The sequence below is a fragment of the Bradyrhizobium sp. AUGA SZCCT0158 genome (assembly GCF_018130065.1).
Lineage (GTDB): Bacteria > Pseudomonadota > Alphaproteobacteria > Rhizobiales > Xanthobacteraceae > Bradyrhizobium.
This window is the reverse complement of the sequence record NZ_JAFCME010000034.1, coordinates 1-57,671: the sequence shown is the minus strand read 5'-3', so window position 1 is coordinate 57,671 and position 57,671 is coordinate 1. Positions and strand designations below refer to the sequence as shown.

Annotated in this window: 48 protein-coding genes and 1 pseudogene; 20 read left to right on the top strand and 29 right to left on the bottom strand. The window is 63.8% G+C overall.

The genetic code is table 11. The annotated features are described in order from the left end of the window. The first annotated feature begins 817 nt into the window (after positions 1-817). The 4 genes from JQ574_RS31120 to JQ574_RS31105 all read left to right on the top strand — a co-directional run bounded on the left by JQ574_RS31120 (position 818) and on the right by JQ574_RS31105 (position 9,068). Positions 818-4,015 carry an acetoacetate--CoA ligase gene (locus tag JQ574_RS31120; protein WP_212208553.1) on the top strand — a complete coding sequence of 1,066 codons (3,198 nt, stop codon included), beginning with the start codon at positions 818-820 and terminating at the stop codon, positions 4,013-4,015. Positions 4,016-4,837: 822 nt separating this feature from the next. Then, positions 4,838-6,679: a M48 family metallopeptidase gene (locus tag JQ574_RS31115; RefSeq protein ID WP_212384149.1), complete on the top strand. Its 1,842-nt coding sequence runs from the start codon at positions 4,838-4,840 to the stop codon at positions 6,677-6,679. 230 nt (positions 6,680-6,909) lie between these two features. Next, positions 6,910-7,566: a L,D-transpeptidase gene (locus JQ574_RS31110; RefSeq protein ID WP_212208555.1), complete on the top strand. Its 657-nt coding sequence runs from the start codon at positions 6,910-6,912 to the stop codon at positions 7,564-7,566. Next, a complete protein-coding gene (locus JQ574_RS31105) occupies positions 7,563-9,068 on the top strand; it encodes a L,D-transpeptidase family protein (protein ID WP_212208556.1) in 1,506 nt (501 codons plus the stop codon). The genes JQ574_RS31110 and JQ574_RS31105 overlap by 4 nt, the downstream gene beginning before the upstream one ends. Positions 9,069-9,098: 30 nt before the next feature. Here JQ574_RS31105 and JQ574_RS31100 read toward each other — a convergent pair whose 3' ends face one another. The 5 genes from JQ574_RS31100 to JQ574_RS31080 all read right to left on the bottom strand — a co-directional run bounded on the left by JQ574_RS31100 (position 9,099) and on the right by JQ574_RS31080 (position 13,285). After that, positions 9,099-9,743 (bottom strand): hypothetical protein, encoded by a 645-nt coding sequence (locus JQ574_RS31100; protein WP_249119712.1) that lies wholly within the window; start codon positions 9,741-9,743, stop codon positions 9,099-9,101. Continuing rightward, positions 9,743-10,261, bottom strand: coding sequence for a c-type cytochrome (locus tag JQ574_RS31095; protein WP_212384150.1), 519 nt, complete (start codon positions 10,259-10,261; stop codon positions 9,743-9,745). Before JQ574_RS31095 ends, JQ574_RS31100 begins: the two co-directional genes overlap by 1 nt. Positions 10,262-10,353: 92 nt before the next feature. Continuing rightward, on the bottom strand, positions 10,354-12,141 hold the full coding sequence (locus tag JQ574_RS31090) for a PQQ-dependent dehydrogenase, methanol/ethanol family (RefSeq protein WP_212208557.1): 1,788 nt from the start codon (positions 12,139-12,141) through the stop codon (positions 10,354-10,356). Positions 12,142-12,316: 175 nt separating this feature from the next. After that, positions 12,317-12,823 (bottom strand): copper chaperone PCu(A)C, encoded by a 507-nt coding sequence (locus JQ574_RS31085; protein WP_212384148.1) that lies wholly within the window; start codon positions 12,821-12,823, stop codon positions 12,317-12,319. Positions 12,824-13,027: 204 nt separating this feature from the next. Then, positions 13,028-13,285 (bottom strand): hypothetical protein, encoded by a 258-nt coding sequence (locus tag JQ574_RS31080; RefSeq protein ID WP_212208559.1) that lies wholly within the window; start codon positions 13,283-13,285, stop codon positions 13,028-13,030. 130 nt (positions 13,286-13,415) lie between these two features. On the opposite strand from JQ574_RS31080, the gene JQ574_RS31075 reads away from it, so the two are divergent. After that, positions 13,416-14,909, top strand: coding sequence for a diguanylate cyclase (locus tag JQ574_RS31075; protein ID WP_212208560.1), 1,494 nt, complete (start codon positions 13,416-13,418; stop codon positions 14,907-14,909). Positions 14,910-15,171: 262 nt separating this feature from the next. Here JQ574_RS31075 and JQ574_RS31070 read toward each other — a convergent pair whose 3' ends face one another. Further along, on the bottom strand, positions 15,172-16,050 hold the full coding sequence (locus JQ574_RS31070) for a UTP--glucose-1-phosphate uridylyltransferase (protein ID WP_212208561.1): 879 nt from the start codon (positions 16,048-16,050) through the stop codon (positions 15,172-15,174). A 225-nt stretch (positions 16,051-16,275) separates the two neighbouring features. Between JQ574_RS31070 and JQ574_RS31065 the strand changes: the two genes are divergently transcribed. Further along, complete coding sequence (locus tag JQ574_RS31065; RefSeq protein WP_212208562.1) at positions 16,276-17,700, top strand: lytic murein transglycosylase; 1,425 nt, start codon at positions 16,276-16,278, stop codon at positions 17,698-17,700. A 160-nt stretch (positions 17,701-17,860) separates the two neighbouring features. After that, a complete protein-coding gene (locus JQ574_RS31060; RefSeq protein ID WP_212384147.1) occupies positions 17,861-19,600 on the top strand; it encodes an SGNH family hydrolase in 1,740 nt (579 codons plus the stop codon). A 224-nt stretch (positions 19,601-19,824) separates the two neighbouring features. Here the strand turns inward: JQ574_RS31060 and JQ574_RS31055 are convergent, their stop codons facing one another. From JQ574_RS31055 to JQ574_RS31045, 3 genes are read right to left on the bottom strand one after another with little or no spacing between them, the layout of a single operon-like run. Then, complete coding sequence (locus tag JQ574_RS31055; RefSeq protein WP_212273419.1) at positions 19,825-20,223, bottom strand: CsbD family protein; 399 nt, start codon at positions 20,221-20,223, stop codon at positions 19,825-19,827. A 59-nt stretch (positions 20,224-20,282) separates the two neighbouring features. Beyond that, positions 20,283-21,017: an SDR family NAD(P)-dependent oxidoreductase gene (locus JQ574_RS31050; protein ID WP_212208565.1), complete on the bottom strand. Its 735-nt coding sequence runs from the start codon at positions 21,015-21,017 to the stop codon at positions 20,283-20,285. A 14-nt stretch (positions 21,018-21,031) separates the two neighbouring features. Continuing rightward, positions 21,032-21,613, bottom strand: a complete 582-nt coding sequence (locus tag JQ574_RS31045) for a GNAT family N-acetyltransferase (RefSeq protein WP_312014760.1) — start codon at positions 21,611-21,613, stop codon at positions 21,032-21,034. A gap of 107 nt (positions 21,614-21,720) precedes the next feature. Here JQ574_RS31045 and JQ574_RS31040 point away from each other — a divergent pair, with 107 nt between their 5' ends. From JQ574_RS31040 to JQ574_RS31030, 3 genes are all read left to right on the top strand, one after another. Further along, positions 21,721-22,500 carry an SDR family NAD(P)-dependent oxidoreductase gene (locus JQ574_RS31040; protein WP_212208566.1) on the top strand — a complete coding sequence of 260 codons (780 nt, stop codon included), beginning with the start codon at positions 21,721-21,723 and terminating at the stop codon, positions 22,498-22,500. A 206-nt stretch (positions 22,501-22,706) separates the two neighbouring features. Continuing rightward, on the top strand, positions 22,707-23,597 hold the full coding sequence (locus tag JQ574_RS31035; protein WP_212208567.1) for a TauD/TfdA family dioxygenase: 891 nt from the start codon (positions 22,707-22,709) through the stop codon (positions 23,595-23,597). A gap of 198 nt (positions 23,598-23,795) precedes the next feature. Further along, positions 23,796-24,839, top strand: a complete 1,044-nt coding sequence (locus tag JQ574_RS31030) for an IS110 family transposase (protein ID WP_212208568.1) — start codon at positions 23,796-23,798, stop codon at positions 24,837-24,839. A gap of 299 nt (positions 24,840-25,138) precedes the next feature. On the opposite strand, the gene JQ574_RS31025 is transcribed toward JQ574_RS31030, so the two are convergent. From JQ574_RS31025 to JQ574_RS31015, 3 genes are all read right to left on the bottom strand, one after another. Next, entirely contained in the window at positions 25,139-26,074 is a 936-nt protein-coding gene (locus JQ574_RS31025) for a GTP-binding protein (RefSeq protein ID WP_212208569.1), read from the bottom strand. 1 nt (position 26,075) lies between these two features. Then, positions 26,076-27,566 carry an amidohydrolase family protein gene (locus JQ574_RS31020; RefSeq protein ID WP_212208570.1) on the bottom strand — a complete coding sequence of 497 codons (1,491 nt, stop codon included), beginning with the start codon at positions 27,564-27,566 and terminating at the stop codon, positions 26,076-26,078. 337 nt (positions 27,567-27,903) lie between these two features. Next, positions 27,904-28,566, bottom strand: a complete 663-nt coding sequence (locus JQ574_RS31015; protein ID WP_212208571.1) for a YqgE/AlgH family protein — start codon at positions 28,564-28,566, stop codon at positions 27,904-27,906. Positions 28,567-28,701: 135 nt separating this feature from the next. Here JQ574_RS31015 and JQ574_RS31010 point away from each other — a divergent pair, with 135 nt between their 5' ends. Together JQ574_RS31010 and JQ574_RS31005 are read left to right on the top strand one after the other, a co-directional pair. Continuing rightward, positions 28,702-29,541, top strand: coding sequence for a protein-disulfide reductase DsbD domain-containing protein (locus tag JQ574_RS31010; RefSeq protein WP_212208572.1), 840 nt, complete (start codon positions 28,702-28,704; stop codon positions 29,539-29,541). A 254-nt stretch (positions 29,542-29,795) separates the two neighbouring features. Further along, positions 29,796-31,172: a polysaccharide biosynthesis C-terminal domain-containing protein gene (locus JQ574_RS31005; RefSeq protein WP_212208573.1), complete on the top strand. Its 1,377-nt coding sequence runs from the start codon at positions 29,796-29,798 to the stop codon at positions 31,170-31,172. Positions 31,173-31,408: 236 nt separating this feature from the next. Here the strand turns inward: JQ574_RS31005 and JQ574_RS31000 are convergent, their stop codons facing one another. The 12 genes from JQ574_RS31000 to cysG all read right to left on the bottom strand — a co-directional run bounded on the left by JQ574_RS31000 (position 31,409) and on the right by cysG (position 42,902). Continuing rightward, positions 31,409-32,197: a 3-hydroxybutyrate dehydrogenase gene (locus tag JQ574_RS31000; RefSeq protein WP_192736915.1), complete on the bottom strand. Its 789-nt coding sequence runs from the start codon at positions 32,195-32,197 to the stop codon at positions 31,409-31,411. Positions 32,198-32,202: 5 nt separating this feature from the next. Then, the gene (locus tag JQ574_RS30995; RefSeq protein ID WP_212208574.1) at positions 32,203-33,381 is read right to left on the bottom strand and encodes a DUF3734 domain-containing protein; all 1,179 of its coding nucleotides are present in this window, start codon (positions 33,379-33,381) and stop codon (positions 32,203-32,205) included. Positions 33,382-33,567: 186 nt separating this feature from the next. After that, positions 33,568-34,065 carry a CAP domain-containing protein gene (locus JQ574_RS30990; RefSeq protein WP_192736918.1) on the bottom strand — a complete coding sequence of 166 codons (498 nt, stop codon included), beginning with the start codon at positions 34,063-34,065 and terminating at the stop codon, positions 33,568-33,570. Between the two features lie 184 nt (positions 34,066-34,249). Further along, positions 34,250-35,299 carry a sulfate/molybdate ABC transporter ATP-binding protein gene (locus JQ574_RS30985; protein ID WP_212208575.1) on the bottom strand — a complete coding sequence of 350 codons (1,050 nt, stop codon included), beginning with the start codon at positions 35,297-35,299 and terminating at the stop codon, positions 34,250-34,252. Next, positions 35,289-36,251, bottom strand: coding sequence for a sulfate ABC transporter permease subunit CysW (gene cysW, locus JQ574_RS30980; protein ID WP_212208576.1), 963 nt, complete (start codon positions 36,249-36,251; stop codon positions 35,289-35,291). Before cysW ends, JQ574_RS30985 begins: the two co-directional genes overlap by 11 nt. 7 nt (positions 36,252-36,258) lie before the next feature. Further along, the gene (gene cysT / locus JQ574_RS30975) at positions 36,259-37,065 is read right to left on the bottom strand and encodes a sulfate ABC transporter permease subunit CysT (RefSeq protein WP_283813791.1); all 807 of its coding nucleotides are present in this window, start codon (positions 37,063-37,065) and stop codon (positions 36,259-36,261) included. 76 nt (positions 37,066-37,141) lie between these two features. Next, positions 37,142-38,131: a sulfate ABC transporter substrate-binding protein gene (locus JQ574_RS30970; protein ID WP_212208577.1), complete on the bottom strand. Its 990-nt coding sequence runs from the start codon at positions 38,129-38,131 to the stop codon at positions 37,142-37,144. 122 nt (positions 38,132-38,253) lie between these two features. Next, positions 38,254-38,985, bottom strand: a complete 732-nt coding sequence (locus JQ574_RS30965) for a phosphoadenylyl-sulfate reductase (protein WP_212208578.1) — start codon at positions 38,983-38,985, stop codon at positions 38,254-38,256. Continuing rightward, positions 38,982-39,497, bottom strand: coding sequence for a DUF934 domain-containing protein (locus JQ574_RS30960; RefSeq protein WP_212208579.1), 516 nt, complete (start codon positions 39,495-39,497; stop codon positions 38,982-38,984). The genes JQ574_RS30965 and JQ574_RS30960 overlap by 4 nt, the downstream gene beginning before the upstream one ends. Beyond that, entirely contained in the window at positions 39,484-41,139 is a 1,656-nt protein-coding gene (locus tag JQ574_RS30955) for a nitrite/sulfite reductase (protein WP_212208580.1), read from the bottom strand. The genes JQ574_RS30960 and JQ574_RS30955 overlap by 14 nt, the downstream gene beginning before the upstream one ends. A gap of 12 nt (positions 41,140-41,151) precedes the next feature. After that, positions 41,152-41,469: a DUF2849 domain-containing protein gene (locus JQ574_RS30950; protein ID WP_192737192.1), complete on the bottom strand. Its 318-nt coding sequence runs from the start codon at positions 41,467-41,469 to the stop codon at positions 41,152-41,154. Next, the gene (gene cysG, locus JQ574_RS30945) at positions 41,466-42,902 is read right to left on the bottom strand and encodes a siroheme synthase CysG (RefSeq protein WP_212208581.1); all 1,437 of its coding nucleotides are present in this window, start codon (positions 42,900-42,902) and stop codon (positions 41,466-41,468) included. Before cysG ends, JQ574_RS30950 begins: the two co-directional genes overlap by 4 nt. Before the next feature lie 254 nt (positions 42,903-43,156). Between cysG and cysD the strand changes: the two genes are divergently transcribed. Further along, a complete protein-coding gene (gene cysD / locus JQ574_RS30940; RefSeq protein WP_192737217.1) occupies positions 43,157-43,951 on the top strand; it encodes a sulfate adenylyltransferase subunit CysD in 795 nt (264 codons plus the stop codon). A 24-nt stretch (positions 43,952-43,975) separates the two neighbouring features. Continuing rightward, positions 43,976-45,892: an adenylyl-sulfate kinase gene (gene cysC, locus JQ574_RS30935; protein ID WP_212208582.1), complete on the top strand. Its 1,917-nt coding sequence runs from the start codon at positions 43,976-43,978 to the stop codon at positions 45,890-45,892. Positions 45,893-46,057: 165 nt separating this feature from the next. Here the strand turns inward: cysC and JQ574_RS35350 are convergent. Beyond that, positions 46,058-46,291, bottom strand: a pseudogene (locus JQ574_RS35350) (transposase); the annotation flags it as partial. 154 nt (positions 46,292-46,445) lie between these two features. Between JQ574_RS35350 and JQ574_RS30930 the strand changes: the two are divergent. Beyond that, complete coding sequence (locus JQ574_RS30930) at positions 46,446-48,605, top strand: malate synthase G (protein WP_212384146.1); 2,160 nt, start codon at positions 46,446-46,448, stop codon at positions 48,603-48,605. Positions 48,606-48,632: 27 nt separating this feature from the next. Here the strand turns inward: JQ574_RS30930 and JQ574_RS30925 are convergent, their stop codons facing one another. Further along, positions 48,633-50,321 (bottom strand): methyl-accepting chemotaxis protein, encoded by a 1,689-nt coding sequence (locus tag JQ574_RS30925; RefSeq protein WP_212208584.1) that lies wholly within the window; start codon positions 50,319-50,321, stop codon positions 48,633-48,635. Between the two features lie 263 nt (positions 50,322-50,584). On the opposite strand from JQ574_RS30925, the gene JQ574_RS30920 reads away from it, so the two are divergent. Next, positions 50,585-50,785, top strand: a complete 201-nt coding sequence (locus JQ574_RS30920) for a CsbD family protein (protein WP_212208585.1) — start codon at positions 50,585-50,587, stop codon at positions 50,783-50,785. 45 nt (positions 50,786-50,830) lie between these two features. Here JQ574_RS30920 and JQ574_RS30915 read toward each other — a convergent pair whose 3' ends face one another. Next, complete coding sequence (locus JQ574_RS30915) at positions 50,831-50,986, bottom strand: Thivi_2564 family membrane protein (RefSeq protein WP_211999735.1); 156 nt, start codon at positions 50,984-50,986, stop codon at positions 50,831-50,833. Between the two features lie 193 nt (positions 50,987-51,179). Between JQ574_RS30915 and JQ574_RS30910 the strand changes: the two genes are divergently transcribed. After that, entirely contained in the window at positions 51,180-53,264 is a 2,085-nt protein-coding gene (locus tag JQ574_RS30910) for a methyl-accepting chemotaxis protein (RefSeq protein ID WP_212384145.1), read from the top strand. Between the two features lie 37 nt (positions 53,265-53,301). Here the strand turns inward: JQ574_RS30910 and JQ574_RS30905 are convergent, their stop codons facing one another. Together JQ574_RS30905 and JQ574_RS30900 are read right to left on the bottom strand one after the other, a co-directional pair. Further along, the gene (locus tag JQ574_RS30905; RefSeq protein WP_212384144.1) at positions 53,302-53,940 is read right to left on the bottom strand and encodes a DUF2865 domain-containing protein; all 639 of its coding nucleotides are present in this window, start codon (positions 53,938-53,940) and stop codon (positions 53,302-53,304) included. Positions 53,941-53,959: 19 nt separating this feature from the next. After that, positions 53,960-54,721, bottom strand: coding sequence for a L,D-transpeptidase (locus JQ574_RS30900; RefSeq protein WP_212208588.1), 762 nt, complete (start codon positions 54,719-54,721; stop codon positions 53,960-53,962). Positions 54,722-55,159: 438 nt separating this feature from the next. Between JQ574_RS30900 and JQ574_RS30895 the strand changes: the two genes are divergently transcribed. The 3 genes from JQ574_RS30895 to JQ574_RS30885 all read left to right on the top strand — a co-directional run bounded on the left by JQ574_RS30895 (position 55,160) and on the right by JQ574_RS30885 (position 57,218). Then, positions 55,160-56,212: an AI-2E family transporter gene (locus JQ574_RS30895; RefSeq protein WP_212208605.1), complete on the top strand. Its 1,053-nt coding sequence runs from the start codon at positions 55,160-55,162 to the stop codon at positions 56,210-56,212. 81 nt (positions 56,213-56,293) lie between these two features. Further along, entirely contained in the window at positions 56,294-56,662 is a 369-nt protein-coding gene (locus tag JQ574_RS30890; RefSeq protein ID WP_212208589.1) for a YqjD family protein, read from the top strand. 115 nt (positions 56,663-56,777) lie between these two features. Further along, entirely contained in the window at positions 56,778-57,218 is a 441-nt protein-coding gene (locus tag JQ574_RS30885; protein ID WP_212208590.1) for a hypothetical protein, read from the top strand. Positions 57,219-57,671: the final 453 nt, after the last annotated feature.

The following is a 57,671-nucleotide window of genomic DNA, read 5'->3' as shown; positions in this document are numbered from 1 at the left end:
GCGGCCGACGTGAGGCATTTCTGCCAGCCAGCGTGCGCGGCGCGCCATGTCGAAAAGCCACGCCATCCACTCCTGATCGCGTTTGCGTCGTTAAACTTCATCGGCAACGATCCACGAAACTGTCCTGAAGTCATTTTGTCGCCAGCTCGAAATCTGCCCAACGCGATTTCCCGGTAACTTGTGCGTCAAGCCGTTCCTGCAAAGTTCGACGGCATGACTGTTTCACAGGTGCACTATGCGCGACGAATTTGCCTCAAACGCGTTTCTTGCTGTGACCGCTGCAGGTATCGTCCTGCTGTGCTCAGGCCTTATGGCTTTGGTGCTCACTTAGCGAACTGCAGTCGGCAGCTTCCTGGCTGCCTTCTCGAGCTTGTTCCGCGGTGCGCAAAGCAAACGATGTCCGATCAGCGGAGTAAGGCAGACCCCACGGTCACAAACATTGTTGTCTCCAAATGACCCGAAGCTGCCCAAGTCAGCGACCGACCAGAAGCGGACTTAGCTGCGCGCTGCCGGCACGGAATTCGATTGCAAGCTGGTGATGGACGGCAAAGCTGGCGCGCTGTCGGTCTCCCTCCCAAGAGTAAAAGGCGACCCAACCGCTCAGCACCTCCGGGAGTGAACTGGGCTTTGAGGGAAGCGCGCACTCACAATTCTTATTCAGATGCGCGAGACACTCGCTGAGGCGATGAAGACAAGGCTCATGCCTGCGCGAGTACCGCTAAATGATTACCTACGGATTTTATCTGCCATTACCTTCTTCCCAATTCGCTACCACTTCTTCCCAATTATAGTGTTAGCGCTTCAGGGGGAGGGCGCCATGGAGTTGCCTCTGACCAATAGCGCAAGGTCTTTTCATGAGAGTTTCGAGGAAGCGGCGCTCCCCTCCGATGATCAGGCCGTCGCGCATTCGCAACTGACGGCCTTCATGCAATGGTGCGAGGTCCGGACCGGACAGCACTTGCCTGACCATTCCGCGATGGACCGCTTCTCGGTGGAGGAGTTCCGCAATTTTTGGCGCCTCTTCCTGGAGTGGTCCGACCTGCCCCGGCACGGCGCGCTCGAGCCGGTCTGCGTCGGCGATGCCTGCGAGACCGCCCGCTTCTTCCCGGATCTCCGTCTCAATTACGCCGAGTGCCTCCTCGCCGGCAGTCCCGACCAGACGGTCCTGACGGCCTGTCACGCTGGCGGCAGCCGCGACCGGTTCACACGGGGCGCACTGCGCATCGCGGTCGCCCGGCTGGCGACCTCGCTGCAGCGGCTGGGTGTGCGCCCTGGCCTCCATGTCGCAGCGATCGGACGCAACAATGCCGAGGTGGTCATTGCCGCCCTGGCCACCGCTGCCATTGGCGCGACTTTCGCTAGCTGCGCGCCGGACATGGGCGTGCCCGCCATCCTCGCGCGCTTCGCCCCTCTCGAGCCCGTGGTGCTGTTCGGCTGTCTCCGGGCGGAGCCATGGGATCCGGGCGTCGCCGTCGCCGAGCGCGTCGCCGGCGCGGCGGCCGGTCTGCCGGGCCTTGCCGCGATCGTCGCGTTGGACAACGGCTCGTTTCCCGCCGGCGAGAGGATGGTGCCCCTGCACAGGTTCGCCGATCTGCTCCGCGATGCCGTTGGCCGCGACGCCCGACCCGGCTGGCTGCGCCATCCGTTCAACCAGCCACTGTTCACGATGTTTTCCTCCGGCACCACGGGCGCGCCGAAATGCATTCAGCACGGCACCGGCGGCACGCTGCTGGAGCATGTGAAGGAGCACCGGTTGCACTGTGATCTCGGGCCGGGCGACAAGCTGTTCTTCCAGACCTCCTGCGGTTGGATGATGTGGAATTGGCAGCTCTCTGCCTTGGCCTCCGGCACGGAGCTCGTCCTCTACGATGGGCCGCTCGAAGGGCCGGACACCTTCTGGCGGATCGTCACCGAGGAGCGCGTGACCGTCTTCGGCACCAATCCTGCCTATTTGCACTTCTGCGAGCAGGGGGGCTTCTCGCCGGGCCGGGTGTTCGACCTTTCTGCGCTCCGGGCTGTGCTCTCCACCGGCTCCATCCTGCATCCCCGCCAGTACGACTGGGTCCGCGATCAGGTGAAGGCGGCGATGCCGCTGCAGTCGATCTCAGGCGGCACCGACATCATCGGCTGCTTTGTCCTGGGCAATCCGAACCTGCCCGTTCATCGCGGCGAGGCACAGTGCCGCAGCCTCGGCCTCGATGTCCGCTCGCTGCCGCCGCCTGACAATCCGGAGGCACTGATCGGCGAGCTGGTCTGCGCCAACCCTTTTCCCTCGCGCCCCCTCGGCTTTCACGGTGATGCCGACGGCACACGCTTCCATGCCGCCTATTTCGCCCAGAACCCCGGCTTCTGGACGCATGGCGACCTGATCGAGGCCACGCCCCATGGCGGTTGGCGGCTGCATGGCCGCTCCGACGGGGTCCTCAATGTACGCGGCATCCGCATCGGCACCGCAGAGATCTACCGCATCCTCGATCACACCGAGGAGATCCTCGAGGCGATGGCGGTCGAGCAGCAGGCAGAGGAGGAGCCCGGTGGCACGCGCATGGTTCTCCTGATCGTGCTGCGCGAAGGCCTGATGCTCGACAACATGCTGGCGAAGCACATCCGCTCGGAGCTTGCGCGCTGCGGCTCCCCCGCCTTCGTGCCGGCGCGCATCGCACAGGTCGAGGCGCTTCCTGTCACCTTCAACGGCAAGCGGTCCGAAGCCGCGGCGCGCGATGCGGTGAATGGCCGCCCTGTACGGAACCGAGCTGCCCTGCAGAACCCGGAATGCCTCGATGCCATTGCCAAGCATCCGGTTCTCCGGGCGCCTCCGGCCGTCAGGGTGCCGCGGGGACCGCCGCCAGGCTGTGAGGCGATCCCGGACCCTGAGCGGCTGCCGCAGGAGCTGCAGGCGATCTGCGAGCGCGTGCTGGGCGTCGCGCCCATCGGCTGGTCCGACAATCTTCTTGGCCTCGGTGCGGACTCGCTGGCACTGCTGAGCCTGCTGCTCGAGATCGAGAGCTATGCTGGGCGTCCCGTGGCCCCCTCGGCCTTTCTGGCGGCGCCCTCGATCGAAGGCTTGATCACGGTCCTCTCCGGCGGCGAGGAGGCAATGACGGCGCAGCAGTTTGGTCAGTCCGGCCCGCATCTTCGTGCCGTGGGTCCGGAGGACTGGGAGCCGATCTGCCGCTTCCTTGAGGAATCCTTCCGCGACTCGGGCATCAATGCCGCGACGTGGCGTCGGTTGTTCGAGCATGAGTGGTCCGATCACGGGCGCGGCTTCATACTCCTCGACCGCAACGCAGTCGTCGGCTTCATCGGAGCTGTTACCGCCCGGCGTCAGGTGAACGGGGAGGCAGTGCTCGTCTGCAATCTGTCTTCCTGGGTCGTACACGCGCAGTACCGCGGCTGGGGCATGGCCCTGCTTGCCTCGCAGCTGGAAGGCGCGCAGCTCACCTATACCTCCTTCACCCCACAGCCGATCTCTTGGACTGCCCTCATGGCGCAGCGTTTCAAGCCGCTGGAGTCGCACAGGATCGCCATGCTTCCGTTGCTACAGGCCGAGACGATGTTTGGGCCGAACCGGCCGGTCATCAGCTTCGATCCGGCCGTGGTCCGCGAGAGGCTGACCGGCGAACAACGACAGATCTTCGACGATCACGCGCGGTATGACTGCTTGCAGCTAACCGTCAGCGACGGGTCCGATTATGCCTATCTCGTGGTGAAGCGCCGCATTCACCGTGTTGCAGCGGGCCGACTGGGAGGACTGGCGCGAGTTCTGCCGCTGCGAATCTCCTATTCGGACATCCTGCATTGTAGTGCACCGGAATTGCTGTTGCGGCATCTCGAGCGCGTCAAGCTGACGATCCTGCGTCGACAGCGGACGGCAGCGCTCGTGGCGGACGCGCGGCTCTTTCCTGTCCGGCCACGGGGCGTGCTGCTCCCGGTGAGCAACTGTTACCGCTCCGCGTCGATCGCTGCCGGTGAACTCGACAGGCTATATTCGGAAATCGTGCTCCTGCCCATCTGATTTTGGCACATTTCGGACCTCGCGCAATTCCATGCTTGAGTCCGTCATGCGCACCAAAGCGGACGTAACGCCTGCAGATGCGGCCGACTTCTGAAAGGAAACGTGGGTCGAAGCGGCCAGCTAATATGGCCGTCGCCCCGGCGTTCGCATGACCACCAGCGAGAATTGTTCTTGCACGCAGGTCGTTATCTTCCTTTCTCAACAACGTCGCCAGCGGCGTATCGGTCCCCCGACGCGCAGTTGCGCATCTGAGATCGTGTGCGCTGCGCTCCATGTCGAAGAAGCGACGCCACCCACTCTGGATCGCGCTTGCCTCGTTAAACTTCATCGGTAACGATCCACGAAACTGTCCTGAAGTCATTTTGTCGCCAGCTCGAAATCTGCCCAACACGATTTCCCGGTAACTTGTGCATCAGCCGTTCCTGCAAAGTTCGACGGCACGACTGTTTTACAGGTGCACTATGGGCGACGAATTTGCCTCATACGCGTTTCTTGCTGTGACCGCTGCAGGTATCGTCCTGCTGTGCTCAGGCCTTATGGCGTTGGTGCTCACTTAGCGAGCTGCAGTCGGCAGCTTCTTGGCGGCTGCCTCCTCGAGCTTGTTCCGCGGTGCCCGAAGCGGAAGAGCAGCACCGCTGACCCATTGCGGCGAGCCGTCCGCCGACGCTAACGTGTCGCAGCTACAGACATTGCAGTCGTCTTGCAGAACGGACGGAAACGTCTGAAAATTCGTTTCAGGGCCTCTCTGGATCCAGTTCCGACGACCCGCTGAAGCCCCAGATCCGGCAGATTTTTTCTCTCCGCCCGATTTTGGAGCCCACCATGGCGACATTCACGCGATCGCAAAGCCTGCTGGTTTCCGTAAGTCTTGCCGCACTGGGCGGGACGGCACTGGCGGCGCTGCTGGCCGGGGGCGGTTTTATTCTCGCGGACGCACGCGCAACCGCCGTGGATGCATCGCTGCCGATCGTCAACGCCGATGTTCCGACCTGCGGCCCGCCGACGGCAACCACCCGGCCGAACATGATGCTTCGCCTGGTGCAGACGGAAGTGCCGCGCGCCGGGATGAACGCAGCCAGCCCCGCGCCGGCATTTGCGGACACCGAGCCGCCGCTGTGGACCGGCATCGGCTCCACCACCTGGAAGGTCACGACCGCGAACGAGCGCGCGCAGGCCTATTTCGATCAGGGCCTGCGTCTCGCCTACGCCTTCAATCACGATGAGGCGCGACGCGCGTTTCGCATGGCGCAAAAACTCGACCCCGACTGCGCCATGTGTTTCTGGGGAGAGGCGCTGGTGCTCGGTCCCAACATCAATCTCCCGATGCCGGAAGACGCGGTCGCGCCAGCCTATGACGCCGCGCAGAAGGCGAAGGCGCTGGCCGGGAAAGCGAGCCCGCGTGAACAGGCGCTGATCGGCGCCATCGCAGTGCGCTACGGCAGCGATCCCAAGGCCGCTCGCGCGCCACTCGACGCGGCCTACGCGGCCGAAATGGCGAAGGCAGCAAAACAGTTTCCCGAAGACGACGAGATTGCCACGCTCTATGCCGAGGCGGTGATGGATCTCAGCCCGTGGGACTATTGGAAGCCGGGCGGCCGCGACGCCAAGCCACAAAGCGTGCCGATCGTGCCGACGCTGGAGCGCGTGCTGGCGCGCAATCCCAATCATGCCGGCGCTATTCACCTTTATATTCATGCCGTCGAGGCGTCGGACCGGCCCAAGCGCGCCGAACCCTATGCCGACAAGTTGCGCGGCGCGGTTCCCGGCGCAGGCCATCTCGTGCACATGCCGAGCCACATCTATTATCGGGTCGGCCGCTATCTCGACGCGCTGGAAGACAACAAGACCGCGGTCAAGGTCGACGAAAAATACCTGACCGAGACCAACGCGCCGATGGGCGTCTACAGGCTCGGCTATTATCCGCACAACGTGCACTTCGTGATGGCATCGGCGCAGATGGCCGGCGACGGCCCGACCGTGATTGCGGCTGCGGAGAAGCTCGGCCAGCTCATTCCCAGCGAGGCAGCCAAGGGCATTGCGATGGTGCAGCCGGTCAAGGCGGCGCCATACTTCGCGCACGCGCAGTTCAGCACGCCGGAGACCATTTTGGCGCTGCAAGATCCCGGCGATGCGATCCCCTATGTCAAGGCGATGTGGCTCTACGTGCGCGGCGTCGCGCTGGTGGCGAACCGTGACTTCGCGGGCGCTACTGCCGCAGCCAGCGCCATCGAGACGATCGAGCGCACCGCGGACTTCAAGCTGCTGACGGATTCGGGCGTCCCGGCGCAGGAGGTGCTCCGCATCGCGCGCACGGTGGTCCTCGCACGCGTAGCGCAGGCCAAGGGCGACTATCGTACCGCCATCATCCGGTTCGAACGGGCGGCGGCATTGCAGGACAACCTAGCCTACACCGAGCCGCCCTATTGGTATTATCCGATCCGGCAGTCGCTTGCCGCCGTCCTGCTGCAGGCCGGCCGTTACGCCGAGGCAGCGCGGCAATTCCGGCGCGCGCTCAGCCGGGCGCCCGCCAATGGCTGGTCGTATTACGGGCTGGCGGAACTGCACAAGGCACGCGGTGATGGCTCCGCAGCCCGCAAGGCCGAGGCCGACCTTGTCAGAACCTGGATCGGCGACCGCAAGCTGTTGCAGGTTTCAAATCTCTGAAGCGCGCACCTCACTCGTGCCGATGAGGTGATCGAATGAGGCCGCGACTTGAAGAGAGTCTGAAAGAACCCGGCTTCACGGTCCGCAAGTGCACGCAGGTCGCCGAACTGGGCGCGATTGGATGGACAGCCACCTGATCTCGTTATTGCGCGGTTACTTTCCAGCGACGCCTTGATTTCTGCACTTTTTGAGAAGCAGATGGCCAATGTAACGCTTTGGAGGGACAGGCCATGCCGAGGTCCGGGCTGGCGTTGGTGCTTTTGGGGCTGCTCGGGTTTGTGCTCGGCGGCTGCATGCAATCGACGCTCGCGCCGTCGTCGAATGCCGGTTTGACCCCGAGGGACCGGCAGCTGCTGGCCCACACGCCTTATGCGCAGGCCAGCATTCCCGAGACCTATCGCCGGCATATTGTCGATTACATGCGCAAGGAGCAGCCGGGCACGATCCTGGTCGATAGCAGCGCGCGCTATTTGTATTACGTTCTGCCGGGAGGCAAGGCGATCCGCTATGGCGTGACGGTGGGAGAGGAAGCGCTGGCCTGGTCCGGCGTCGCAACGGTTGGCCGTGTGGCTGAATGGCCGGACTGGATTCCGACGGCGGAGATCCAGGCCAGGCTCGGCCCCTACCCCAAGCGCGTTCCCGGCGGTCCGGCTAATCCCCTCGGCGCGCGGGCGATCTACCTCTACGAGGGCAACAAGGACACCCTGTACCGTATCCACGGCACCAACCAGCCGGAATATATCGGCCATGCCATCTCGTCCGGCTGCATCCGCATGACCAACGAGGATGTCATCGATCTCGTGAATCGGGTGCAGCCAGGCGCGATCGTCGTCGTCCTCCCGCCCGGGCGGACCGCGTGGATGGGCCCTGTCGCGGGACGCGCATGACGTCTCGTTGGGTGAATCCGAAGCACAGGCGGACGCGGCTGCGGCCCGTGTGGCTTGCCGTTGCGGGTCTGGCCGTGCTGATCGCGGCAGGGGACGATGCGCGTGCGAGAGGCGGCGAACGCCTGATCGAGTCCATCGAGACGCGCAGTGCCAGCGAGCCGCTCATAGCCATCGTTTCGCTCCGCGACCAGCGCATCACCGTCTACGACGCCAAGGGGTGGATCCTGCGGGCGCCAGTGTCGAGCGGCTCGAAGGGACGCGAGACGCCCGCCGGTATCTTCAGCGTCATCCAGAAAGTCGAGGAGCATTACTCGAACCTGTATGACGATGCCTACATGCCGCACATGCAGCGCATCACCTGGTCGGGTATCGCACTGCATGGCGGTGTCCTGCCGGGGCGTCCGGCGTCCCATGGCTGTATCCGGTTGCCATTCGAATTCGCCGAGCGCCTGTTCGACGCGACCAAGATGGGCATGCGTGTGATCGTGGCGCCAACCGATGTTGCGCCCATTGAGCTTGCCCATCCGCTGCTGTTCCAACCCAAGCCGGGTGCCGGCGCCATGGCCGCCGTCCGCACCGCAGAGGCGCAGGAGGCGGCGAGGAAAGCGGCCCAGGCGAGGTTCGCCGCGGAAACGGCGTTCCGGGAGGCCTCGCGCGCCAGGGAGCCGGTTCGCGCGGCGGAACATCAAAAGCGCAGAGCCGAGGTGCAATTGGCGGCTGCCGAGGCCAGACTTGGCGCTCCCGGCTCGGCGGAGGCAAAGGAGCAGGCTGAGGATGACAAGGCAAAGGCCGCCGTCAAGGTCGCCGAGCTGCAGCTGCAATCGGACGCCGCCAGCGCGGACCTGCAATCGAGGCTCGATGCGGTCACGTCTGCGCGTGAAGCTGCCGCCGCGGCGGAGACGGCGCGGGCCGCGGCAGCCGAGGCGGCCCGCCAGGCCGAACGCGAACTGCAGCCGATATCGGTGTTGATCAGCCGCAAGACCCAGCGGCTTTACGTCCGTCAGGCATTCAAGCCCATCCATGAAAGTGAGGTGACGATCGCGGATCCCGATCGTCCTATCGGCACGCATGTCTTCACCGCCGTCGAGCGCTCGGGCGACGATACCACGTTGCGATGGAGCGCCGTCTCAATGGGCGGCGGTCGTCCGCCCGGCGCCGCGCTTGAGCCGGATGACCGGGCGCGTGCGAAGCGTGGTCGCGACGCTGAGCCGGTGCCGACAGACCCCGGCACCGCAAAGGCTGCGCTCGATCGCATCGGCATTCCGCAGGACGCATTGGATCGCATCGGCAACATGACGCCGCGATCTTCCCTGATCGTCACGGACGAGGCGTTGAGCACGGAAACCGGCAAGGGTACGGAGTTCGTGGTGCTGTTGAGCGGCGAGCCCCAAGGCGGCATCAAGAAACGGCGACGCAGTCCGGGGACCGATTTTCGCTACGCGCGCCCACGCAGCTCGCCTTTTTGGGGCTCGCCGTTCGGGAACAGCTTTTCTGCCTGGTGAGACCGTTCTTTGCGCGGCCGAGTTCGCTCCCTACTCCCTGGCTCGCACGATGCTGATCCGCGTTTCGTCGACGAAGTTCTTGATGTCCTGATCGGGCCGGCGGAACAGGTTGCGTTCGACGGTGAGCGAACGGCCGCTGATCGTCTTGGTGCAGCGCTCCTTCAGGTAGACGCCGCCGACCGGCTGGTCTCCCGCATCGGGCTGACCTTCGCTGCAATTCCACCCCTCCGGCCCGTAGCGTGACTTGGCCTGGATCCCGAGCAGGAATGCCTTCTTCCGGATATAGAGCCGCGCCTTCGGATCGGTCTCGATCTGCAAGCCGGCGACGTGGCCGGTGTCGTCGATCAGCAGCGTCAGGATCGCCGGATGGCCCGCCACCATCGTGCCGTCGCGGCTGGTGAATGGATCGTAGCCAAACCGGATCGCCCGCATCGCCTTCGCGTCGGCGGAACAGTCGCGCCAGTTCTTCCACCCGGTCAGCGTTCGCTTCGGATCATCGGCGCAAGCAAAATCGACATAGCCGGCTTCCGGCAGTTCGCCCGCGGACATTCCGAGGCGGATGTCACGCAGGTCGTTGCCGCCGAATTCTTCCGTTCGTGCCGGAGAGTGCGCCAATGCGACCGCCTGCCAGAGCAAGCCCGCAGCAACAACGCCCGATAGCTTCAATCTGTTCATCACTGGCTCTTCCCCGTGTTGGCGGTGGCGTGATCCGGCTTTTGCGACTCGGCCTTGTAGACGTCGCAGACCCGCGACGAACTCGAGAAGAAGGCGACGCATTCGGCGTAAGTGGGCTCGCCCGCCCCCTTGATGTGGGCGATCACGTAATCGGCGACGGCTTCGATATCTTTCGGCCGCAGGAATGTTCCGCCCTCGGGCGGCATCTGTGGCCCCGCATCCTGGCGGTTCATGTCAAAGCATTTCACCTCGTCGTAGGCGCCGCGCACGAAGAACGGCATCCCGGTGCCCGGCCGTCCGCAGCCGACGGTTTCGATGATCTGCTCGCGCGTCAGCTCGGTCCTGCGCAGCGACAGCGCATCGCCGCCGTAGCCGCCGCCGCCATTGCCGTGCCATTTGTGGCAGCCCATGCAGTTGGCGCGACCGAACACCGCCTTGCCGGCGCTGGTCGGATCCGAAACCTGCGCCGACTGACCATAGGCAGAAAAATTCAGCGCGACGACGCTCACGAGCAGCATGCCCGCCGCCGGGAGTTTGTTTGACATCATCATGGCGTCTCTTGTCGGGGAAGCGGGAGGGCCCGCGCGTGGCAGGCCCTCCTTCGGGAATGTCAGAGCGCGAAGACGTAGAGCATCGATCCCGGCTGTATCTTCTTCAGTTCGGGCGTCGAATCGATGAACCACTTGTCCCAGGCGCCGCCGAGGCCGACGAGGATGGCGAGATATTGCTTGCCGTCGACCGAGAACGTCATCGGCGGTGCATTGACGCCGCCGCCGGTGTTGAACTCCCAGAGCTTCTGCAACGTCTTGGCATCAAGCGCCATCACCTCGCCGGAGGGCTGGCCGGTGAAGACGAGATCGGACGTCGCAAGCATGCCGCCGAGATTCGGGAATGGCGTCTCCAGTTTGCCGGCGATCTTGCCTGTCGTGACGTCGATCGCCGTGACGCTGCCGGTGATCCTGAAGGGCTGGCTCGGGCCACCGCCGGTCCAGAACTCCCGGGGCTTCAGCTTGTCCGGCGTCATCACCTCAACCTTGATGCGGTTGCAGCTTTCGATGACAGGGATGTACCAGAGCTTGAGGTCCGGATTGTAGGCGGTCGGCGGCCAGTTCTTGCCGCCCATGTTGCCGGGGCAGATGTCGGTTTCCATATTGGTGCGGCTCGGCGTCACCGACGCGATATAGGTCTGCACCGACTTGTTCGGGTCATACTCGATCGGCTTGCCGCTCTCCGGGTCGAGCCCCTTGGTCCAGGTGACCTTCTTGACGAACGGCAGGCCCCAGACGAATTTTCCATTGGTTCGATCGATCGCATAGGCGAAGCCGTTGCGGTCCGCTTCGAGCGCGAGCTTGCGCGGGCCGCTCGGGCCGGGGATATCGACCAGCACGTTTTCCGCCACGCTGTCGTAATCGTAGGGATCGTTCGGCGTGTGCTGATAGTGCCACTTGATCTTGCCGGTATCGGCGTCGAGCGCCAGCGAACTGTCGGTGTAGAGGTTGTCGCCCGGCCGGTACGCGTTATCCCAATCCGGCCCGGGATTGCCGACGCCCCAGATGATGGTGTCGGTCGCGGGATCGTAGGTGCCGGTCACCCAGGTCGAGCCGCCGCCGGCGGCCATCGCATTGTTGTTGTCCTTCCAGGTTTCGCTGCCGGGCTCGCCCTTGCCGGGGATCGTATAGGTGCGCCAGACTTCCTTCTGGGTCGACAGATCGGTGGCGGCGATCCAGCCGCGGATACCGTATTCCGCGCCGGCCACGCCTGTGATCGCCATGTTCTTGACGATCAGCGGCGCGCCGGTGATGACCTCACCCTTGTCCGGATCGGCCACGGAGCGCTGCCAGGCGACCTGGCCGGAATCCTTCTTGGTTGCGATCAGCCGGCCGTCCAGCGTGTGAGAAATCACGAGATCGCCCCACAACGCGACGCCGCGATTATCGACGCCGCAACAGGCGACGGCGCCGGCCCAGTCACGGTCGGTCTTCGGATCCATCTTCCAGACCAGTGCGCCGCGGCCGCCATGCGCATCGATCTTGTAGACCGAGCCCCATCCATCGGTGACGTAGAGAAAGCCGTTCTCGGCAATCGGCGTGCCTTCCAGGCCGCCATGGCTCCAGATGCCGCCGGGCTCGATGCCGCCCAGGTGCAACGTCCAGGCGACCTTCAGGTTCTTCACCGTGTCGCGGTTGATCTCCTTCAGCGTGGAGAACCGGTGACCCGCATAATTCTGATGATGATGAAGCCAGTTGCCGGCTTCCTTGTCGACGTTGAGCAGCCGTTCCTGATTGACCTCGTCCGCGGCAAAGACGGGCGTTACGCCCGCAGCGCCTGCGGCAGCCAATGCAACGGCAAGCAAACAGGCTCGCGTTGACACTTTCGTGGGACCTGAAGATCGCTCCATGATTATTGCCTTCCTTGTTGGCGGGTTGTTGTTGGCAGTTCATGTTGGCATTCTTGTTGGCAGTTCTTGCTTGTTGGCAGTTCTTGTCGGCAGTTGTTGTCGGATCAAACGTCCGGTCTGTCCGGGCGTCCCGCCGACGGGCCCTGTTCAGAGCTTCACCGCTGCGCTGTCGCGATCAGGGCGTTCGCGAAATTTGCACCTCCGTTTCTTTGGTGCCGGCCTTCTGGAAGACGACGGTGCAGGTGAAGGCCTCGCCGGCAACGAGCTTCTGCCGCGTCTGCAACAGCATGACGTGATAGCCGTCCGGCTTGAGTTCGATGGTCTTGCCTTGCGGTATAGGGATCGACTTGATCTCGCGCTTGGCGGGTGCGCCTTCGCCGCGATCGACGGTGTTTTTCTCGGAGAAATTCGCAAACGGACAGCGGACGCGCAGCAAGGCGTCGGCTTCGGCCGCATCGTTCTTGATCGTCATCAGCAGCGGAAGATTGATGCCGATCTCGTCGGACGCGGCCACCCGGGCGTCGGTCACCTGGAGCGCATCACCGGCAGCGGCGAAGCCGGGCGTCAGCCCAAAGTTCAGCCCAAGTTGCAGCCCAAGCCCGGCGGCAAGTCCAACCGCGAGCAGCGGCCATCGGGAACTTGCAGGCGAGGGATGTCCAAAGGAACAGGCTGTCCGATTCATCGGCGCCATCCTCCCACGATCTTTTCTTGTTTCTTGCGTTTTAGATTACGCCCTTGGGACTTCCAGTTCTTCCTAAATTGGGGCGGCGATAGGGCCGCGTGTGGAAAATGATTCCGGCAACTCGCTCGCGTGGCGTATTTCATACCAATCGTGTCGAGATGATCCCTTCAGCCGATAGACCATCACGAGAATGCTGGCGGCGAGCTATCTCCTCACCTTCATCTTCTTGAACTTCACGCTCTTTCCGTCCGCCTGCCTTGTCGCGATGTAGCCGGCCTCGAGGCAGGCTTCGCGCTGCGGCATCTTCTCCTGCGGGCTACGCTCGGTTTCCCACCACGAGGCCCGGTGCGCCGCGCGCGGCAGCGCGGCGTCGATGATCTCCTCGATCTGTTCGAAGGTCAGCACGAATTCGGGCAGCGTCTGCTTCTTCAGATAGTCCCGCAGCAAATCGTAATCGTTCACCCGTGTCCCCGTAGTTTTGCGCAAAGCCGCCGATCCCGGCAACCAAGCGTTAACCGATCGGCGCATCCTTGTCGCCATTTAAGGCCGCTGCAACGATTCCCGGCGCATTTCAGGGGATTGGGAGCGGACGATGCTGTTCGGACGGCGAAAAGACATGGCCAGAAGGCGCTGGCGGCTATCAGCAAAATTGCTGATCGCCTCCTCCGTGGCCACCGTGATCGGCTTTTCCGCGATCTGCGCCAACGTGATGCTGGAGATGCGGCGCGGCGAGGAAGAGCTGGCCCGCCAGATGCTCGAAAACCTCGCCGCCAGCATCGACGCCGATATCGGACGCAACATCGAGCTCTACGACCTGTCGCTGCGCGCGGTCGCCAGCAATCTGGTGATGCCGGAGCTCAAGGACGTCAGCAAGGAAATCCGCCATCTGATCCTGTTCGACCGCGCCGCCTCCGCCAAGCATTTCGGCGCGATCCAGGTATTCGACGCGTCAGGGCGATTGTGGATCGATGCGTCCTCGCTCGACCCGCGGCCGGAGATCCGCGCTGATGAGGAATATTTTGCGGTCCATCGCAGCAATCCGGACGAGGGCCTGTTCGTCAGCCGCCCGATGCTGCATCGCGGAGCCTATTCGATCGTGCTGAGCCGGCGCATCTCCGACGCCGAAGGCCGCTTTCTCGGCGTGGCCGCGGGCTCGATCCGGTTCAGCTACTTCCATGAACTGTTCGACCGGCTCAACCTCAGTCCCGACGATACGATCACCGTGCTGCGCCGCGACCGCACCGTCATCATGCGCAAGCCGTTCAACCTCGACATCATCGGCAAGAACCTCGCGACGGTGCGAAGCTGGAGCGCGAACAATCTGAAGCCCACCGGATCCTATGCCGGACAAGGCCCCGTCGATGCGACACCCCGGCTCTATGTCCGGCGCGACAGCAGCGGTCCGCTGTATGTCGTGGTTGGAAAACCGCTCGAAGCCATCTTCCGCGTTTGGCAACGGGAAGTGATCCGGATCGGCGCCATCATGACCGCGCTGATCCTGTTCGTACTCGGCACCACCTTCTTCCTCGGACGCGAAATCAGCCGCCGCGCCCAGGCCGAGGACAGGCTCGAGGAACTCGCCACCACCGACGCGCTCACCGGCCTGAAGAACCGGCGCAAGTTCGATCTCGAGATCGATACGGAGTGGCGGCGCGCGGTGCGCGGCAGAACGCCGGTCGCGCTATTGATGATCGATGCCGATCACTTCAAATCCTACAACGACAATTATGGCCACCAGGCCGGCGACCAGGTGCTGGTCGGCATTGCGATCTGCATCTCCGACTCGGTCAGGCGCGCCGGCGATTGCGTAGCGCGGTTCGGCGGCGAGGAATTCGCGGTGCTGTTGCCGGGGTTCTCGGTCACCGAGGCGCTCGCGGTCGCCGAAAACATCCGGCACAAGGTCGCGCATTGGTCTGACGAAGAAGTCACGACCGTCAGCATCGGCGTCGCCAGCATGATGCCATCAGCCGGGCTGGACTGGCCCGACCTGATCGCGGCCGCCGATAAGGCGCTCTATGCCGCCAAGGCCAATGGCCGCAACCAGACCGTGGTCGCCAACGTTCCGAAACTGGCGATGGTGGCTTGAGGCAAGCCCTATCCCCGTCATTGCGAGCGAAGCGAAGCAATCCATAGGCAGAGGAAGCATGGATTGCTTCGTCGCAAGGGCTCCTCGCAATGACGGTCGTAACTTGAGAGTTCGTCATTCCGGGATGGTCCGTAGGACCAGACCTCAGGTGCGCAATTGCGCACCGGGGAATCTCGAGATCCCCCGATGTGCAATTGCACATCTAAGGTTCGCATCTTCGATGCGCCCCGGGATGACTTCAAAAGCGCGTGCGCTTTTGAAGTCACTTCTCCAGATACTTCTTCATCTCCGCGCGCAGGCCGTCGCGCAGATCGGCGCGGGCCATGCCGTAGGCGATGTTGGCGCGCAGGAAGCCGGGCTTGGAGCCGCAATCGTGCCGCTCGCCCTCGAACTCCAGGCCGTAGAATTTTTGTGTGTTGGCGAGCGCTCGCATCGCATCGGTGAGCTGGATCTCGCCGCCGGCGCCGCGTTCCTGGGTCTCGAGAATCTTGAAAATCTCCGGCTGCAGGATGTAGCGCCCGGTGATCGACAGATTTGACGGCGCGGTGCCTTTGGCCGGTTTCTCCACCATGCCGTCGACCTCGAACATCTTGCCGGTGCGCTTGCCGACGCCGCAGATGCCGTATTGATGGGTCATGTCTTCGGGCACCGCCTCAACCGCGAGCACGTTGGATTTCTCGCCGAGCTTGCTTGCGGCCTCGATCATCTGCGCGAGGCAGCCCGGCGTGTTGAGCACCAGTTCGTCCGGCAGCACCACGGCGAACGGTTCGTCGCCGACGATGTCGCGCGCGCACCAGACCGCATGGCCGAGACCGAGCGGCGCCTGCTGGCGGGTGAAACTGGTGGCGCCGGCGGCGGGTTGGTCGCGCGCCAGGATGTCCTGCTCGGCCTTCTTGTTGCCGCGCGCGGCGAGCGTGGTGTCGAGCTCGAACATGCGGTCGAAATGGTCCTCGATCACGCCCTTGTTGCGCCCGGTGACGAAGATGAAATGCTCGATGCCGGCTTCCTTGGCCTCGTCATAGACGTACTGGATCAGCGGCTTGTCGACGATGGTCAGCATTTCCTTCGGCATCGCCTTGGTGGCGGGCAGGACGCGGGTGCCGAGACCGGCGACCGGGAATACGGCTTTGCGGATTTTCATGGGAATATCGGAAGTCCCTTAAGCGTGAGGAGTATGCGTCTGATGGACGTTGGTAGCCCGTTTGCAGCCGGGAACAAAGGCGGATGTGTGGTGCAACAAAGTCTGCATCCCGCTTTGCGCCCCCTTGCGGCGGAACAGGGAAAGCAACAAATTCCGGCCTCTGTTAAGCTGTTGGAAACCGTGACAGGGCCTTGTGAAACGGGGACGTTGGAGGGCGGAGACGACATGCGTTGGACGGGAACCGCGGTGACCTACCGGACCGCCGCGATCATCATTGCGGTGACGCTGCTGCATGCTGCTTTTTGCACCCAGGCTTTTGCCCAATCATCCGGCAACAACGGCGTCTCGAACTTCCTCGGCAACATCTTCGGCCAGAAATCAGCCACCTCGCCGCAGGCGCAGGCAGCACCTGCCCCGGAAGGCGTCCCCTCCGCGCCATCAGCACCATCCGCACCGCCGCCCTGGAGCGGCGAAGACGGCGGTTCGGGCCATCCACTGATGACCGCAGCTGCAATCCGGCAGGCGGCGGCGAATTTTCCCAACTGCGTCGCTTCGATGTGGCCCGATGCCGCACGGCGTTACGTGACGCAAGCGAATTTCGAACGCTTCACCGCGGACCTTTCGCCCGACCTGCGCATCATGGACCTGATGGATTCGCAGCCCGAATTCACCAAGGCGATCTGGGACTATCTCGACATCCTCGTGAATGACAACCGGCTCGCCAAGGGCCGCGAGATCCTCGCCAGGTACAAACCGCAATTCGACGCGGTGGAGAAAGCCTATGGCGTCGACCGCTACGCCATCGCGTCGATCTGGGGCATCGAATCGAATTACTCGACGCAGATGGGCGATCGCAACGTGCTCAATTCGACCGCGACGCTGGCCTGCATCGGCCGCCGCCAGGGCTATTTCAAGGACGAGTTCCTGACCGCGCTGGAGATCCTGAACCGCGGCGACCTGCGTCCCGAACAGATGCGCGGCTCGTGGGCCGGCGCGTTCGGGCCGACGCAGTTCATGCCGACCGCCTTCAAGCGCTACGCCGTCGATGCCGATGGCGACGGCCGCCGCGACGTCGTCGACAATCCGGCCGACCTGATCGCCTCGACCGCCAACAACCTCAGGAAAGACGGCTGGCAGTCCGGCCAGACCTGGGGCTACGAGGTCGTGCTGCCCAAGGGTTTCAACTTCATGCTGGCCGACAAGGCCAAGGCGATGCCGATCGCGCAGTGGGAACAGCAGGGCCTCAGACGCGCCGACGGCAAGCCGTTCGGCAATCAAGCCGACAAGGCCTATTTGCTGGCGCCCGCCGGGGCTGACGGGCCGGGATTCCTGATGCTGCAGAATTTTCGGGTGATCATGAAATACAACCCGGCCGAGGCCTATGCGCTGGCGATCGGGCATTTCGCCGACCGCCTGCGCGGCGGCGCGCCGTTCGTACAGCCCTGGCCGCGACAGGAACGGGTGCTGTCGCGGGCCGAGCGGTTGGAGCTGCAGCAACTGCTGGCCCAGCGCGGCTTCTACCGGGGCACCCCGGACGGCCAGTTCGGCGGCATGACCCGCGAGGCGCTGCGCGGCTTCCAGGCCTCTATCGGGGCCCCTGCGGACGGTTTCGCCTCCTCCGACGTGCTGGAGCGGCTGCGGGGGCGCTAAAACGGGGGATTTGGCCCGCAAAAGTAACCCTGTAGCGCACATTTTCGTGCCGCCCTTGACGGGTGTGACCATCGCCCGATTTATGGCAAGGAATATGCCCGCTTGCGGCCTGATTCCGCTATTATAACTGCGCCTTCACAACCCAGTGCGACCGAGCCGGATGCAAAAGCCAAAGTCCTTTTTCCGCGTGTTCACCGAAACCGGTCCGCTGACGGCGGTGGCGGTGGCGATCGCGCTGTTGATCGGGATCGCGGGACCTGCGTCGGCGCAGTTTTTCAATTTCGGCGGCTTCGGCGGTCCGCCGCAGCAGCAGCGGCAGGCACCGCGCAGCAATGGCGGCGGCTGGTTCGGCGGCGACTTCTTTGCGCCGTTCCAGCAGCAGGCCCCGCAACAAGCGCCACGCCAGGATTTTTCCAGGGCGCCGGCGCCCGCCAAGCGCGATACCGCTCCGGAACGTAACGTGCTGGTGCTCGGCGATGCGATGGCGGACTGGCTCGCCTACGGCCTGGAAGACGCCTACTCCGAACAGCCCGACATGGGCGTGATCCGCAAGCACCGGACCGTGTCCGGCCTGATCAAATATCAGCCCAAGGGCGAACCGTCGGATTGGGCCGCCGCCGCCCGCAGCATCCTCGCCAACGAGAAGCCGGACGCCATCGTCGTCATGCTCGGCCTCAACGACCGCGTCGCGATGCGCGAGCCCGCGGTCGACAAAACGAAGAAAGACGAGAAGAAAGACGACAAGAAGACCGCCAAACCGGCCGACGCCAAACCCGATGCCAAGCCCGGCGCGAAACCGGAAGGCTCGGCGGAGACCGCCGCCAAGCCGGATGACAAGCCGGCCGATGCCGAAGCGGCCGACGACGCCGACAGCAATGCGCCGCAGACCGCAGCGCCGGAGAAGAATTCGCGATCGGCGGGCGGGCTCTACGAGTTCCGCGACGAGCGCTGGGTCGAACTCTACGCCAAGAAAATCGAAGAGATGATCGGCATCCTGAAATCCAAGGGCGTGCCGGTGCTGTGGGTCGGTCTGCCAGCGGTGCGCGGCGTCAAGGGCACGTCCGACTCGCTGTTCCTCAATGCGCTCTATCGCGACGCATCGGCCAAGGCCGGCATCACCTATGTCGATATCTGGGACGGCTTTGTCGACGAGGCCGGGCGCTTCCTGCAGAAAGGCCCCGACTTCGAAGGCCAGATTCGCCAGCTGCGTTCCTATGACGGCGTGTATTTCACCAAGCCCGGCGCGCGCAAGCTCGCGCATTATGTCGAGCGTGAAGTCACCCGCCTCCTGGCTTCGCGCTCCGGACCGATCGCGCTGCCGGTCGAACCGGCGACGCCCGACGCCAATGCCGTGCCGGGCCAGCCGGCGCCGCGGCCACTGGCCGGACCTATCTTGCCGCTGGTGGCCTCCTCCGTCGGTACCGATCAATTGCTCGGCGGACCGGGCACGCGTCCCGCCGCGGTCGATGCGCTTGCCGCGAGGACGCTGGTGAAGGGCGAGCCGCTGGCGGCGCCGGCCGGCCGCGCCGATGATTTCGCCTGGCCGCGCCGCGAGATCGGCCGCGAACAGGCCAAAGAACCAGGCAAGGAACCGGGCAAGGAACCAGGCAAGGACCAAGCCAAGGGTGAATCGCCGGTCGCGGCCACCTCACCTGACGGTACGGCCCCGGCAGCCGCGCCCGCCGCGCCGCCGAAACCCCTCGCGCCGAAGCGGCAATTCCGTCCCGCGCAGACCGAACAGCCGGCATTGCGCGATTTCTTCGGCGGCTTCGGTGCGCCGCCGCGCCAGATTGCACCAGCGCCGCCACGCGCGCCTGGACCCATCGCGCCGGGCGTGCCGCGCCCGCCGGGTAACGTCGGACGAGCGGCAGAAGTCCCGGCAGGCGCGTTCACGCGATAGACGCATTCCACGCAGATGGACGGTGTGGCTTGGCTCGCACGTCATCCCGCGCAATGGCTTCGCCATTGTCGCTGGAGGCGCGAGCGAAGCGAGCCTCGAAGATGGGCCACGGGCCGATCATCCTTCGAGGCGCGCAAGTCTGCGGCGCAATTGCGCCGCTGAGCGCACCCACGGGTGAACGCAATTGCGTTCATCCCGGAGATGACGGAGCGACAGTGTGAGGCTCAGCCGTAATACCGCCAGCGCGATGGCGGCGGGCGGCGCGGTTGACGGGTCATCAACAGCGCCAGGGCGAATCCGATCCCGCCTGCGACCAGAAGCGCGCCGAGCGGATTGTCCTGCACGGTTTTCGCCATCGCCTTCTGACCGTCGCGGATGGTGTCGCCGCTGTTGTCGTAGGCGTCCTTGACGGTATCCACGGCATCCTTGGCGTAGTTGGCCGCCGCATCGGTGGCGTCGCGCGCGGCATCCTTGGCCTGACCGTACAAATTCTGCACGGTGCCTGCGGCCTCGCGCGCGCGGGCCTCGGCCTGCGTCTTGGCATCGCCCGTCATGCTACCGACAGCGCCTTCGACCTTGCCGGCGAAATCCTTGGCTGAACCTGCAATTCGATCCTTGTCCATCACGATCACTCCCTGTTTCAGAGGAAGTAACCGACGAGACGCGTCGAGGTTCCTGATGCCTAAAGTATGAGCCCGCCATCGACCACAATGGTCTGGCCGATGACATAGGACGCCAGCGGCGACGCCAGGAACAAGGCGGCGCCGGCCATGTCGGCGGGGGTGCCGAGACGCTTCAGCGGAATCCGTTCAAGCGCGCCTTCAAGCCGCTTCGGATTTGCCGTCGTCGCCTTGGTCATCTTGGTGTCGACCAGCCCCGGCGCGATGCCGTTGACGCGGATGCCGTTCTCGGCCCAGGCCTCGCCCAGCGTGCGCGTCAAGCCGACCGCGCCGGTCTTCGAGGCGTTGTAGGCCGGATTGCCCATGGTCGAATGATAGGCCGCGGTCGAACTGACGATGATCAGCGACCCCTTGCTGGCGCTCAGCATCGCGTGGAATTTCGTCGCGCACGCCATCAGGCTCATCAGATTGACCTCGAGCACCTTGCGAAAGCCATCCATTTCAAATTCGCCGCGCCGGTAGATCACTGCGCCCTGCGCCAGCACCAGCACGTCGAGGCCGTCAAACGACGGCTTGAACTGCTCGATCGCCTGCGCGTTGCTGACGTCGAGCTGCGCATATTCGAGGCCTTGAAGGTCCGATCCTTCGCCGGCGAAATAATCCGCCGCTTTGGCGCGGGTGCCGCAGACCGCAACCCGCGCCCCCTTGGCGCGGAACGCCTGCGCGATGCCATTGCCGATCCCGCTGGAGCCACCGACCACCAGCACCTGCTTGCCGCTGAAATCGAGTTCGTTCATCGCCTGCATCCTTTCTAGCTCGAGCTCTCATCGAGGAAGTTGACCATGAGAACCTCGTCGTAATATCGCCCGTTGTGCTTGAGGGCTTGCTTTTCATAGCCGTATTCGACGAAACCCATCGCGCGATAAAGTTTTCGCGCGCTTTCATTCTCGCTCACCACAGTCAGCTGCACCAGCTCCACGCGCCCGCGCGCATGGTCGAGCACCGCCGCAACCAGGCTTTTTCCAAGCCCCATGTTCCGCGCCGACGCCCGGACATACATGGTCCAGAGGCGTCCCTTGTGCGCCTGCTTCAAATTTTCCTGCGCGGAATATCCGGCTATTCCGGCGAGCGTGCCATCGAGGAACGCAGCGAAAATATCCGCAGCCCCGAGCCTCGCCTCGAACCAGGACAGCGGCTCTGCGCTTTCGCGTCCGAACGTGCTGCCGAAGGCTTCAGGATTTTTCTGCAGCGCCTCCAGCCGGATGTCCCGGTAAAGCGCGGCGTCCGAAATCTGCAGGCGGCGAATTTGCAGTCCGGGAATATTGGCCACCGTTGCACCTGTTACTGCAGAATCTTGTTTTGACGCGTTTTCTTCACGCGAACCGGAGTCCACTTCGCTGGAAAACGCTCTGGTTTGACCTGTCTGCGGATCGGTGCCAGCCTTGTCAATCCTGCAACGCAATGCACAAATTCCGCGAACATTTTAGGTCAGAATCCGCGATGTCAGATTTCAGAGAGCTCAGCCGTTCGGTCAAGGGCCTGACCGTTCTCGTCACCGGCGCCGCCAGCGGCATGGGCCGCGCCACCGCGCTGGTGTTCGCCGCCGAAGGCGCCAATGTTGCCGTCACCGACATCAACGCCGAGGCCACGCAGGCCGTCGCCGATGAAATCAAGGAAAGAGGCGGCAGCGCCAAAGCCTGGACGCTCGACGTCGCCAAGGCCGATGACATCATCAAGGTCGTCGGCGCCATCGCGGCACATTTCGGCGGCCTCGACATCCTGATCAACAATGCCGGCCTGTCGCTGCGATCCGCGATCGACGCGGACGGCTATGACGAGGCGTGGACCAAGGCGCTGGCGGTTATGCTGACAGCGCACCCGCGCATCATCCGTGCCGCGCTGCCGCATTTGCGCCAATCCAAATGCCCGCGCATCGTCAACATCGCCTCCACCGAAGCGCTCGGTGCCACCGCAACGAACAGCCCGTACGCGGCCGCCAAGGCCGGCGTCACCGGCCTGACCCGCGCGCTCGCCGTGGAACTCGGCCGCGAGGGCATTACGGTGAACTGTATCTGCCCGGGACCGATCCGGACCGGGATCACCGAGCGGATTGCGGAGGAGCACAAGACCATCTTCGCCAAACGCCGCACCGCACTCGGCCGCTACGGCGATCCCGAGGAAGTCGCCCATATGACGTTGAGCCTGTGCCTGCCGGCCGCTTCATACCTGACCGGCGTGGTTATTCCGGTAGACGGCGGGTTGATGGCGCGGAATGCGTGATGCCACTTTGTCATTGCCGGGCTTGATCCGGCAATCCATCCCCTTCGAAAGGCATTTATGAAGATTGATGGATGCCCGGATCAAGTCCGGGCATGACAGCTGTGCGCTCGGCAAGCGCTGGAGAACGTTGACTTGGGCCCGTCACGGAGTAGCTTTTTATCCAAACGAAGCGGGACAACCGCCCGCCGCTTAACGGAGAAAACGCCATGACGGTCACGATCCGGCAGCTGGGTAAGCACTTCTTCGGCGAGGTTTCCGGCGTCGATCTGCGCAAGCCGCTGACGCCGCAGGAGGCCCAGGACATCGAAGCCGGCATGGACAAATACGCCGTGCTGCTGTTTCGCGGCCAGGACGTTACCGACGAGCAGCAGATGGCGTTCGCGCTGAATTTCGGCGAGCGGGAAAATCCGCGCGGCGGCAGTGTCGTCAAGCCGGAGGATTCGCGGCTGGCTCAGACCGGGCTCAACGACGTCTCCAACCTCGGCAAGGACGGCAAGCCGCTGCCGCGCGACAGCCGCATCAACCTGTTCAACCTTGGCAATTGCCTGTGGCATTCCGACTCATCGTTCCGTCCGATCCCCGCAAAATTCTCGCTGCTGTCGGCGCGGGTGGTGAACCCGAAGGGCGGCAACACCGAGTTTGCCGACATGCGCGCGGCCTACGACGCACTCGACGACGAGACCAAGGCCGAGATCGAGGACATGATCTGCGAGCATTCGCTGATGTATTCGCGCGGATCGCTCGGCTTTCTCGACTACACCGATGAAGAGAAGGAATTGTTCAAGCCGGTGCTGCAGCGGCTGGTGCGCACCCATCCGGTGCATGGCCGCAAGTCGCTGTATCTGTCGTCGCATGCCGGCGCCATCAGGGGCATGACCATGCCGGAGGCGCGGCTGTTGTTGCGCGACCTCAACGAGCACGCCACCCAGGGCGAATTCGTCTACGTCCACAAATGGACGGTCCATGATCTCGTGATGTGGGACAACCGCCAGACCATGCATCGCGTGCGCCGCTACGACCAGTCGCAGCCCCGTGACATGCGCCGCGCCACGGTGGCGGGAACGGCACCGACGGTGGCGCAACAGGCGGCGGAGTAGATTACTGTCGTCCCGGCCTTGAGCTTCAGATGTGCAATTGCACATCGGGAGACCCATACGCCGCGGCCCATCGGTTAGATCGCCGGCGTTAGTGACCTTCTGAAACAACGACTGCCGGGAGTGATGGTGTGGACGGCCCCCTACGGCATCAGTTGTGCCAGAATGAGGTTGTTGAGATCTCAGACAAGGGAGCCGTCCGTGGAGCAGATTATCCGAATTGGAATGGATACGTCGAAGTATATTTTCCAGGTGCATGGGGTGGATGCGGCCGAGCGGCCGGTGTTGTGCAGGCGGCTGGGGCGCAAGCAGATGCTGGAATTTTTTGCCAAGCTGCCGCCGACCGTGATCGGGATGGAAGCTTGCGGGGCGGCGCATTACTGGGCGCGAGAGCTCGGTAAGCTGGGCCACGAGGTGAAGCTAATCGCGCCGCAACACGTGAAGCCCTACGTCAGGCGCAACAAGAACGATGGGCGCGACGCCGAGGGGCTGTGCGAGGCGATGAGCCGGCCGACGATGCGGTTCGTGCCGGTGAAGACGGTCGAGCAGCAGGCGGCACTGATGCTGGCCGGCCTGCGCGAGCAGATGATTGCGCGGCGCACCCAGATCAGCAATGCGATCCGCGGTTATGCGGCGGAGTTCGGGATCACAGTGGCCCAGGGCCTGAACCAGATTGAGCCGTTGTTGGCGCGGCTGGCGCAAGACGAACGCATTCCGGAATTGGCGCGCGATTTGTTTGCTCTCCAGGGCAGGGATTACGCGCAGTTGCAGATCGAGTTGAAGTCGATCGAGGCCAGGCTGATGGCTTGGCACCGCGCCAATGCCGATAGCCGGCGTCTGGCGAAGATTCCCGGGATCGGACCGATCGGAGCCGCGACGGCGGTGATGAAGACGCCGGATCCGGGCGCGTTCGCCTCCGGCCGGCATTTTGCGGCCTGGATCGGGCTGACCCCGAAAGACCATTCCTCCGCCGGCAAGACCCGGCACGGCAAGATCACCCGCGCCGGAGATGAGAGGTTGCGCAGCGTTCTGGTGGCGGGGGCGACTGCGGTGATCCAGCAGGCGAGGCACGGCCGCGGGCATCCCTCGCCTTGGCTAATTGCCCTGCTCAAGCGCAAGCCGCCGAAGCTTGCCGCGGTGGCGCTCGCCAACAAGATGGCCCGCATCGCCTGGAAGCTGATGGTGACAGGTGAGAGTTACGACGGCGCGCGGATGTCCAAGGCATCGGTGGCTGCCGCCGCTTAAGAGATCAGTCGGCCGGGTTCGCCTGACCGACTGAGCCGGAGCTGCAAGAGGAGTAGATGGCAGGATCGATCGATCCAAGATGCGAGACAATCCGTGGGACCCATTGGCCCGTAAAAGGTCGCTGGAGTGTTTGGAACTCGCGTCGCGGAAAACCATCTTGGCCAGCGGTCACCAGCCGCATCCACAGGCCGGACATATGGATGCAAGCGATCCGATCAGACCGTCAAAAAACTCTTGTGGCACGGGGGCCGTCCACATATGGGTCCCGGCTCGAGGCCGGGACGACGCTGTGAGTGTGGTTACGCCTGCCCAGCCTCGATGCATCCTTCCATGATCCCATCGATCTCGGCGCGCGAGAGCACGCCGATCTCCGCAACGAACACCATCCGGGTCCGCGGCATTCCAGCGGCCGGCGGCCCGCCAGGGGCCAGCGACGCGCGTCCGCCGGCGAACTGAAGCAACATCAACCTGCCGGGCTGCTCCACGGATTCGAACAGCCCCTTCGCCCGCGCCAGCTTCGGCGCGAGCCGATTGATCGCCGCCTGCAATCGGGCCAACGACAGCGGCCGTTCCGACGTCCAGCTCAGCGCCTCGAAGCGATCCGTTGCTGGCCGTCGCTGCCCCGGCTGGCGTGGCACCGGCGCTCGATCCGGATCCGAAGGGAAGAGCAGCGCCATCGGAACCTCGCCGTGCGGCGCATCGACCAACACCGCAGCCGGACGGATCGAGCGGATCGCATCGCGGACCGGCGTGTGGCTGGCCGCGTCCGCGAGGTCCACCTTGCTCAGCGCGATCACATCGGCCGCCCGTATCTGGGACCGCAGCAGGGCGTCGTCGAACCTGGCGACCGAAGTCGTCGCGTCCACGACGCAGAGCACCGTTTCGAGCGGCGCCTCGCGCCAGATCACCGGATCCATCAGGTTGCGCACGATGTCCTGGGGATCGGCGACGCCGCTGGTTTCGATCACGATGAATTCCGGCCGCGGATCACGCCGCAACAAGCCGGCCAGCGTGCGCAAGAGATCGCCTTCCAGCGAGCAACAGATGCAGCCATTGCTGAGGCTCACCACGCCGTCGGCGGCGCCGGTGATCAGTTCCGCATCGATATTGATCGCGCCGAAATCGTTGACGACGGCGGCAATCCGCCTGCCCCCGGCATGTGCCAAGAGATGGTTCACGACCGTGGTCTTGCCTGCGCCGAGGAAGCCGGCCACGAGCACGACCGGGACCGCCACCTCAGCCTCCGGTAACGGGCCGGCGCACCGGCTGCCCGGGCCGCGCCGCCACATCGAGCACGCCGTCTGATATTAGCGGCTGGCCGCTGACCACCAGATGACGCACGCCTTCCGACGGGCGGTTCATCGCAGAGAATGTCGCCCGGTCGCTCAGCGTTTCGTAATCGAACACGACGATGTCGGCATCCGCACCCGCCTGCAGCCGGCCTTTCGCGCGCATCGCCGGCGTGGAGGCGCCAAGAATTTCCGCGGGGATCAGCGCGCATTTTCGGATGCCTTCGAGCAGCGACACTTTGCGGCGCTCGCGCACCCACTCGCGGATGAAGCGCGTGAAGCAACCCGCCGAGCGCGGATGCGAGGTCGCATCGTCAGGCAGCGGCCAGGCGTCGCCGGTGTAGGCGCGGCCGTCCGTCAGCGTCCAGGGCATGGCGTCGGAGGCGATCGCGCCGCCGGGATAGAGCACCGCCATGTCGAGGAGGTCGCGATGATGCGCGTTATTGTCGATATCCAGAACGTGCCACAGAACCAGCGTGGAAGGATCGGCGGCCTGCGCCGCCAGCAGCTCCTGCCGGTCGCGGAAGCGATGCCCGTCGGTCACCCGCTGCACCGAATCATAGCCGAGGCCGTTGCGCGCCTCGAATTCGGGGTCGCTGAAGAACGCCGCCGCCAGCACCGTCGAACCGGTACCGTAAGGATAGGCTTCGACCGTGATGGGCAACCCTTGCGCCTGCGCCTTGGCGATCAGCGCGACGCAACGCTCGATGTCCGTCTTGCTGGAAGAATTGAAATGGCAGATGTGCATGTGCGCGCCGGTGGCGCCGGCATAGCCGATCAGGCGGATATAGGCTTCCGCAGCGCTCTCCGGATCGATGCGCGACATGTAGGCGACATGGGTGAAGGTCGGCACCTCGCGCGCCGCCGCCAGCTGGCACACGGCGGTCAGTTCCTGCACCCCGGCGCCCGGGGCATAGGCGTTGAGGATGCCGATGCCGATGCCGCCCTCGCTCAGCCCGCCCGCGATGCGATCGAGAATGCCGGCCACTTCGGTATCGCTGGCCACGTTGTCGATCCAGCGGCGGTCGCGCATCGCATTGCCGAACGCCTCCAGCGAGCTTTCCGCGTTGGAGCCAGTCATCGCGCCAATGCGCGCGAACGCCCAGTTGACCGCGGCGCCGTAGTTCAGCACGCGGCCCTTCTCGGCCTGGCGGCGATACCAGGATGCGACCGGCAAGACTCCCGCTTCGAGGTCGAGCGACGTAGTGACGCCGTCGAACGCCTGCATGCGGTCGGCCGGGATCGACTGGCCGTGCGCGTGCAAATCGATAAAGCCGGGGGCGATCACCAGTCCGGTGGCGTCGATGGTGCGCTCGGCGCTGCCAAGCCCGGTGCCGACGGCGGCGATCTTGCCATCGAGCACCGCCACATCGCCGATGGCGTCCATGCCGCTGGCCGGATCCACCACCCGGCCGCCCCTGATTACCAAACCAGCCATCTCGTCACTCCCGCGTACTGAAGACCTGTTCCCTGCGAAGCCGGCTCAGCTTCGAAGGCGCGCAGACTGGCGAATAAGGGCCGTCGCGACCCCATAGAGGCAGATTTTCGGACGGGCAACAACCTCTGCCGGCGGAGGGCACGCATCCGCGAGTGGCGCAATGGAGTTGCGCCCCGCGCTTCAGCACGCAACTCGTCATACGCGGGCCTGACCCGCGTATCCATCAACTGCGCAAAATGTCTTTCTTGGGGGATGGATTGCCGGGTCATAGGCGAGCGGAAGCGACGCCGTCCTTCAGACGGCTATGCCCGGCAATGACAGCCAAGGGCAATGACAGTCAGGCGTGGCCGGCTTCGTTCGACAGCATCGCCAGATCGATCCCGATCTTGCGCAGCGCACGCTGGTATTTCTCGTCGACGTCGTCGCCGAAGATCAGGTCCGCGTCGGCGGCGCAATGCAGCCAGCCATTGTGCTGGATTTCGTCCTCGAGCTGCCCCGGCGCCCAGCCGGCATAGCCCAGCGCCAGGATCGCGTGCTTGGGTCCCGAGCCCTTGGCGATCGCTTTCAGGATATCGACGGTCGCGGTCAGGCAAATGCCGTCGTCGATATTGAGCGTGGCATCCTTGATGAAGAAATCGCTGGAATGCAGCACGAAGCCGCGGCCGGTATCGACCGGACCTCCCTTGAGCACCTTCATGGTCTCGGCGTTTTCCGGCAGCGTGATCTGGTCCGATGTCTTGATGATATCGAGTTGCACCAGCAGGCCGGGAAAATCGATGCTGCCGGCCGGGCGGTTGACGATGATGCCCATCGCGCCTTCGGACGAATGGGCGCACATATAGATGACCGAGCGTTCGAAGCGCGGGTCGCCCATGACCGGCATGGCAATCAGCAGTTGGCCGTCCAGATAGCCCTCATTGGGCGAATTGTGGCCAATGCCGCCGACTTTGCGGCGAGCAGTCTTCGGTGCCGTCTTCGGTGTCTTGCCTTCAGGGCTCATCCGCAAAGGCCTCTCTTGCTGATTCATATCCTGATATCGGGTGGCGGTTCTGTCAATCAAGCCGCGCGTTGTATTCGATCGCGGATCACAAGCAATTCAATGGTTTGCGGCCAAACTTGCCTGTAAAGACGTTTCATGACCGTCATAGTTCCCATGCGGGCCGCGTTCGGCATTGCCGCCACTTTGGCTGTCGCATGCGCGGCCATCGAGGTTCGCGCCGAGGATGCCTCGCCCTGGCAGCGCGACACCCATTCCGCGATCCGGCTGCTGGCGGGATCGCGCAGCGGCGCGGTGCTGCTCGGCGGTATCGCTATCCAGCTGCAGCCGGGGTGGAAAACCTATTGGCGCACGCCCGGCGATTCCGGCGTTCCGCCCCGCTTCGACTTCTCCAAGTCCGACAATGTCGAGGCGGTGACGGTATTGTGGCCGGCGCCGATGAAGTTCGATGACGGCGCGGGCGGCTTCTCGCTCGGCTACAAGCAGCAGGTCGTGCTGCCGCTGCGGATCGTCGCCAAGAACACCGACAAGCCGGTGACGCTGCGCGCCGACATCAACTATGCGGTCTGCGACAAGCTCTGCATCCCGGTCGACGCCAAGGCGGAGCTGGCCTTTGCCAGTGTGGCAAGCACCGAGGACGGCAATCTGTCCGATGCACTCAACGCGGTGCCGAAGCCGGCCAATGTCGGCGATCCCAATCCCCTCACCATTCGCGACGTCAGGCGCGAGGGCAAGGCCAACGTGCTGGTCGACGTCACCGCGCCCGGCGGCAAGGAGGTCAGCCTGTTCGCCGAAGGTCCGACGCCGGACTGGGCGTTGCCGATTCCGAAGCTGATCGAGGGCGGTCCGCCCGGCGTCAAACGCTTTGCCTTCGAGCTCGACGGCCTGCCGCCGGGCGCGAGCGCCGACGGCGCCGCGCTGAAACTGACGCTGGTCGGCGGCGACCGGGCTTATGAGTTCAATGTGAATTTGCAGTAGCTTCGCCCCGGCGAACGCCGGGGCCCATACGCCGCGGCGGGTGTGTTGAAACACGGCGGTAGACACCTTTTTCCAACAACAACCTCCTGTGGTTATGGGTCCCCCGATGCGCAATTGCGCATCTGAGCTCAAGGCCGGGACGACGCGGAGATTGACGCCCGCGCCCCCACCCAACCGAATCTTAACGAATCGTTGATACATCGGAGCATCGCCGCCGCCTCGCGGCCTTTCGAGGATGCCTTGCTGTGGCCGTGATGGACACCGAATCCGCCTCCGCTTCGCCCGCCGGCCCGATCGCGCGCCTGCGCTCGCTGCTTCGCGGTCTCTTTGGTGGTTCGGGCGAAGCGTCGCTGACAAAGCGGCTGGCCGGCACGATCTTCATCATCCGCGTCGTCAGCGCCGCGCTCGCCTATTTCTCGCAGATCCTGCTGGCGCGCTGGATGGGCGGTTCGGACTACGGCGTCTATGTCTATGTCTGGACCTGGGTGCTGCTGCTGGGCAGCATGATGGATTTCGGCATCTCGGCGTCGGCGCAAAAGATCATTCCGGAATACCGCGCCAGCGGCCAGCACGCGCTGCTGCGCGGCTTCCTCTCCGGCAGCCGCTGGATGACGTTCGCGGTTTCATCGCTGGTCTCGCTGGCGCTGGCGGGTGTGGTGAAAACACTGTCGCCGTGGATGGAGCCCAACACGGTTGTGCCGCTCTATATCGGCTGCCTGACCCTGCCGGCCTTCGTCGTTGCCAACACCCAGGACGGCATTGCGCGCTCGCATGACTGGATGCGGCTTGGCCTGATGCCGCAATTCATCGTGCGCCAGTCGCTGATCATCGGCCTCACTGCCGGCGCCTTCGCGCTCGGTTTCAATCTCGGCGCCACGGTGGCGATGCTGGCTAGCGCCGCCGCGGTCTGGCTTGCGATGATCGGCCAGATGGTGGTGCTGAACCGAAGGCTCGCCGGCCACGTTGAGGCCGGCGCGAAAGCCTATGATTTCCGCGGCTGGCTGGCGGTCTCGCTGCCGATCCTGCTGGTCGAGAGTTTCTATCTGCTGCTCTCCTACACCGACGTGCTGATGCTGCAACAATTCCGTTCCTCGGAGGAAGTCGGTGTCTATTTCGCGGTCGTGAAGACGCTGGCGCTGGTTTCCTTCATCCACTACGCGATGTCGGCCACGACCGCGCACCGCTTCGCGGAGTATCATGCGCTCGGCGACAAGGCGCGGCTGTCGGCCTATGTGGCGCACGCGATCCAATGGACGTTCTGGCCCTCGCTCGCGGCCACCATCGTTCTGCTGGCGCTGGGCAAGCCGCTATTGTGGCTGTTCGGGCCGCAATTCGTGGTCGGCTACGACATCATGTTCATCGCCGCTGTCGGCCTCCTGGTGCGTTCGGCGATCGGCCCGGTCGAGCGGCTGCTCAACATGCTGGGCCATCAGCACATCTGCGCGCTGGCCTATGCGCTCGCCTTTGTCATGAACGTGGTGCTGTGCCTGCTGCTGGTGCCGGGCTACGGCGGCCACGGCGCCGCGGCCGCAACCACGATCTCGCTGGCGTTCGAGACCGTGCTGCTGTTCTGGATCGTCCGGCAGCGGCTCGGCCTGCACGTGCTGGCGTTCGGGAAGCGTGGAGCTTAGTAATCCGTCGTAGCGATTGGAGTACGAACCCTCGCGTGTTATCGTTCTACGATGGCGACGGAGAAATCGAACGAGACTAGGCGACGGGGCAACGATTATGTTGCCACCCCCGACGAGTTGCGGATCATCGATGCCGCCATGGCATCCATCGACGCTGGGGACTGCGACCCCCGCAGAGATACGCGCAGCTTTCGCCAAATTTCGATCGATGCCCCGCTTTCGCGGGGCATGACGGTTCACTCCGCGGTCCAGCCGCCGTCGATCGAGAGGTTGGCGCCGGTGATCTGGGCGGCATCGTCGCCGCACAGGAACAGCGCCAGTGCGGCGACCTGCTCGGAGGTCACGAATTCCTTGGTCGGCTGGGCGTCCAGCAGCACGTCGCGGATGACCTGCTCCTTGGTAAGGTTGCGCGCCTTCATCGTCTCGGGGATCTGGTGCTCGACCAGCGGCGTCCAGACATAACCTGGCGAGATGCAGTTGCAGGTGATCTTGTGGGTCGCGACCTCCAGCGCCACCGTCTTGGTGAGGCCGGCAATGCCGTGCTTGGCCGAGACATAGGCCGACTTGAACGGCGACGCCACCAGCGAATGCGCCGAAGCGGTGTTGATGATGCGGCCCCAGCCGCGCTTCTTCATGCCGGGCACCGCGGCGCGGATGGCATGAAATGCCGACGACAAGTTGATCGCGATGATCGCATCCCACTTTTCGATCGGGAATTCCTCGATCGGCGACACGAACTGGATGCCGGCATTGTTGACCAGGATATCGACCGAACCAAAGGTCTTCTCGCCGAGCGCGATCATTTCGGCGATCTCGGCGGGCTTGGTCATGTCGGCCGACGAGTAAAGGGCCTTGACCTTGTAGTCGGTCTCGATGCCGGAACGCTCTTTCTCGATGTCGGCCGGTGCACCAAAGCCGTTGATGACGACATTGGCGCCGGCGGCGGCGAAAGCGCGCGCGTAGGCCAATCCGATGCCGCTGGTCGAGCCGGTCACGACGGCGGTCTTGCCCTTCAAAATACCCATTCTGGTCACTCCTGTTTCTTGCTTTCGGGGGCGCTGGAAACGTCCCTCGTGAGATCGTAGGTCACCATGGTCTCCCCGGACTGCGGCCGTTCTAGCCATTCTTTGTGACGCATCGACAAATGCACGTCCCGGGCACCCGCATTCCAGTGCTCGACCACCCCGACATGCGAGAAATCGTAATCCTTGGACGAGGATTCGTAGTTCTTGCTGCGGTAGATCAGGTGCACCACCGTGACGGTGTTTTCCTTGACCGCGTTGCACAGGACCGCCACCGACGGATCATTCTTGAGATCATCGGGCAATTTGGCGACCAATTCGCGGAGCGCCTTGCGCGTGTTGTGCACTTGCTTGTTCTTGTCGGTGTTCATCCGGGTACGGCTGGAAAAGCGGATGTCTTTCTCGCGCTCGGCAGCCTCCAGCAGCGTGGCCGGCAGATCGCCGCGCGCGCTGAACAGGTCGACCTGGAAGATCAGGAGATCGCGGTCGCTTTCCTCATCCAGCACGAAATCGAGCGGCGTGTTGGAGGCGATGCCGCCGTCCCAGTAATGCTCTCCGTCGATCAGGATGGAAGGAAAACCGGGCGGCAGCGCGCCGGACGCCATGATGTGCTCCGGCCCGATCTTCTTGCCGAGCTTCTTGAATTCGACATTGTCGAAATATTTGAAATTGCCGGAGGTCACGCCGACGGCGCCGACGGAAAGCCGCATCTTCAGATCGTTGATGCGGTCGAAGTCGACCAGTCTTTCCAGCGTCTTCTTCAGCGGCGCGGTATCGTAATAGCTCAGCGATTGCGGACTGCCCTGCGGCCACAGCGGCGCCGGCGGAAGCCGCGGCGTGAAAAATCCGGGCACACCGAAGGTCGCGATCAAGGCGGCGCTGGTCTCGTTGAACAGCGACCGCGCGCGATCACCCGGCGTAATCGGATTCCACGACACCGGCGACGACACCATGTCCCAGAATTCCTTCAGGCGATCGACGCGTGTCGCAGGGTCGTTGCCGGCAATGATCGCGGCATTGATCGCGCCGATCGAGATGCCCGCTACCCATTCCGGCTCGAAGCCGGAGCGGCACAGCGCCTGGAAGGCGCCGGCCTGGTAAGAGCCGAGCGCGCCGCCGCCCTGCAGCACCAGCACGCGCTGTGCATCAACGGGCTTCGTCGCGTGCGCGGAAGCGGATGTATCCATCGTGACCGTCAATCAGAGGGCAATGATTTTGATACCGTGGCGGCAGTTCGCGACGGCGTCAATCAGCGAGATATCTGCAAGGATCACGCCGAGTTTATCGCGGCGCTATGTTTTTGTTTGCGCATGATCTTTTGGGAAAACCCGTACCCACTTGCGCCGGCAGGCCCTGCGGGTCCGGATCATGCGCTAGGTTGACGCCAGAATGAGCGTCCAGAACACCTTGTATTTGGTGTTGGGAGCATAAATCGCCGCGATGCCCAATTTTGTGACACCGTTCTTGAGCATGTTGGCCTTGTGCGGCGGCGAGTCACGCCAGCCCGAAAAAGCTTCCGCCAGCGTGTGATAGCCGGCCGACACGTTTTCAACCGCGAGCTTGGCCGGATATCCGGAAGCGCCGAGGCGCTTTTCCAGCGGGCCCTTGACGTCATGATCGAGCTTGTTGCGCTTGGCCATCGCCTGCGATTGCGCTTCGGCGAGCTTCATCAGGTCCGGGTCAACAGCCACGGCGGCAAGGCCGTTATTCTGGCGGTACAGCGAAATCATCGAGGCCGCAGCCTGCGGATCCAGCGTGGCGCCGCCATTGGCCATGCTGAGATACATGGTCGGCTGGTCCGGCGCCCTGGCGGTGTCCGCCATGCAGCCGCCCAGCAACAAAAGTCCAGCTATCGCGGCCGCGGCGCGCATGAATCAACCCCCGTGATGTCACGCAGTTGTTGCATACCAACCGTGGCTGAATGGTGAACGTGGGGCTAAATCCAGCCGTCATTCCGGGATGGTCCACTAGGACCAGACCCGGAATCTCGAGATTCCCCGATGCGCAATTGCGCACCTGAGGTTCGCTTCGCGCCCAGGAATGACGACTTCGTCGTCAATCCTGGGCCGCAAAAATACGGTAGCGGCGGGGCTGCAGGCTGACGATTTCGCCGGCCTGGAGTTCCCGGTCGCGGGGGGCGTCGATCTCGATGACGGTCTTGCCCTCGCCGTCGGACAGCGCCACCTCGGCCCGCTGAATCGGACCGAACGAACGGACATGGCGCACCGCGCCTTCCAGCGATCCGGACCCGGCGGGCCCGATATGCATGTCATGTCGCCGGACGAACAGTTTCGAAGCCCCGGAAGCCGCGCCATTGGCGGCGATATTGAGCGGCCGGCCGCCGAGCCGCACCGAGCCGCCGCTGACATCCACCGGCAGCACGATCGACTCGCCGATGAAGCCATGCACGAACGCGGTCGCCGGGTGATCATAGACCTCGCCGGGCGTGCCGATCTGCTCGATGCGGCCCTTGTCCATGACGACCACACGGTTGGCGACTTCGAGCGCCTCTTCCTGGTCGTGGGTGACGAAGATCGAGGTGACGTGGATTTCCGAATGCAGCGAGCGCAGCCATTGCCGCAGCTCCTTGCGCACCTTGGCGTCGAGCGCGCCGAACGGCTCGTCGAGCAGCAGGATGCGCGGCTCGATCGCAAGCGCACGCGCGAGCGCAATGCGCTGCCGCTGGCCGCCGGACAACTGGCTGGGGTAGCGGTCGGACAGCCAGTCGAGTTGCACCAGATCGAGTAATTCCTTGACGCGGGCGCGGATGGTGGCCTCGTCCTTGCGAATGGCGCGCGGCTGCACCCGCAGGCCGAAGGCGACGTTTTCGAACACCGTCATGTGGCGGAACAGCGCGTAATGCTGGAACACGAAACCGACATGGCGCTCGCTCGCGCCGCGCGCCAGCGCGTCCTCGTCGTCGATCAACACCTCGCCGGCATCCGGCCAGTCTAGCCCGGCGATGATCCGCAGCAGCGTGGTCTTGCCCGAGCCGGAGGGGCCGAGCAGCGCCAGCAATTCGCCCTGGTCGACTTTCAGGTCGACATTGTCGAGCGCAGCGAAGCTGCCGAACTTCTTGACGATGTTTTTGACTTCAATGGTCACGCGGTTCCTGTCCTTCGTCCAGACGTCGCTCGAGAACGGTCTTCACGACCAGCGTGATCAGCGCCAGCATTGCCAGCAATGACGCAATCGCGAACGACGCCACGAATTGATATTCATTATAGAGGATTTCGACCAGCAGCGGCATGGTGTTGGTCTCGCCGCGGATATGGCCGGACACGACAGACACCGCACCGAACTCGCCCATGGCGCGCGCGTTGCACAGCAAGACGCCATACAGCAGGCCCCATTTGATATTGGGCAGGGTGACGCGGAAGAAGGTCTGCAGGCCTGACGCACCGAGCGAAATCGCCGCCTCCTCCTCCTGGGTGCCCTGCTCCTGCATCAGCGGGATCAGCGCACGCGCGACGAAGGGGAACGTCACGAAGATGGTCGCCAGCGCGATGCCGGGCACGGCGAACAGGATGTGAATGTCATGCGCCTGCAGCCATGTGCCGAAAAAGCCCTGCGCGCCGAACAACAGCACGAACACGAGGCCCGAGATCACGGGGCTGACCGAGAAAGGCAGATCGATCAGCGTGATCAGGAAAGTCTTGCCGGTGAAATCGAACTTGGCGATCGCCCAGGCCGCGATGACGCCGAACACCAGATTGAGGGTGACGGAGATCGCCGCCACCAGCAGCGTCAGCTTGATCGCCGCCAGCGCCTCCGGCTCGCCCAGCGCGGCCAGATAGGCGCCGATGCCTTTGGAAAAGGCGCTTGCGAATACCACGACCAGCGGCAGCACGACGAACACCGACAGGAAGGTGACCGCGAGGGTGATGATGATGAAACGAACCGGCCCAGGCTCGGTACGCAGATTGTCCGGCGATGTCCCGGTGCGCGGGCGCGCACGCTCGATGCGGGAGGGCGGCGGGGAAACGGTGAGGTCCGCCGTCGGGGCATAGGCCCGCAGCTCGGTCGCTGACGTCACCACACTCGATTGCGTCGACATCAGTCCCTCAATGCGCCGGAATACGGGTTTGGGCCCAGCGCTGCAGGCGATTGACCGCGAAGATGATCAGGAACGACGCCAGCAGCATGACAACCGCAATCGCGGTCGCATCGGCGTAGCGGAATTCGGAGAGCCGGATCACGATCAGGAGAGGCGCGATTTCCGACACGTTCGGCAGATTGCCGGCAATGAAGATGACGGAGCCGTATTCACCGACCGCGCGCGCGAACGCCAGCGCAAATCCGGTCAACAGCGCCGGAATCAAACTCGGCAGGATCACCCTGAACACGGTGTGCCAGCGGTTGGCCCCGAGGCTCGCCGCCGCCTCCTCGATCTCGACGTCGAGATCGATCAGGACGGGCTGCACCGTCCGCACCACGAAGGGGATGCCGATGAACACCATCGCGATGAAGATCCCGATCGGCGTGAACGCGACCTTGATGCCGAGTTCAGCCAGCGGCGCACCGAGCCAGCCTTTTTGGGCGAACAATTGCGTGAGCGCGACGCCGGCGACCGCGGTCGGCAGCGCAAAGGGGATGTCGACGATGGCATCGAACAGCCGGCGGCCGGGAAAGCGATAACGCACCAGCGCCCAGACGATGATGGTCCCCATCACCAGATTGACCAGGGCGGCGAGAAACGAAAGCCCGAACGAAATCTTCAGCGCATTGAGCGTGCGGCGGCTGGTGATGATGCCCCAGAACTGATCAAGGCTGAGCTCGAACGTCTTGAGAAACAGGCCGGCCAGCGGCAACAGGATAATAATGGAGAGCCATGTCAGGGTCAGCCCCATGGTGAGACCAAACCCCGGCAAGCTGCTCCGCCGTGCCACCGCTATGCTCACAAGTCCCCCTGATTGCTCGGTAAATCGCCCAGATCCGTTCTAGAGCTCAGTTCTTGTAGATCTGGTCGAAGATACCGCCTTCGGCAAAATGTTCCTTCTGCGCCTTTGCCCAACCACCGAAAACGTCGTCGATCGTGAAAAGTTCGACCTTGGCGAAAGATTTTTCGTATTCCCGGGCGATCTCCGAATCGCGCGGACGGTAGGAATTGCGTGCGGCGATTTCCTGACCTTCCTTGGTATACCAGTATTTCAGGTAGGCTTCAGCCGCCGCGCGGGTGCCTTTCTTGTCGGCCACCTTGTCGACGACGGAGACCGGCGGCTCGGCCAGGATCGACAGCGGCGGCGAAACGATCTCGAACTTGTCCTTGCCGAATTCCCGCTGCGCCAGGAACGCCTCGTTCTCCCATGCCAGCAGCACGTCGCCGACACCGCGCTCGACGAACGTCACGGTCGAGCCTCGCGCGCCGGTATCGAGCACCGGCACGTTCTTGAAGAGATCGCCGACGAATTTTTTGGCCTTGTCGGACGAACCGAATTTTTTCTCGGCATAGCCCCATGCCGCCAGATAATTCCAGCGCGCGCCGCCTGATGTTTTCGGGTTCGGCGTGATGATGCTGACGCCGGATTTAATCAAATCGTCCCAATCCTTGATGCCCTTGGGATTGCCCTTGCGCACCAGAAACACGATCGTCGACGTGTAGGGCGAGGCGTTGAGCGGCAAGCGCTTCTGCCAGTCCGGTGCCACCAGGCCCTTGCCGGCGATCGCATCGATATCATAGGCCAGCGCCAGCGTGACCACATCCGCCTGCAATCCGTCGATCACAGAACGCGCCTGCGAGCCGGAGCCGCCATGCGACTGCTTGATCTCGACGCTCTTGCCGGTTTCCTTACTGTAAGCGGCAATGAACGCCTTGTTGAAATCGGCATAGAGCTCGCGCGTCGGATCGTACGACACGTTGAGCAGCGTTACATCGGCAGCGAGCGCTGAACCTGCCCAGAGCAGTCCCGCGACGAGGGGCAGAATACGACGGAACATCTCAATCTCCATTCGGCCTGGTGAAGGATATCACCGGAACACGCGGGACATAACTCGCGGTGAAGTGGCCTTTAGTCAACGAAACCGCTTTTCATTGTTTGCGGCGGTGCAGCGTCATTGTCCTATGAAGTCTTGATCGTGTGGATGCCACATTCTGTCTTGGCTCTTCCGCGCCAGCGACCGGCACGCGCGTCTTCATCAGGCGAGGTCCGGCTGCTGCACGGCATGCATCCGACCGACAGGTAGCCCGACGCCACCAGCGGATGCGGCGGCAATTTCGCAAGCTGGTAGATCGCCTCGATCTCTTCGCGCGCGACATTGGCGAACGGGTTGAATTTCAGCCTGGCGCCGTCGTCCTCGACGACCGCCATCTCGGCGCGCAGGCCGCCCTGGAAGCGCTTGCGGCCGTTGATCCAGGCCGAGAACGGCGCCAATGCCCGCGCCAGCGGCTCCACTTTGCGGATACGGCAGCAGGCGTCGGGATCGGAGAACCACAATTCACGATCCGGATCCTCGCGCGACAAGGTTTCTTCAAGCGGCTTGATCGAGCGGACGTCGCGCAGGCCCAGCGTTGCGATCAGCGTGTCGCGATAGGCCAGCGTCTCCTCGAACAGCCAGCCGGTGTCGAGGAAGATCACGGGAATCGCCGGATCAACGTCCGCCATCACCTTGAGCAGTGCGGCCGACTCGGTACCGAACGACGAGACCACCGCCAACTTCTCGCGACCGACGGTCTTCAACGCCGCTTCAATGACTTCCGAGGGCGACGCGCTGCGCAGCGCGCGGTCGAGCGCCTGCGCCGGCGACAGGTCCGCCGCTTTCTCGATCGATGCCTGATGTACGAGCGCGTTCACTGGCCGGCACTCTCCGAATGACGCAGTTGCATCCGCCGATGCAGCGCGGTGAGACGGCCATCCCCGGTCGGCTGGTAGAACACCGAATAGCTCTTTGCGGTAGAGGCAAACGCCTCGGCGTCGCTGTTCTTCTTCACTTCGAACGTGTCGAAGCCGGCGCGCAGCATGAACACGAACTGATCGCGCAACACCTGTCCGGTGGCGCGCAATTCGCCGTCGAAGCCGTGACGTTCGCGCAGCAGGCGCGCCTGGCTGTAGGCGCGGCCGTCGCGGAACGAGGGAAACACCAGCGCCACCGCGGCCAGCCGGCCGAGATACGGTACGAGATCGTCGAGGTCGCGGTTGTTCGGCCAGATCACGCCGACCTTGCCCGCGCGCTTCAGCAGCGCTTCCGCATCCTCGAGGAACCGCGCCGCCGGAAGGAGGATCGCGCCGTCGCCGGGCAACTCGGCGCCGTCGGCCACATGGACGAACAGATCGGTGGTGATTCTACCCTGCTTAACGAGTGGCATAGACCCGCTCCTTGAATGGCTCGACACCCAGGCGCTTTACCGCATCCACGAACAATTCCTCGGGGCGATCACGCAGTGCGAGATAGGCTTCGACGATATCCTCGATCACGTCGGCGACTTCCGCATAGGGAATCGCCGGACCGATCAGCGTACCCATCTGTGCGCCCTCATCGGCGCGGCCGCCGATCGTGATCTGGTAAAACTCCTCGCCGTTCTTCTCGACGCCGAGAATGCCGATATGGCCGACGTGGTGATGTCCGCAGGCGTTGATGCAGCCGGAGATGTTGATGTGCAGCCGGCCGATCAGCTCGGCGGTGTCGTGATTGGCGAACCGACGGGTCAGCTCCTGCGCGATCGGGATCGAGCGCGCATTGGCCAGCGAGCAATAGTCCAGCCCGGGGCAGGCGATGATGTCGGTGACCAGATTGACGTTCGGCGTGGCGAGCCCGATCCGGTCGAGCGCCTTCCATAGCTGCGGCAGGTCGCGCTTGGCGACATGCGGCAGGCACAGATTCTGTTCGTGGCCGACGCGGATTTCGCCGAAGGAGTAGCGGTCGGCGAGATCGGCGACCGCATCCATCTGGTCGGAGGTGGCGTCGCCGGGCGGTGCGCCCACCGGCTTCAGCGAGATCGTCACGATCGAATAGCCCTGGACCTTGTGCGGGAACACGGAGTTCCCGCGCCAGCGTTCGAACAGCGGATCATGCGCGGCCTGTTTCAGCTCGTCCGGCATGTGCGGCAGCTTTTCATAGGCCGGATAGGAGAAGCGCGAACGCACCTCCTCGATGACGGAATGATCGAGCGTCAATCCGACGTCCCCCATCTGCTTCCATTCCTCGTCGACCTCGCGCGCGAATTTCTCGATGCCGAGCTCGTGCACCAGGATCTTGATGCGCGCCTTGTAGATGTTGTCGCGGCGGCCGTACTGGTTGTAGACGCGCAGGATCGCCTCGACATAGCTCAGGATGTCGCGGCCGTGCACGAACGGCTTGATGGTCTTGCCGATGAACGGCGTGCGGCCGAGACCGCCGCCGACCAGCACTTCAAAGCCGGTCTCGCCTTCCGCGTTCTTGTACAGGCGCAGCCCGATGTCGTGCACCTTGATCGCCGCGCGGTCGTGCTCGGATGCCGTGATGGCGATCTTGAACTTGCGCGGCAGGAAGGAAAATTCCGGATGCAGCGTGGTGTGCTGGCGCAGGATTTCCGACCAGATGCGGGGATCCTCGACCTCGCCCGGCGCGACGCCGGCCCACTGGTCAGAGGTGACGTTGCGCATGTTGTTGCCGGACGTCTGCATCGCATGGATGCCGACCTCGGCAAGGTCCGCGAGCGCGTCCGGCAATTCGGCGAGCTTGATCCAGTTGAACTGGATGTTCTGCCTTGTGGTGAAATGGCCATAGCCGCGGTCGTAGCGGCGTCCGACACGGGCCAGCGCGCGCAGCTGCTTGGACGACAGCGTGCCGTAGGGGATCGCGACGCGGAACATGTAGGCGTGCAGCTGCAGATAGACGCCGTTCTGCAGGCGCAGCATCTTGAATTCGTCCTCGGTGAGCTCGCCGGAGAGGCGGCGCTTCACCTGGTCGCGGAATTCAGACACGCGTTCGTTGATCAGCGTGCGATCGAGTTCGTCATATGCGTACATGATGGATATGCCTTACGCCGGAACCGGAAGCAGATCGATGGTGAGGCCTTCCGACCGGATATGTTCGCGGAGATTGCCGGGCTTGATCTCGCCGCCGTCCTTGAGTTCGACCGGCGCGATATAAGGGCCGATCGCGCCGACGTCATCGGCGGTGGCTTCGCCAAGCAGTGTTCGCGCCTCATCCGAGGTGCGCACGATCGCGGCATCCGACAGGTTCGCCGACCAGCCTTGCTGCGCGGTGCGATAGATCACGACGCCATCCCAGGTGCGGTTGGCGGTGACCATCGAGGGCCCCGTGATCTTGATTTTTTGTTGTAACGGAGAAGTCATTCTGCAGCATCCCTCAATTCGGAGATCACTTGATCGAGATCTGATTGGCGCCACGGTGCGGAATGCGCGACCACGTCACCGATGATGAGAACGGCGGGACCGCCGTCGATTTGATCGACCAGCGCCGGCAAATGTTCGAGCGTGCCGACCACCGCCTGGGCGTCCGGCCGCGTCACCCGTGCGAACACGCCGACCGGCGTTTGCGGCAAGCGTCCGGCGGCGAGCAGGCCCGCACGGATCGCGGGTGCGGCGGTCATGCCCATGTAGACCACGATGGTCATCTTCTTGTCTGTCAGCACCGACCAGTCGACGGTCTCGGCGTCCCTCGCCTTGTGGGCGGTGAGGAAGGTGATGCGCAGCGCCTCGTGGCGATAGGTCAGCGGCGCTTCGAACTGCGCCGCGGCGCCCAACCCAGCGGTGATGCCCGGCACCACCGAATAGGCGACACCGGCCGCGCGCAACACTTCGATTTCCTCGCCGCCACGGCCGAAGATGAAGGGATCGCCGCCCTTCAGCCGCACCGCGCGTTGTCCTGATCTCGCTGCCTCGATCAGCAGCTTGTTGATCGCATCCTGGCCGATGCCGGGCTTGCCGACGCGGCGGCCGACCGGAATGCGCGAGGCATCGCGGCGCACGCGATCGAGAATTTCCGGCGATACCAGTTCGTCATAAAAAACGACGTCGGCATCCTGCAGCGCGCGCAGCGCCTTGATGGTGAGCAGGTCCGGATCGCCGGGCCCGGCGCCGACCAGCGTCACCCGACCCTCGGCCTTGCCCTGATCATTGGCACCGGCGAAAGCGGAAGGGTTCGCGATCGCCTGCAGTTGCTTCGCGGCTTCGTCCGTGCGCCCGGCCAGCACCAGCGCGCCGATCGGGCCGTCGATCACGCGTTCCCAGAAACGGCGGCGCAACGAAAATTCGGGGATCCGCGCATGCATCGCTTTGCGAAAGCCGCCGATGAAGCCGGCGAGGTCGCCGATCCGCGCCGGCAGGACAGCCTCGATAGACTCTCGCACGCGGCGCGCCACGACAGGCGAAGTGCCGCCGGTGCCGACGGCAACGACGACGTCGCCGCGATCGACGATGGCGGGAAAGATGAAAGTCGAATGGACGAGGTCATCCATCACATTGACGGGTAGTCCGACCGCCTTGGCGCGTACCGACATCGCCACGCCGATGTCGCCGGCCCCGGCGCAGAGGATCGCGATCACCCCAGCCAGATCGGCGGTGAGCGGATCACCGGCATCAGGCTCGATCCGCGCCACGTCGTCGGCGGCGAGGCCGGAGAGGTCCTGATCGCCGTCGGTCGCGAACCAGCGGACCTGCGCGCCGGCAGCGGCGAGCAAGCGCAATTTGGCGCGCGCGAGGTCGCCCGCTCCAACGAGCAGCACCTTGCCGCTTTGCAGATCCAGAAACACAGGCAGATAGCGCATCAGATACTCGCTTCCCCAACTTGGGGGTTGACTGAAATTATTTTCTATTTATCTCTCGATCAAGGCCTGCAAAGAGAAAATTATTTCTTCTCTATTGCGGTGCAACTTTAGAATTTTTCCACTCTCAAGTCCAAGGCCAAGAGATGCATCTTCTCAACAAGGAATCCGGCGGACACGGGTTGCAGCCCGCGGCCCTCAACCAGGCCTCATCCGCGCCCAAAATTCTGGCCCATGGGCAGCTGCCGCCGCCCTCGATGGACCACCTCGACGAGCTCGAGGCGCAGAGCATCTACATTCTGCGCGAAGCCTTCGCGCGGTTGAAGAAGCTGGCGCTGCTGTGGTCGCTGGGCAAGGATTCCAACGTCATGATCTGGCTGGCGCGCAAGGCCTTCTTCGGCCGCGTGCCGTTCCCGGCCTTGCATGTCGACACCGGCAAGAAATTTGCCGAGATGTATGCGTTCCGCGATCGCTTCGGCAAGGAATGGGAGCTCGATCTCAAGATCGAGCCCTGCCCTCCGATCGACGCCGTCGATCCGACACTGCCGCCGGCCGCGCGTTCCGCCGCCCGCAAGACCGAAGGCCTCAAATGGGCGCTGACCAAATACGGCTTTGACGGATTGATCGCCGGCATTCGCCGCGACGAGGAAGCCACCCGCGCCAAGGAGCGCGTGTTCTCGCCGCGCGGCCTCGAAGGCGGCTGGGATGTGCGCGATCAGCCCCCGGAATTCTGGGACCATTTCAACGCCTCGCCGCCGCAAGGGGCGCATTTGCGCATCCACCCGATCCTGCATTGGACCGAGGCCGACATCTGGGCCTACACCAAGCGCGAGAACATTCCGATCATCCCGCTGTATCTGTCGAAGGACGGCAAGCGTTATCGCTCGCTGGGCGATCAGGACATCACCAATCCGGTGGCGTCGACCGCTTCCAGCATCGACGAGATCCTGACCGAACTCGACGGCACCAAGGTGCCGGAACGTGCGGGCCGCGCGCTCGATCACGAAACCGAAGATGCATTCGAGCGGCTGCGTGTCGCCGGTTATCTCTGACGGACATTAGGTGTGAGTGCTGCGATGAACATGATCCTCCCCTCAAGCGTATTGGCGACACCCAACGGCACGACGCGGCCGCAGATTCGCATCGTCATCGTCGGCCATGTCGACCATGGCAAATCCACCCTCGTCGGCCGCCTGCTGCATGAAACCGGCAGCCTGCCCGAGGGCAAGCTGGAAATGCTCAAGGCGGTCAGCGCGCGGCGCGGCATGCCGTTCGAATGGTCGTTTCTCCTGGATGCGCTGCAAACCGAACGCGACCAGGGCATCACCATCGACACCACGCAGATCCGCTTCCGCACCCGCTCGCGCGACGTGGTCCTGATCGACGCGCCCGGTCACGCCGAATTCCTGCGCAACATGATCACCGGCGCCTCGCAGGCCGACGGCGCGGTGCTGATCATCGACGCGCTGGAAGGCGTGCGCGACCAAACGCGTCGGCACGGCTATTTGCTGCATCTGCTCGGCATCAAGCAGGTCGCCGTCGTCGTCAACAAGATGGACCGCGTCGATTTCAGCGCCGATCGCTTCAAGGAGATCAGCGACGAGATTTCTTCGCATCTGACCGGCCTCGGCGTGACGCCGTCTGCGGTGATTCCGATTTCCGCGCGCGACGGCGACGGCGTTGCCGAACGCACGCCGCGGATCTCCTGGTACCAGGGGCCGAGCGTCGTCGAGGCGCTCGATGCGCTCGAACCGGCACGGCCGCTGGAGCAGCTAGCGCTGCGGCTGCCGGTGCAGGCGATCTACAAATTCGACGATCGCCGCATCGTCGCCGGCCGCATCGAATCCGGCAGTCTCAGCGCCGGCGACGAGATCGTCATCATGCCCGCCGGCAAGATCGCGAAGATCAAGACCGTCGAGAGCTGGCCGGTAACTCCTGTCAACGGCAGCCACGGCGCCGGCCGCTCGGTCGGCATCACGCTCGACCGCGAATTGTTCATCGAACGCGGCGACGTGATCGCCCATGCCGGCGCGACCCCGCGCGATACGCGGCGGATTCGCGCCCGGATTTTCTGGCTCCACGACAAGCCGCTCGCCAAGGGCGAGCAGATCCTGATCCGCCTCGGCACCCGCGAAAGCCGCGCCCACGTGGTCGCGATCGAGAAGGCGATCGATCCCGGCGAACTCTCCAACGAGGAGACCAAGTCGATCGCGCGCAATCACGTCGGCGAAATCGATATCTCGCTGGCGCAGCCGGTCGCGGCCGACCCCTATCAGGACAATCCGCGCACCGGACGGCTGGTGATCGAAGTCAATGGCCGCATTGCCGGCGGCGGTCTCGTGCTGTCGGTCGATGCCGGACAACGCGCCGTTCCCATCGACATCGTTCCCGTGGAATCCGCGCTGCGTCCCGAAGAGCGCTCGGCGCGCTATCGCCACAACGGCGCGGTGATCTGGCTGACCGGCTTGCCCGGTTCAGGCAAATCGACGCTGGCCCGCGCACTGGAGCGCCGGCTGTTCGGCAATGGTGGTTCGCCCATCCTGCTCGACGGCGACACGCTGCGCGCCGGCCTCAATGGCGATCTCGGTTTCTCGGCGCAGGATCGCACCGAAAATATCCGAAGGCTCGCCGAAGTCGCAACCCACCTGGCGCGCAATGGCCACATCGCCATCGTCGCCGCGGTTTCCCCCTCTGCCGATGATCGCGCCGCGGCACGCCGCATTGCCGACGCCGCATTCCGCGAAATCTATGTCGCAACACCGGCCGAAATCTGCGAAAGCCGCGACCCCAAGGGTCATTACGCCAAGGCACGCGCAGGCACGCTGCAATCCTTCACCGGGATCGGCAATGACTACCAGCCGCCGACCCAGAGCGAGCTGCGGATCGACACCTCGAGCGGTTCGGTTGCCGATGCCACCGATACGATCGAGCGGATGCTGGCGGAGACCGGCGTTCTGTTCGACGAACTGGTCGATCTCGCGGCCAATATCTAAAGCGCTGTCTGTAGGATGGGTTGAGCCCTTGCGAAACCCATCCTCTCGGCTCGAGCGGATTGATTGATGGGTTTCGCAAGGGCTCAACCCATCCTACGCGCTGCACGCCTAGGCCGTAGGATGGGTCGAGCCCTTCGCGAAACCCATCATCCTGCTCCGTGGACTCTAATCCCGTTCGCCAAACCTGCCGTCGTTTTCGGGCTCATGCACATCGCCGGCCCAATCCTCCGGATAGTCCCCAAGCTTCACCATGCGATGGAACGACGAAAACGGCCAGCCCCGCACTCGCGTCACCAATCCATGCTTGACCGGATTGATATGGATGTAATCGACGTGACGCGAGAAATCCCTCTCGTCGCGGATCGTATGCCCCCAGTAGCGCCGCTGCCAGATGCCACGCTAATCGGCCAATATCTAGGCTTTTTGGGGCCTTCTCATCGACCCGGCTTTAGGGCTAAAAGGGCGGCCGACGCTGCCGCTTTTGGCGCGCTTTTTGCTGTTTTCACACTGAAAACGCCCTCCTGTTCGCCGTTTCCACCCGAGAAAGCCCATCATGAATCGTGTCGATGCCCACGGATTGAAGATCGCCCCCGAACTGTTCGATTTCATCGCCAAGGAGGCGACCCCCAAGACCGGGATTTCCCCCGATGCGTTCTGGGCCGGGCTTGCCGCCATCATCGCCAAACTGGGACCGAAAAACCGCGAACTGCTCGCCGTCCGCGACGCGCTGCAGGCCAAGATCGACGGCTGGCACCGCGCCAACAAGGGCAAGGCGTTCGACATGAATGCCTACACTGCTTTCCTCAAGGAGATCGGCTATCTCTTGCCGGAGCCCGCGACCCACAAGGTCGAGACGGCAAATGTCGACGAGGAAATCGGCAAGATCTGCGGTCCGCAGCTCGTCGTTCCCCTGACCAACGCCCGCTACGCGCTGAACGCAGCGAATGCCCGCTGGGGCAGCCTGTATGATGCTTTCTACGGCACCGACGCGATCCCGCACGATCCAAGCGAGGCTGGCCGCGGCTACAACAAGGCGCGCGGCGACAAGGTGATCGCCAAGGCCAAGGCATTCCTCGATGCCGCCGTGCCGCTCGCGAGCGGCAGCCACACCAATGTGACCTCCTACAGCGTGATCGCCGGCCAGCTCTCGGCCAAGCTGAGCGGCAACGCCACCGCGCTGAAGTCGGCCGAACAGTTCGCCGGCTATCAGGGTGATCCTGCCGCGCCGACCGCAATCCTCTTGGTCAACAACGGCATGCATGTCGAGGTCAAAATCGACCGCAGCAATACCATCGGCAAGGACGATCCGGCCGGCGTCGCCGACATGATCCTGGAATCGGCGGTCTCGACCATCCTCGACATGGAAGACTCAGTCGCCGCCGTCGATGCCGAGGACAAGGTGCTGGTCTATCGCAACACGCTCGGCCTGATGAACGGCACGCTGTCGGCCGATTTCGAAAAGGGCGGCAAGACGCTGAAGCGTTCACTCAATGCCGACCGCGTCTACAAGACGCCCGACGGCAAGGACCTCACCTTGCATGGGCGTAGTCTTCTTCTGATGCGCAATGTCGGCCATCACATGTTCACCGACGCCGTGCTGGACTCCAAGGGCGAGGAAATTCCGGAAGGCCTGCTCGATGCCGCCGTCGCCGGGCTGCTCGCGATTCACGATCTCAAGGGCGACTCAAAGACGAAGAACAGCCGCACCGGCTCGGTCTACATCGTCAAGCCGAAGATGCATGGCCCCGACGAAGTGGCGCTGACCTGCGAGCTGTTCGGCGAGGTCGAGAAGCTGCTGTCGCTGCCCGAGAACACCATGAAGGTCGGCATCATGGATGAGGAGCGCCGCACCACGGTCAACCTCAAGGCCTGCATCCAGAACGCCTCGAAGCGCATCTGCTTCATCAACACCGGCTTCCTCGACCGCACCGGCGACGAGATCCATACCTCGATGGAAGCGGGCCCGATGATCCGCAAGAACGACATGAAGGCGCAGCCCTGGATCAAGGCCTATGAAGACTGGAACGTCGACATGGGCCTGATCGACGGCCTGCCCGGCCATGCCCAGATCGGCAAGGGCATGTGGGCCGCTCCCGACAAGATGGCCGACATGCTGACGCAGAAGCTCGGGCATCCCTCGGCCGGCGCCACCACCGCCTGGGTGCCGTCACCGACGGCCGCCACGCTGCACGCGCTGCATTATCATGAGATCAACGTGCAAGCGCGCCAGCAGGAGCTCGCCAAGGGTGGCCAGCGTGCCAAACTCTCCGACATCCTCACCATTCCGGTGTCGCAGTCGAACTGGGCGCCTGACGACGTGAAGCAGGAGATCGACAACAACTGCCAGGGCATTTTGGGTTACGTCGTGCGCTGGATCGACCAGGGCGTCGGCTGCTCCAAGGTGCCCGACATCCACGGCGTCGGCCTGATGGAAGACCGGGCCACCTTGCGCATCTCGGCGCAGCATCTGGCCAACTGGTTGCATCAGGGCGTCATCACCAAGGATCAGGTGATGGAATCCCTGAAGAGAATGGCGGTCGTCGTCGACGGCCAGAACAAGGGCGATGCGCTGTACAAGCCGATGGCCCCCGGCTTCGACGGCATCGCCTTCAAGGCGGCGTGCGACCTGGTGTTCAAGGGCCGCGAGCAACCGAACGGCTACACCGAATACATCCTCACCGCCCGCCGCCGCGAAGCCAAGGCGGCCGGCTGACCGGCCGGCCTGAGTTCCGTTCGGATATCAGGCCGCGCGTATCGTCTGCAGGAATTTTCCGACTTCGAGCTTGAGGGAATGGCCTTCCTGCGAGAGCGAACGGGCGGAACTATGAACCTGTTCGGCCGCCGCCTGGGTGTCGGCCGAACCGCGACTGACATCCGCGAGGCAGCCGCCGACCTCGATGGCGCCCTGGGCGGCTTGCTGGACGTTGCGCGCAATCTCCTGCGTCGCGGTGCCCTGCTGTTCGACCGCGGCGGCGATCGCCGTTGAAATCGCGGAGATCTGCCCGATCGTGCCGCCGATCACCTTGATCGCGGACACCGACTGCTCCGTTGCCGACTGCATCTGGGTGATCTGGGTGCCGATTTCCTCGGTCGCCTTGGCGGTTTGGGCGGCAAGCGCCTTGACCTCGGAAGCAACTACCGCAAAGCCCCGCCCCGCCTCGCCGGCGCGCGCCGCTTCGATCGTCGCATTGAGCGCCAGCAGATTGGTCTGCTCGGCGACCGCCGCGATCAGCTTGACGACTTCGCCGATGCGGCCGGCCGCCTGCGACAGTTCCGCGATCCGCTCATTGGTCTGCTCGGCCTGACGCACGGCGGCATGGGTGATGTCTTCCGATTGCTTCACCTGACGGCCGATTTCGGTCACCGAGGAAGCCATCTGCTCCGAAGCGGCCGCCGCCGATTGCGCATTGGCCGATGAACGGTCGGAAGCGGATGCCGCCTCTGCCGTATGCTTGTGGCTGGTTTCGGCCGTCCTGGTCAGGCTGCCGGCGGCGAGTTCGATCTCGGAAGAGGCCGTTGATACGGCCTCGATGATCTTGCCGATCGCCTGCTCGAAGCCGTCGGCGACCTGGCTCATCGCCAGCTTGCGCTCTTCCTCCGCCTTGAGCTTGAGACCGGCCTGCTCGGATTCCATGGCCTGAACGCGCAGCGCGTTTTCCCTGAACACCTGGACCGCGCGGGCCATGGCGCCGACTTCATCCGTCCGTTTGAGGGACGGTATTTCAATATCCAATCCACCGCCGGCGAGCCGTGCCATCACGCCGGTCATGCGGGTCATCGGCCGGATCACACCGAGGCCGACGCCGACAAGGCCGCCGCCAATGATCAGGAACACCAGGGCCGAGATGCCCCACAGAATAACGTTGAACGTGCCGACACGCTGGGTCGCGGCCGTTTCGATGGCCGCGTTGTCGTCAGCGGTCTTCTTGACGATTTCGTCGATCAGGGCGCGGTGCGCCAGATAGGCGGCCGAGATTTCCGAATACGCCTTTGCCGAGGCGGCGGCGTCTGCCTTGGCCAGGGCCGGCAGGAACGCCTGCTCGATGGCGGTCCAGAAGCGCTGCACCTCGCGATGCGAATCCACAACGAACTTCGCCTTCACCATTGGCTCCAGGTCAGACTTCACCCAGAACGCGTGGCGCTCGTCATATTCCTTTTTCAATTGCTTCAGCCGCTCGCGACGGTTGGCGAGTTCAGCCGGATTGTTCAGCGCAAGGGTGGCTTCGAGATAGGATTCGATCACATATTCCGGCGGCGGCAGGATGTCGGCGATCAGATCGTTGCCGAGCTTGAGTTTGTTGTAGAGGGGTCCGCCGACCTTGACCTCGCCGAGCGCGAAGATGCCGGTGAACACCACGGCCCCCAGGCCGATTGCCGTGACAAGACCGAACAGGACTATGGCCCGCGTGATCGTCAAACGAAGCTTCATTGCCAACGTTTCCTCAATATCGATCCGGTTCCGCTCTTGGTGAGCCGAACTTAAATTCGCTTGAAACGCGAAGATTATTGCCTACTCGCGTTAACGTTCAGTTTGCCGTCGCATACAACCGCAGTTTCTGCAGCCGGGCCCCGTTCAAATACGGGAGGTGGCGCGCGATCTGTCGCAGGGCTGGTACCGCTTTGCCGCACCGCAGGAACGTTTGGATCGTGCGCCCGTTGAGAATTCATCCCAACTCACATGGAGAGATGACGATGGATTGGAACCGGATTGAAGGAAACTGGAAACAGTTCAAGGGCGCCGCCAAGGAGAAATGGGGCAAGCTCACCGACGACGATCTCGATGTGATCGAAGGCCGTCGTGAGCAACTCGAAGGCAAGCTGCAGCAACGCTATGGCTTCGCCAAGGACCAGATCCACAAGGACGTGGACGATTGGTTCAAGACCCTCAGATAATCACTGCAAGATGAAAAGCCCCGGCATCGCCGGGGCTTTTTGTCGCTAGATCACGGCGATGTATTTCAACAGCGAGATCACGCCGAGGATGATCACCACGACTCGCGCGATCTGTTTGGCGCGGCCATCAAGCGGCAGCAGGTTGATGAGATAGAGAACGAGAATAACGACGAGAAACGTGACGAGTACGCTGACAAGCATGCGGGCCCCCTCGGCTGGAATAGCGCTGTTGGTATTTTGTTAACGTGTCACCTCACATTGGGTTCCGGGCGGGGAACCTGCGTGTAAAAATGAAAACTTCAACCATTTCAATGGCTCCGTAGTTCTACTACGCAGGCGCTGTCTAAGTATTTACCCTTTTCGCCCCAAATGACCGCGGCTTTGGGGGAGCATCATGTTGAACCGTCTGACCGTATCCGCGCTGCTGAAGACCGTCATCCTGGCCACCGCCTTCTGCATCGTGGTGGGCTTCTCGCTCAACGCCTGGGATGCCTGGGGCCGCCTGCAGGTGGCAAACCGCATCTCGGTGGTCACCGACGCATCCGCCAATATGTTCAAGGCGATGCATAATCTGCGTACCGACCGCTCCACGACCAACCGGTTGTTGAATGGCAACGCGCCGATGGACAGCGACATCGAAAAGTATCTGCGCGGCCTTCGTGACACGGAAATGCCGGCGATGAACAGCGCACTTGGTCAGCTCGGCAAGATCGAATTCGCGCAGCAAGCGACGCTGGTCCCCGAAATCGACCGCCTGTTCAAGCAACTGCAGGCGCAGCAGAAGGAATTCTGGGAAGCCATGGCTCAGCCCAAGGAATCCCCCCGCCGTCCGGCGCTCGCCAAGGAGTACATGGACACGACGGGCGCGCTGCTCACCACCCTCGACAAGCTCTCGGGGACGCTTGCCGCCAATGTCAACCATCAGGATCCGGTGATCGACCAGTTGCTCGCGATCAAGCAGATCGCCTGGTTGCTGCGTAACACCGCGGGCGAAGCTTCGCTGTTGATTTCCAATGGACTGGGCACCGGAAAGGCGACGGCGGAGACCCGCATGGCCCACACCAAGTTCAGCGGTGGCGCCGAGGCCGCCTGGAATGCGCTGGAACTGACCGCCACTGGCATGCAACTGCCGCCGGCGCTTTCGAGCGCGATGGCTGCGACCAAGAAAGCCTATTTCGAACCGGATTATCTCGCCTTGCGCGAACGCCTGCTGACGGCGCTGATCGCCGGCGAGAAGCCTGAACTGACGGCGAACCAGTGGAGCCCGATCACGGTGGGACGACTCTCGGCCGCCGTCAACGTCGCCGAAGCGGCGCTCGACGCTGCCCGGGACCATACCGTGATGCAGTATTCCTCGGCGCGGCGTGCGCTGGTGGTGCAACTGGTGCTGCTGGTCGGCGCGCTGGCGTTGACGTTCGGCGCGCTGATTCTCGTCACCCGCCGCGTCATCAAGCCGCTGCACAATATGCGCGACGCCATGCTGAAGGTCGCCGCCGGCGACCTGACCGTCGACACCGGCTATGCGGTGCGCAAGGATGAAATCGGCGCGCTGGAGACGTTCAAGCAGCAGGCCGAAGACAAGGTCCGGATCGAGGCGCAGGAGCGCGCACGCAATGCCGGCGCCACGGCGCGGCAGCAGACGATCGAAAGCTATGTCGGCGAATTCGAGAGCCTGGTGCGCCAATCGCTCGACCAGCTGGGCGACGCGTCCGGCCAGATGCGGACCACCTCGGACGGGCTATCAGCGGTTTCCCGCCAGACCAACGCGCGGGTTGAGGTGGCCGAAAAGGCCTCCAGCGAAGCCTCGATGAGCGTCGAGACCGTCGCGGCCGCGTCGGAAGAACTGAGCGCCTCGATCAACGACATCAGCCAGCAGGCCGCGCACGCCGCCGGCATTGCCAGCCGCGCGGTGAGCCAGGCGCGTGAGACCGACGGCACCGTGCAGGGCCTTGCCGCTTCTGCCGGCCGGATCGGCGAAGTCGTCGGGCTGATCAACTCGATCGCCGCCCAGACCAACCTGTTGGCGCTGAATGCGACCATCGAGGCTGCCCGCGCCGGTGAAGCCGGCCGCGGCTTTGCGGTGGTGGCTTCCGAAGTCAAATCGCTGGCAAGCCAGACCGCGAAGGCGACCGAGGAAATCTCCGAGCAGATCTCCGACATTCAGAAGGTCGCGAACGAGGCGATCGAAGCCATCAAGGGCATCGGCGGCATCATCGGCGAGGTCAACGAGGTCGCGACCGCGATTGCGGCCGCCGTGCAGGAACAGGGCGCCGCGACGCAGGAGATTACGCGCAGCACGCAATTCGCCGCGCAGGGCACCAAGAACGTCTCCGACAACATCTCGGGCGTGAAAACCGACGCCGATGCGGCAGCCGCCGCTGCCGACGACGTCAAGCACGCCTCCGAGACGCTGGAAACGCAGAGCAAGCAGTTGGGTACTCAGGTCACTCAGTTCCTCGGCAAGATCCGCGCGGCGTAGTTGCGCGGACCCATGTCGCGTCCCTAACCAATCTCATTCACTCCCGCGCCACCACCGGCACGCGTTCATATTTCGCGCGCAGCTTGTCCGAGGCGGGTGAGAAGTTCAGCTCGGCGCCGCGCTTGTCGGCGCTGCGGCCGGCCACCAGCAAACCGTTTTCTCCGGCGACGATGTCGCCCTTGCGCAAGGTCGGATCGGCCTCGATCTTGACCGGCGCGAGCCCGATCTGATCCTTGCCGTTGCAGGTGCACCCGGCCACGAGTTCGTTGCGATAGCGGAACGCGTTCGGCAGTTCCGAATAGGGCTTTCCGTTCTCGGCGGCGTTGTCGATGTTGCTGCCGTAGAACACCTTGGTCTCGCTGGCCGGGCAGAAGCTGTCGCAGGACGCCGCACGGCTGGCATTGTCGGAGCCAGTCACCGGGAAATAGCGTCCGTCGCAGGTACGCACGCAAAACGCCTGACCGCCGCCGCCATAACGCCGCGTCTCGCTGCGCTGAACCGGCATCGGTCCGCCGTCGTTCGCAAACGGCAAGGAAATATAAGGGCCCCTCGCCCGGCCCATGCCGCCGAACAGGGCCGAGAAGAAGTCCTGGGCCTGCGCCGCAGGCGCCAGCGCAGAAGCGCCTGCCAAAGCTGCCGCGCCCAGGATTGCCATTCTACTCACGTGCATTCGCATCTCCTGCTAGGTCGTCGGCTCAGTTGAGCTGCGACGCCGTCAAATTCATTGCCTGCCGTCCCGAGGGCGGCGGCGTCAGCGCCGGACGTGCCGGCCGCACGCTGATGGTGGTGCGCGTCTCCATGCGCGGCGCGTTCTTCGGCAACACCACGACCTTGGTGCCGACATCGACCCGGCTGAAGAGATCACTGACGTCCTCATTCGTCAGGCGAATGCAGCCTGAGGAAACGAACTTGCCGATCGTCGAGGGATCATTGGTGCCGTGGATGCGGTACTGGCTGGACCCGAGATACATCGCCCGGGCGCCGAGCGGATTGCCGGGGCCTCCGGCCATGAAGCGCGGCAGATAGGGCTGGCGCGCGATCATCTCGGCCGGCGGATGCCAATCCGGCCACTCCGCCTTGCGGCTGATGGTCTGTACGCCGGACCAGGTAAAGCCTTCGCGGCCGACGCCAACGCCATAGCGAACGGCGCGGCCCTGCCCAAGCACGTAATACAGCGCGGTGTTGCCGGTATCGATCACGATGGTACCAGGCGCCTCCGACGTGTTGAAAGCGACCACGGCACGGCGTAGCCGCTCCGGCACGACGCCCGCGTCGGGCGTTGCCGGCTCAACCATCACCTCATCGGCGGGAAACGCGTTTGGCTGGGTGGAGGCATAACCCAGCAGCTGCGCGCTCGCCGCGCTGGAGAATACCGAGGGGGCCAGCAGCATGGTGCTGATGAAGACGAGCGCGTGGGTTACGCGCGACGGATGCCGGCGATGAGAGGACTTCGTCATGGGACTGCCCCGGTTGGATACGCATCGTGTGATGCTCTGGATGGGCAACGCGACCGGGGCTGCGCAGTTCCCTGCGACTCGAGCTGGCAGGCTTGCTGTCAAGCCACCGGCACTCACGCTTCCGCGATGGAACTTTTGCCTCGACCTTCTGTTGTGTGACCTGAGAATTCGGTTCGCGGGGCAACGTCGCGGCTGCCATGTCATCACCGCCTCGCGCGGGGGAGAACCGTTGTGCGTGTCTCGCCGCCCAAACCTTTGCCAGAAGAACGCAGGGCGCCGTCCGATGAAAGCAGCCCGACGGAACGCAAGCCGGCGCAAGGCGAGCACAAGCCAACTGAACGAAAGCCATCCGACGGCAAGGCCTCCGACAACAAGACCTCTGACCACAAGGCTTCGCAGGGCGACCGTCAAAAAGCTAGTGCGGCAGAAGGCAAACCGCTGCCCGACGGCCATGTCGAACTGCCTCCGCTGATCAGCCGCGCCGAAATCGTCGCCTTCTCGCTGGTATCGTTGCTGATCATCTGCATCGTCGCCGTGCTCTACGCCGCGAAACCGTTCTTCCTGCCAGTCACGATGGCGTTCATCGTCGGCACGATGCTGTCGCCGGCGGCGAACTTCCTCGAGCGCTATCGGATTCCCCGGGCGCTGGGCGCCGTCCTGATCGTGTCTGCCGTCGTCACCGGCGCAGCCTTCATGATCGGCCTGATTGCGTCGCCGGTGATGGAATGGAGCGGCAGGCTTCCGGAACTGGGGGCGGAGCTGAAGGAAAAAATGCGCCTCTTCGACCGGCCGCTGGCACTGTGGCAGCAGCTGCAAGGCATGCTCGGCAGCTCCGACACGCTGGCGACATTCCACATACCGAAAATCGAATGGGTGCAGCCGACGCTTGAATTCCTGTCGCCGACCCTCGCCGAGTTCCTGCTGTTCGTCGCCACCCTGATCCTGTTCATCGCGAGCTGGAAGGACCTGCGACGGGCAATGGTGATGAATTTCGGCGACCGGCCGGTACGGTTGCGAACGCTGCGGATCCTCAACGAGATCGAGGAGCACCTGGGCAGCTATCTGATCATGGTGACGATGATCAATGTCGGCGTCGGCATCGCAACCGGCATCATCTGCGCAGTCACGGGCATGCCCAATCCGGCAGCCCTCGGCGCGCTGGCCGCGACCTTGAACTACATTCCGATCATCGGACCGGTCGCGATGTTCGTCGTGCTGGTGGTGGTCGGCCTTGTCGCCTTCCCGACGATCAGCGCAGGGCTGCTCGCGCCGCTGCTGTTTGCGGCGATGACCTTCCTCGAGGGCCATTTCCTGACGCCGACGATCGTCGGCCGCAGGCTCGAGCTCAACGCGCTGGCGGTGTTCATCGCGCTGGCGTTCTGGACCTGGCTGTGGGGACCGATGGGCGCATTCCTGGCGTCGCCGATCCTTATCGTCGCGCTGATCCTCAAGGAGCATCTGATGCCGGTCAATTCGCCGCAGTTGCCCTAGACTCAAAGGGTTTCGCAGCAGGAACTTCCGCTTTGGGCAGGCGTTTCCTCGATACGCAAATTGAGTGCCCGGGAGCTTTTGATGTCGATGACGAATGGCGAAGCCGCAAAGAGCATGACGGATAAAGCGACCTACGAACGCCTGGAAAAGGATGTAACCGCCGTGAAAAACGATATCGCAGCCCTCACCGACCAGATCACCGATGCGCTCAACAGTTTTGCCGGCACCGCGGGCAAGCAGGCGCGCCGCGGCTACAGGCAGGCGCGCGCCAATGCGGAGCAGGCGGTGGACGACATGTCCGAGCGCGGCAGCGCCATGATGGACGCGGCTCAGGATGCGGCCTCCTCGATCGAGGAATCGCTGGAAGACGTCATCACGCAGCGGCCGCTGGCAACCGTCGGCCTCGCACTAGGCGTGGGCTTCCTGCTCGGCGCGATGTGGCGCCGGTAATCCGGCGATGATGCAATGATGACCCGCGCCGGAAAGCCAGCCTTCGTCTCTCGATGGCGGCGCTGGCGCGAGGTCGTTTCTTTTGTTGATGCTCTTTTCAGATCGAGGCGGGCCCATGTTTCAGCGACTGATCGATGACTTCAAGGATTCGACCGGCACTGCGCTCCGGCTGACCTCGCTGGCGGCAGCAGCCGCCGTTGCTTTGCTCGTCACCACATCGTTTCTGTGCGCGGCCGCCTTCATCTTCGTGCTGGAGAAGTATGGCCCCGTTTATGCTTGCCTGACCGGCGCCGGCATCTTCTTCGTGGTGACGATGATCGCGACGATCTCCTACATGGTGCGCAAAAAACAGATCGAGACGCGCGTCAAGGAGACCACAAAATCCGCCGCCCAAACCATGCTGGCCGATCCGATGCTGGTCGCGGCCGGCGTCCAGTTGGTGCGCGCGATCGGCATCAAGAAACTGATTCCGATTCTCGCGGTCGGCGGCCTGGCGCTCGGATTTTTGGCCAGCCGCGGCCAGAGCCAGGCCGGAGGCGAGGCCCCGGCGGAGTAGGTTGGTACTCTCTCTGCTGTCGTCCCGGCCTTGAGCCGGGACCCATACGCCGCGGCAGTTCTTGTTTGCAGAAGGTCTCTAACGCCAGCGCTCTAACCGATGGGCCGCGGCGTATGGGTCCCGGCTCAAGGCCGGGACGACAGCGTGCTTGTTGCTGCACTGTACTGAACACACCTTCGCGTTCTCGCGACGCATTGCGCCCGAGCTTTGCCAGAAATTCCTTGCCCTCGAAATATGAGGGCGCAGGGAAGACCGGGTGCGCGCTGCACCCGCGGTCCCGTGTGCGGTTAGCACAAAACAAAATGCACACGAGCATACAGGGCAGCGGAGAATACCCGGCCTTCCCTGCGCAATGGCTTTACGGCTTATGCCGTGATCTCCCCGGAGACGAGTTCTTGGTTGACTCCGTCGCTGCCGTTCGGCTCTCGCCTACCCGACAGCTTGACACCTGCA

Coding starts and splice junctions, on each gene's coding strand:
- JQ574_RS31055 (WP_212273419.1), bottom strand. CDS start 20,223: ATGGACAAGGATCGAATTGCAGGTTCAGCCAAGGATTTCGCCGGCAAG.
- JQ574_RS31120 (WP_212208553.1), top strand. CDS start 818: ATGGAGTTGCCTCTGACCAATAGCGCAAGGTCTTTTCATGAGAGTTTC.
- JQ574_RS30995 (WP_212208574.1), bottom strand. CDS start 33,381: ATGGATACATCCGCTTCCGCGCACGCGACGAAGCCCGTTGATGCACAG.
- JQ574_RS31100 (WP_249119712.1), bottom strand. CDS start 9,743: ATGAACAGATTGAAGCTATCGGGCGTTGTTGCTGCGGGCTTGCTCTGG.
- JQ574_RS31060 (WP_212384147.1), top strand. CDS start 17,861: ATGCAAAAGCCAAAGTCCTTTTTCCGCGTGTTCACCGAAACCGGTCCG.
- JQ574_RS30910 (WP_212384145.1), top strand. CDS start 51,180: ATGTTGAACCGTCTGACCGTATCCGCGCTGCTGAAGACCGTCATCCTG.
- JQ574_RS31085 (WP_212384148.1), bottom strand. CDS start 12,823: ATGAATCGGACAGCCTGTTCCTTTGGACATCCCTCGCCTGCAAGTTCC.
- JQ574_RS31090 (WP_212208557.1), bottom strand. CDS start 12,141: ATGGAGCGATCTTCAGGTCCCACGAAAGTGTCAACGCGAGCCTGTTTG.
- JQ574_RS31010 (WP_212208572.1), top strand. CDS start 28,702: ATGACCGTCATAGTTCCCATGCGGGCCGCGTTCGGCATTGCCGCCACT.
- JQ574_RS31035 (WP_212208567.1), top strand. CDS start 22,707: ATGACGGTCACGATCCGGCAGCTGGGTAAGCACTTCTTCGGCGAGGTT.
- JQ574_RS31050 (WP_212208565.1), bottom strand. CDS start 21,017: ATGAACGAACTCGATTTCAGCGGCAAGCAGGTGCTGGTGGTCGGTGGC.
- JQ574_RS31095 (WP_212384150.1), bottom strand. CDS start 10,261: ATGCTGCTCGTGAGCGTCGTCGCGCTGAATTTTTCTGCCTATGGTCAG.
- JQ574_RS31065 (WP_212208562.1), top strand. CDS start 16,276: ATGCGTTGGACGGGAACCGCGGTGACCTACCGGACCGCCGCGATCATC.
- cysD (WP_192737217.1), top strand. CDS start 43,157: ATGGACCACCTCGACGAGCTCGAGGCGCAGAGCATCTACATTCTGCGC.
- JQ574_RS31075 (WP_212208560.1), top strand. CDS start 13,416: ATGCTGTTCGGACGGCGAAAAGACATGGCCAGAAGGCGCTGGCGGCTA.
- JQ574_RS31040 (WP_212208566.1), top strand. CDS start 21,721: ATGTCAGATTTCAGAGAGCTCAGCCGTTCGGTCAAGGGCCTGACCGTT.
- JQ574_RS30970 (WP_212208577.1), bottom strand. CDS start 38,131: ATGTTCCGTCGTATTCTGCCCCTCGTCGCGGGACTGCTCTGGGCAGGT.
- JQ574_RS30925 (WP_212208584.1), bottom strand. CDS start 50,321: ATGAAGCTTCGTTTGACGATCACGCGGGCCATAGTCCTGTTCGGTCTT.
- JQ574_RS30915 (WP_211999735.1), bottom strand. CDS start 50,986: ATGCTTGTCAGCGTACTCGTCACGTTTCTCGTCGTTATTCTCGTTCTC.
- JQ574_RS31015 (WP_212208571.1), bottom strand. CDS start 28,566: ATGAGCCCTGAAGGCAAGACACCGAAGACGGCACCGAAGACTGCTCGC.
- JQ574_RS30955 (WP_212208580.1), bottom strand. CDS start 41,139: ATGTACGCATATGACGAACTCGATCGCACGCTGATCAACGAACGCGTG.
- JQ574_RS30885 (WP_212208590.1), top strand. CDS start 56,778: ATGTTTCAGCGACTGATCGATGACTTCAAGGATTCGACCGGCACTGCG.
- JQ574_RS30990 (WP_192736918.1), bottom strand. CDS start 34,065: ATGCGCGCCGCGGCCGCGATAGCTGGACTTTTGTTGCTGGGCGGCTGC.
- JQ574_RS30950 (WP_192737192.1), bottom strand. CDS start 41,469: ATGACTTCTCCGTTACAACAAAAAATCAAGATCACGGGGCCCTCGATG.
- JQ574_RS30960 (WP_212208579.1), bottom strand. CDS start 39,497: ATGCCACTCGTTAAGCAGGGTAGAATCACCACCGATCTGTTCGTCCAT.
- JQ574_RS30900 (WP_212208588.1), bottom strand. CDS start 54,721: ATGACGAAGTCCTCTCATCGCCGGCATCCGTCGCGCGTAACCCACGCG.
- JQ574_RS31000 (WP_192736915.1), bottom strand. CDS start 32,197: ATGGGTATTTTGAAGGGCAAGACCGCCGTCGTGACCGGCTCGACCAGC.
- JQ574_RS30890 (WP_212208589.1), top strand. CDS start 56,294: ATGTCGATGACGAATGGCGAAGCCGCAAAGAGCATGACGGATAAAGCG.
- JQ574_RS30920 (WP_212208585.1), top strand. CDS start 50,585: ATGGATTGGAACCGGATTGAAGGAAACTGGAAACAGTTCAAGGGCGCC.
- JQ574_RS30905 (WP_212384144.1), bottom strand. CDS start 53,940: ATGCGAATGCACGTGAGTAGAATGGCAATCCTGGGCGCGGCAGCTTTG.
- JQ574_RS30930 (WP_212384146.1), top strand. CDS start 46,446: ATGAATCGTGTCGATGCCCACGGATTGAAGATCGCCCCCGAACTGTTC.
- cysG (WP_212208581.1), bottom strand. CDS start 42,902: ATGCGCTATCTGCCTGTGTTTCTGGATCTGCAAAGCGGCAAGGTGCTG.
- JQ574_RS31105 (WP_212208556.1), top strand. CDS start 7,563: ATGACGTCTCGTTGGGTGAATCCGAAGCACAGGCGGACGCGGCTGCGG.
- JQ574_RS31115 (WP_212384149.1), top strand. CDS start 4,838: ATGGCGACATTCACGCGATCGCAAAGCCTGCTGGTTTCCGTAAGTCTT.
- cysW (WP_212208576.1), bottom strand. CDS start 36,251: ATGTCGACGCAATCGAGTGTGGTGACGTCAGCGACCGAGCTGCGGGCC.
- JQ574_RS31005 (WP_212208573.1), top strand. CDS start 29,796: ATGGACACCGAATCCGCCTCCGCTTCGCCCGCCGGCCCGATCGCGCGC.
- JQ574_RS31110 (WP_212208555.1), top strand. CDS start 6,910: ATGCCGAGGTCCGGGCTGGCGTTGGTGCTTTTGGGGCTGCTCGGGTTT.
- JQ574_RS31020 (WP_212208570.1), bottom strand. CDS start 27,566: ATGGCTGGTTTGGTAATCAGGGGCGGCCGGGTGGTGGATCCGGCCAGC.
- JQ574_RS31070 (WP_212208561.1), bottom strand. CDS start 16,050: ATGAAAATCCGCAAAGCCGTATTCCCGGTCGCCGGTCTCGGCACCCGC.
- cysC (WP_212208582.1), top strand. CDS start 43,976: ATGAACATGATCCTCCCCTCAAGCGTATTGGCGACACCCAACGGCACG.